The organism is Streptomyces massasporeus, assembly GCF_014648995.1.
Taxonomy (GTDB): Bacteria; Actinomycetota; Actinomycetes; order Streptomycetales; family Streptomycetaceae; genus Streptomyces; species Streptomyces massasporeus.
The window spans coordinates 284,676-342,346 of the sequence record NZ_BMSE01000004.1; the positions used below are offsets into that span (position 1 = coordinate 284,676).

Annotated in this window: 52 protein-coding genes (1 of these 52 only partly in view); 37 read left to right on the top strand and 15 right to left on the bottom strand. The window is 70.5% G+C overall.

Annotation, left to right across the window (positions count from 1 at the left end; all coding sequences use genetic code 11):
• The first annotated feature begins 57 nt into the window (after positions 1-57).
• From IE153_RS12855 to IE153_RS12895, 9 genes are all read left to right on the top strand, one after another.
• Entirely contained in the window at positions 58-3,012 is a 2,955-nt protein-coding gene (locus tag IE153_RS12855) for a M14 family metallopeptidase (RefSeq protein ID WP_189589840.1), read from the top strand.
• Positions 3,013-3,239: 227 nt separating this feature from the next.
• Positions 3,240-4,247 (top strand): type I glyceraldehyde-3-phosphate dehydrogenase, encoded by a 1,008-nt coding sequence (gene gap, locus IE153_RS12860; protein ID WP_189589841.1) that lies wholly within the window; start codon positions 3,240-3,242, stop codon positions 4,245-4,247.
• 142 nt (positions 4,248-4,389) lie between these two features.
• On the top strand, positions 4,390-5,601 hold the full coding sequence (locus IE153_RS12865) for a phosphoglycerate kinase (protein ID WP_189589842.1): 1,212 nt from the start codon (positions 4,390-4,392) through the stop codon (positions 5,599-5,601).
• Positions 5,602-5,607: 6 nt separating this feature from the next.
• A complete protein-coding gene (gene tpiA / locus IE153_RS12870) occupies positions 5,608-6,384 on the top strand; it encodes a triose-phosphate isomerase (protein WP_033310745.1) in 777 nt (258 codons plus the stop codon).
• A 95-nt stretch (positions 6,385-6,479) separates the two neighbouring features.
• Positions 6,480-6,716, top strand: a complete 237-nt coding sequence (secG, locus tag IE153_RS12875; protein ID WP_031108484.1) for a preprotein translocase subunit SecG — start codon at positions 6,480-6,482, stop codon at positions 6,714-6,716.
• A 208-nt stretch (positions 6,717-6,924) separates the two neighbouring features.
• The gene (locus IE153_RS12880) at positions 6,925-7,260 is read left to right on the top strand and encodes an RNA polymerase-binding protein RbpA (protein WP_010352468.1); all 336 of its coding nucleotides are present in this window, start codon (positions 6,925-6,927) and stop codon (positions 7,258-7,260) included.
• A gap of 123 nt (positions 7,261-7,383) precedes the next feature.
• A complete protein-coding gene (locus tag IE153_RS12885) occupies positions 7,384-8,682 on the top strand; it encodes an MFS transporter (RefSeq protein WP_438817916.1) in 1,299 nt (432 codons plus the stop codon).
• Between the two features lie 71 nt (positions 8,683-8,753).
• The gene (gene pgi / locus IE153_RS12890) at positions 8,754-10,403 is read left to right on the top strand and encodes a glucose-6-phosphate isomerase (protein WP_189589843.1); all 1,650 of its coding nucleotides are present in this window, start codon (positions 8,754-8,756) and stop codon (positions 10,401-10,403) included.
• A 94-nt stretch (positions 10,404-10,497) separates the two neighbouring features.
• Positions 10,498-11,400: a hypothetical protein gene (locus IE153_RS12895; protein ID WP_189589844.1), complete on the top strand. Its 903-nt coding sequence runs from the start codon at positions 10,498-10,500 to the stop codon at positions 11,398-11,400.
• Positions 11,401-11,419: 19 nt separating this feature from the next.
• On the opposite strand, the gene IE153_RS12900 is transcribed toward IE153_RS12895, so the two are convergent.
• From IE153_RS12900 to IE153_RS12910, 3 genes are all read right to left on the bottom strand, one after another.
• Positions 11,420-13,705 carry an ABC transporter permease gene (locus IE153_RS12900; protein WP_189589845.1) on the bottom strand — a complete coding sequence of 762 codons (2,286 nt, stop codon included), beginning with the start codon at positions 13,703-13,705 and terminating at the stop codon, positions 11,420-11,422.
• Positions 13,706-13,831: 126 nt separating this feature from the next.
• Positions 13,832-14,590 (bottom strand): ABC transporter ATP-binding protein, encoded by a 759-nt coding sequence (locus tag IE153_RS12905; protein WP_189589846.1) that lies wholly within the window; start codon positions 14,588-14,590, stop codon positions 13,832-13,834.
• Complete coding sequence (locus IE153_RS12910) at positions 14,587-15,102, bottom strand: PadR family transcriptional regulator (protein ID WP_189589847.1); 516 nt, start codon at positions 15,100-15,102, stop codon at positions 14,587-14,589. The genes IE153_RS12905 and IE153_RS12910 overlap by 4 nt, the downstream gene beginning before the upstream one ends.
• A gap of 122 nt (positions 15,103-15,224) precedes the next feature.
• Between IE153_RS12910 and IE153_RS12915 the strand changes: the two genes are divergently transcribed.
• The 5 genes from IE153_RS12915 (at position 15,225) to IE153_RS12935 (ending at position 21,935) form a co-directional block, all read left to right on the top strand.
• The gene (locus tag IE153_RS12915) at positions 15,225-16,496 is read left to right on the top strand and encodes an ABC transporter substrate-binding protein (RefSeq protein ID WP_189589848.1); all 1,272 of its coding nucleotides are present in this window, start codon (positions 15,225-15,227) and stop codon (positions 16,494-16,496) included.
• A gap of 166 nt (positions 16,497-16,662) precedes the next feature.
• Positions 16,663-18,318, top strand: coding sequence for a glycoside hydrolase family 13 protein (locus IE153_RS12920; protein WP_189589849.1), 1,656 nt, complete (start codon positions 16,663-16,665; stop codon positions 18,316-18,318).
• Positions 18,319-18,399: 81 nt separating this feature from the next.
• Entirely contained in the window at positions 18,400-19,731 is a 1,332-nt protein-coding gene (locus IE153_RS12925) for an ABC transporter substrate-binding protein (protein ID WP_189589850.1), read from the top strand.
• A gap of 6 nt (positions 19,732-19,737) precedes the next feature.
• Positions 19,738-21,099 carry a carbohydrate ABC transporter permease gene (locus tag IE153_RS12930; RefSeq protein WP_189589851.1) on the top strand — a complete coding sequence of 454 codons (1,362 nt, stop codon included), beginning with the start codon at positions 19,738-19,740 and terminating at the stop codon, positions 21,097-21,099.
• Complete coding sequence (locus IE153_RS12935; RefSeq protein ID WP_031107403.1) at positions 21,096-21,935, top strand: carbohydrate ABC transporter permease; 840 nt, start codon at positions 21,096-21,098, stop codon at positions 21,933-21,935. Before IE153_RS12930 ends, IE153_RS12935 begins: the two co-directional genes overlap by 4 nt.
• Positions 21,936-21,986: 51 nt before the next feature.
• On the opposite strand, the gene pgl is transcribed toward IE153_RS12935, so the two are convergent.
• The 5 genes from pgl to tkt are packed head-to-tail and all read right to left on the bottom strand — an operon-like array spanning position 21,987 to position 28,634.
• Positions 21,987-22,772 carry a 6-phosphogluconolactonase gene (pgl, locus tag IE153_RS12940; RefSeq protein ID WP_189589852.1) on the bottom strand — a complete coding sequence of 262 codons (786 nt, stop codon included), beginning with the start codon at positions 22,770-22,772 and terminating at the stop codon, positions 21,987-21,989.
• Entirely contained in the window at positions 22,769-23,869 is a 1,101-nt protein-coding gene (gene opcA / locus IE153_RS12945) for a glucose-6-phosphate dehydrogenase assembly protein OpcA (protein ID WP_189589853.1), read from the bottom strand. Before opcA ends, pgl begins: the two co-directional genes overlap by 4 nt.
• A complete protein-coding gene (zwf, locus tag IE153_RS12950) occupies positions 23,866-25,389 on the bottom strand; it encodes a glucose-6-phosphate dehydrogenase (protein ID WP_189589854.1) in 1,524 nt (507 codons plus the stop codon). Before zwf ends, opcA begins: the two co-directional genes overlap by 4 nt.
• Before the next feature lie 4 nt (positions 25,390-25,393).
• A complete protein-coding gene (gene tal, locus IE153_RS12955; RefSeq protein ID WP_189589855.1) occupies positions 25,394-26,512 on the bottom strand; it encodes a transaldolase in 1,119 nt (372 codons plus the stop codon).
• Positions 26,513-26,546: 34 nt separating this feature from the next.
• Positions 26,547-28,634 carry a transketolase gene (gene tkt / locus IE153_RS12960; RefSeq protein WP_189589856.1) on the bottom strand — a complete coding sequence of 696 codons (2,088 nt, stop codon included), beginning with the start codon at positions 28,632-28,634 and terminating at the stop codon, positions 26,547-26,549.
• A 383-nt stretch (positions 28,635-29,017) separates the two neighbouring features.
• Between tkt and IE153_RS12965 the strand changes: the two genes are divergently transcribed.
• The 3 genes from IE153_RS12965 to IE153_RS12975 all read left to right on the top strand — a co-directional run bounded on the left by IE153_RS12965 (position 29,018) and on the right by IE153_RS12975 (position 31,615).
• Complete coding sequence (locus IE153_RS12965) at positions 29,018-29,935, top strand: heme o synthase (RefSeq protein WP_189590002.1); 918 nt, start codon at positions 29,018-29,020, stop codon at positions 29,933-29,935.
• Positions 29,936-30,001: 66 nt separating this feature from the next.
• The gene (locus tag IE153_RS12970; RefSeq protein WP_189589857.1) at positions 30,002-30,334 is read left to right on the top strand and encodes a hypothetical protein; all 333 of its coding nucleotides are present in this window, start codon (positions 30,002-30,004) and stop codon (positions 30,332-30,334) included.
• A 174-nt stretch (positions 30,335-30,508) separates the two neighbouring features.
• Positions 30,509-31,615: an amidohydrolase family protein gene (locus IE153_RS12975; protein ID WP_189589858.1), complete on the top strand. Its 1,107-nt coding sequence runs from the start codon at positions 30,509-30,511 to the stop codon at positions 31,613-31,615.
• Positions 31,616-31,836: 221 nt separating this feature from the next.
• On the opposite strand, the gene IE153_RS12980 is transcribed toward IE153_RS12975, so the two are convergent.
• The 4 genes from IE153_RS12980 to IE153_RS12995 are packed head-to-tail and all read right to left on the bottom strand — an operon-like array spanning position 31,837 to position 35,439.
• Complete coding sequence (locus IE153_RS12980) at positions 31,837-32,844, bottom strand: COX15/CtaA family protein (RefSeq protein ID WP_189589859.1); 1,008 nt, start codon at positions 32,842-32,844, stop codon at positions 31,837-31,839.
• A gap of 54 nt (positions 32,845-32,898) precedes the next feature.
• Positions 32,899-33,675, bottom strand: coding sequence for an ABC transporter permease (locus IE153_RS12985; protein WP_031105890.1), 777 nt, complete (start codon positions 33,673-33,675; stop codon positions 32,899-32,901).
• Positions 33,672-34,595, bottom strand: a complete 924-nt coding sequence (locus tag IE153_RS12990) for an ABC transporter ATP-binding protein (RefSeq protein WP_097215942.1) — start codon at positions 34,593-34,595, stop codon at positions 33,672-33,674. Before IE153_RS12990 ends, IE153_RS12985 begins: the two co-directional genes overlap by 4 nt.
• A gap of 49 nt (positions 34,596-34,644) precedes the next feature.
• Positions 34,645-35,439, bottom strand: coding sequence for an AAC(3) family N-acetyltransferase (locus IE153_RS12995; protein ID WP_189589860.1), 795 nt, complete (start codon positions 35,437-35,439; stop codon positions 34,645-34,647).
• Between the two features lie 161 nt (positions 35,440-35,600).
• Between IE153_RS12995 and IE153_RS13000 the strand changes: the two genes are divergently transcribed.
• From IE153_RS13000 to IE153_RS13035, 8 genes are read left to right on the top strand one after another with little or no spacing between them, the layout of a single operon-like run.
• Positions 35,601-36,323 (top strand): helix-turn-helix transcriptional regulator, encoded by a 723-nt coding sequence (locus tag IE153_RS13000; protein WP_189589861.1) that lies wholly within the window; start codon positions 35,601-35,603, stop codon positions 36,321-36,323.
• Entirely contained in the window at positions 36,320-37,741 is a 1,422-nt protein-coding gene (gene sufB, locus IE153_RS13005; protein ID WP_031143583.1) for a Fe-S cluster assembly protein SufB, read from the top strand. The genes IE153_RS13000 and sufB overlap by 4 nt, the downstream gene beginning before the upstream one ends.
• Positions 37,742-37,795: 54 nt before the next feature.
• A complete protein-coding gene (gene sufD, locus IE153_RS13010) occupies positions 37,796-38,980 on the top strand; it encodes a Fe-S cluster assembly protein SufD (RefSeq protein WP_189589862.1) in 1,185 nt (394 codons plus the stop codon).
• Positions 38,977-39,294, top strand: a complete 318-nt coding sequence (locus tag IE153_RS13015; RefSeq protein ID WP_030852669.1) for a non-heme iron oxygenase ferredoxin subunit — start codon at positions 38,977-38,979, stop codon at positions 39,292-39,294. Before sufD ends, IE153_RS13015 begins: the two co-directional genes overlap by 4 nt.
• Positions 39,295-39,301: 7 nt before the next feature.
• Positions 39,302-40,066, top strand: coding sequence for a Fe-S cluster assembly ATPase SufC (gene sufC, locus IE153_RS13020; protein ID WP_189589863.1), 765 nt, complete (start codon positions 39,302-39,304; stop codon positions 40,064-40,066).
• Positions 40,063-41,319 (top strand): cysteine desulfurase, encoded by a 1,257-nt coding sequence (locus IE153_RS13025; protein WP_189589864.1) that lies wholly within the window; start codon positions 40,063-40,065, stop codon positions 41,317-41,319. The genes sufC and IE153_RS13025 overlap by 4 nt, the downstream gene beginning before the upstream one ends.
• A 15-nt stretch (positions 41,320-41,334) precedes the next feature.
• Positions 41,335-41,805, top strand: coding sequence for a Fe-S cluster assembly sulfur transfer protein SufU (gene sufU, locus IE153_RS13030; RefSeq protein WP_185009923.1), 471 nt, complete (start codon positions 41,335-41,337; stop codon positions 41,803-41,805).
• Positions 41,802-42,134, top strand: a complete 333-nt coding sequence (locus IE153_RS13035; RefSeq protein ID WP_028809645.1) for a metal-sulfur cluster assembly factor — start codon at positions 41,802-41,804, stop codon at positions 42,132-42,134. Before sufU ends, IE153_RS13035 begins: the two co-directional genes overlap by 4 nt.
• A gap of 56 nt (positions 42,135-42,190) precedes the next feature.
• On the opposite strand, the gene IE153_RS13040 is transcribed toward IE153_RS13035, so the two are convergent.
• Positions 42,191-43,024 (bottom strand): AbfB domain-containing protein, encoded by an 834-nt coding sequence (locus IE153_RS13040; RefSeq protein WP_189589865.1) that lies wholly within the window; start codon positions 43,022-43,024, stop codon positions 42,191-42,193.
• Positions 43,025-43,202: 178 nt separating this feature from the next.
• Here IE153_RS13040 and IE153_RS13045 point away from each other — a divergent pair, with 178 nt between their 5' ends.
• The 6 genes from IE153_RS13045 to IE153_RS13070 all read left to right on the top strand — a co-directional run bounded on the left by IE153_RS13045 (position 43,203) and on the right by IE153_RS13070 (position 47,696).
• On the top strand, positions 43,203-43,523 hold the full coding sequence (locus IE153_RS13045; protein WP_031105875.1) for a DMT family transporter: 321 nt from the start codon (positions 43,203-43,205) through the stop codon (positions 43,521-43,523).
• Positions 43,523-44,071 (top strand): TetR/AcrR family transcriptional regulator, encoded by a 549-nt coding sequence (locus tag IE153_RS13050; RefSeq protein WP_189589866.1) that lies wholly within the window; start codon positions 43,523-43,525, stop codon positions 44,069-44,071. The genes IE153_RS13045 and IE153_RS13050 overlap by 1 nt, the downstream gene beginning before the upstream one ends.
• A 353-nt stretch (positions 44,072-44,424) precedes the next feature.
• Complete coding sequence (dapD, locus tag IE153_RS13055) at positions 44,425-45,414, top strand: 2,3,4,5-tetrahydropyridine-2,6-dicarboxylate N-succinyltransferase (RefSeq protein ID WP_031105872.1); 990 nt, start codon at positions 44,425-44,427, stop codon at positions 45,412-45,414.
• Between the two features lie 116 nt (positions 45,415-45,530).
• Positions 45,531-45,761: a hypothetical protein gene (locus IE153_RS13060; RefSeq protein ID WP_189589867.1), complete on the top strand. Its 231-nt coding sequence runs from the start codon at positions 45,531-45,533 to the stop codon at positions 45,759-45,761.
• A 169-nt stretch (positions 45,762-45,930) separates the two neighbouring features.
• Entirely contained in the window at positions 45,931-46,488 is a 558-nt protein-coding gene (locus IE153_RS13065) for a SigE family RNA polymerase sigma factor (protein WP_189589868.1), read from the top strand.
• A complete protein-coding gene (locus IE153_RS13070) occupies positions 46,485-47,696 on the top strand; it encodes a WD40 repeat domain-containing protein (RefSeq protein ID WP_189589869.1) in 1,212 nt (403 codons plus the stop codon). Before IE153_RS13065 ends, IE153_RS13070 begins: the two co-directional genes overlap by 4 nt.
• Here the strand turns inward: IE153_RS13070 and dapA are convergent, their stop codons facing one another.
• A complete protein-coding gene (dapA, locus tag IE153_RS13075) occupies positions 47,697-48,605 on the bottom strand; it encodes a 4-hydroxy-tetrahydrodipicolinate synthase (protein ID WP_189589870.1) in 909 nt (302 codons plus the stop codon). It lies immediately after the preceding gene.
• A 168-nt stretch (positions 48,606-48,773) separates the two neighbouring features.
• Between dapA and IE153_RS13080 the strand changes: the two genes are divergently transcribed.
• From IE153_RS13080 to IE153_RS13090, 3 genes are all read left to right on the top strand, one after another.
• Positions 48,774-49,193, top strand: a complete 420-nt coding sequence (locus tag IE153_RS13080; RefSeq protein WP_189589871.1) for a phage holin family protein — start codon at positions 48,774-48,776, stop codon at positions 49,191-49,193.
• Positions 49,190-49,555, top strand: coding sequence for a DUF3618 domain-containing protein (locus IE153_RS13085; RefSeq protein WP_189589872.1), 366 nt, complete (start codon positions 49,190-49,192; stop codon positions 49,553-49,555). The genes IE153_RS13080 and IE153_RS13085 overlap by 4 nt, the downstream gene beginning before the upstream one ends.
• A 421-nt stretch (positions 49,556-49,976) precedes the next feature.
• Positions 49,977-50,657: an antibiotic biosynthesis monooxygenase gene (locus IE153_RS13090; protein WP_189589873.1), complete on the top strand. Its 681-nt coding sequence runs from the start codon at positions 49,977-49,979 to the stop codon at positions 50,655-50,657.
• A gap of 46 nt (positions 50,658-50,703) precedes the next feature.
• Here IE153_RS13090 and IE153_RS13095 read toward each other — a convergent pair whose 3' ends face one another.
• Entirely contained in the window at positions 50,704-52,533 is a 1,830-nt protein-coding gene (locus IE153_RS13095; RefSeq protein WP_189589874.1) for a DUF8508 domain-containing protein, read from the bottom strand.
• A gap of 312 nt (positions 52,534-52,845) precedes the next feature.
• Between IE153_RS13095 and IE153_RS13100 the strand changes: the two genes are divergently transcribed.
• The 3 genes from IE153_RS13100 to IE153_RS13110 form a co-directional block, all read left to right on the top strand.
• Complete coding sequence (locus tag IE153_RS13100) at positions 52,846-54,264, top strand: hypothetical protein (protein WP_189589875.1); 1,419 nt, start codon at positions 52,846-52,848, stop codon at positions 54,262-54,264.
• Positions 54,265-54,418: 154 nt separating this feature from the next.
• On the top strand, positions 54,419-55,867 hold the full coding sequence (locus tag IE153_RS13105; protein ID WP_189589876.1) for an alkaline phosphatase PhoX: 1,449 nt from the start codon (positions 54,419-54,421) through the stop codon (positions 55,865-55,867).
• Positions 55,868-56,210: 343 nt separating this feature from the next.
• A protein-coding gene (locus IE153_RS13110; protein WP_189589877.1) for a TROVE domain-containing protein crosses the window boundary here: on the top strand, positions 56,211-57,671 show its 5' portion. 123 nt of this gene lie beyond the right edge of the window; only the first 1,461 of its 1,584 coding nucleotides appear in the window; it begins with the start codon at positions 56,211-56,213; its stop codon lies off the right edge, out of view.

Consider the following 57,671-nt stretch of genomic DNA (forward strand, 5'->3'; position numbering starts at 1 on the left):
TCTGTCATGAGCCTGGCATCTGTTCGCTGCTGTGGCGGACCCACGCTAGGGGGGTTCATGAGACGAAGAGCGAGATCGATCCTCGCTGTCGGCGCGCTCCTGATCGGCGGAGCGAGCTTCGCACCCATTGCCCAGGCACAACCGGGGAGTTCGACCCCGTCCGACCCGGACGAAGTCAAGGTCTTCCGCGCCGAGGTCACCCAGAAGCAGGTACCCCTGCTGCTGGCGGCCGGCCAGGACGGCCACGAACTGAGCGAGCGGGTGCCCGGGAAGGGCACCGCGACCGTCGAGGTCTACCTGACGGACCAGCAGGCGAAGAAGCTGGAGAAGCAGGGCGTCGGCCTCACCGAGCACGAACTCTCCACCCGGGCCGAGGCCCGCGTGGAGGACGCCGCAGAGGGCGTGTTCCGCCCGTACAGCGGCAAGGGGGGCCTGCGGGAGGAACTCCTGCGCGCCGCCCAGGAGAACCCGGATCTCACCAAGGTCGTCTCCATCGGCAAGACGATCAAGGGCCAGGACATCCTCGCGCTGAAGCTCACCAAGGGCGCGAAGAAGACGAAGGACGGCTCCAAGCCCTCCGTCCTCTACATGTCCAACCAGCACGCGCGAGAGTGGATCACGCCGGAGATGACCCGGCGCCTGATGCACCACTACCTGGACAACTACAAGAAGGACCGGCGCGTCAAGAAGATCGTCGACTCCACCGAACTGTGGTTCCTGCTGTCGGCCAACCCCGACGGCTACGACTACACCTTCGCCGACCCCGCCAACCGCCAGTGGCGCAAGAACCTGCGGGACGTCAACGGCGACGGCACCATCACCACCGGCGACGGCGTCGACCTCAACCGCAACTTCGCCTACAAGTGGGGCTACGACGACGAGGGCTCGTCCCCCAACCCCACCAGCCAGACCTACCGCGGCGCAGGTCCGAACTCCGAGCCGGAGACCCAGGCCCTGGACGCCTTCCAGAAGCGCATCGGCTTCACGTACGGCATCAACTACCACTCCGCCGCCGAACTGCTCCTCTACGGGGTCGGCTGGCAGGTGGCCACGCACACTCCCGACGACGTCCTGTACGAGGCGCTCGCCGGCACGCCCGAGAACTCCGCGATCCCCGGCTACCACCCGCAGCTCTCCTCCGAGCTGTACACCACCAACGGTGAGGCCGACGGCCACGCGGCGAACGTCAACGGCCTGGCGATGTTCACCCCCGAGATGTCGACCTGCCAGACCGCCTCGGACCTCGACCCGAACGACGCGTGGAAGGCGTCCGACTGCCAGTCGGTCTTCACCTTCCCGGACGACGAGAAGCTGATCCAGCAGGAGTTCGCCAAGAACGTCCCGTTCGCGCTCTCCGTCGCCGCGTCCGCCGCCCACCCCGACCGGCCGTCCTCGTCGGCCGGCCTGAGCGCCGCCGACTTCACCCCGGCCGCGTTCGGCACGTCGTACTCCCGCGGCGCCGACCAGGAGGTCTCCGTCGTCGTCCGGAAGTCGGTGCGCGACAAGGAGCTCAAGTACCGCGTCAACGGCGGCCGCACCCTGGACATGGCGCTCAAGCCCTGGAAGGGCGGCGAGACCTACGGCGGTGAGGACAACCTCTACTTCGACGAGTACCGGGCGAAGGTCAAGGACGGCGAGCCGGGCGACAAGGTCGAGGTGTGGTTCACCGGCGAGGCGAAGAACGGCAAGAAGCTCTCCAGCCAGCGCTTCACCTACACCGTCGCCGAGCGGCCCCGGGCGAACACCCTCGTCGTCGCCGAGGAGGGCGCGGCCGCCGCGCAGGCGCAGACGTACGTGGACGCGCTCAAGGCGAACGGCCGCAAGGCGATCGTCTGGGACGTCGCCCAGCAGGGCGCGCCGGACGCGCTCGGGGTGCTGAGCCACTTCGACACCGTCGTCCACCACACGGGCGCGAGCGTCCCGGGCGTCGCCACCCAGCTCCAGCTGCGGGCCTTCCTCAACGAGGGCGGCCGGCTGATCGAGGCCGGCGAGCAGGCCGGCGGCAACATCGATCTCGGCGGCGGCGCACTGTCGAACGACTTCAGCCAGTACTACCTGGGCGCCTACACCCGCACCGCCACCCCCGGGGCCACCGGCTTCACCGGCTCCGGCGAGCTGGGCGGCGTCACCGGCCCACTGGGCGCGGCCCCCGGCAACCCGCTGGACAAGGCAGGCACCTACAGCGTCACCTCCGACGAACTGGGGACCGACGACTTCCCGCAGTTCGCGAGCAAGGGCGCCGGGCAGTTCGCCGGCACGGTCAACCCGTACGGCCCGTTCGCGGGCTCCGCGATGGCCGCCGCCGTCCACACCGACGACGCCTACAAGCGCCTCACCCGCACCGTGGACCTCACCGGCACCACCGCGGCCGAGCGGCCGACCCTGCGCACCCAGCTGCTCTGGGACACCGAGTCCGGTTACGACCACGCCATCGTCGAGGCCCGCACCACGGGCGCCGACGACTGGACGACCCTCCCCGAGGCGGGCGGCGCCACCAAGAGCGCGGTGCCGACGGAGTGCCAGGGCGGGTTCTACGTCAACGAGCACCCCTGGCTGAAGCACTACCTGACCGTGGCGGACGACGGCTGCACCGCGACCGGCACCACCGGCACGTGGAACAGCCTCACCGGCGCCTCCAACGGCTGGCAGCAGGTGAGCTTCGACCTGAGCGCCTACGCCGGCAAGACGGTCGAGATCTCGATCAGCTACGTCACCGACCCGGGCAGCGGCGGGCACGGCGTCCTCGCCGACGACGCCTCGCTCGTCGTCGGCGGCACGGCCAAGGAGACCGAGGGTTTCGAGACATCGCTCGGCGCCTGGAAGGTCGCCGGACCGCCCGAGGGCAGCCCGGCCGTCCTCAAGGACTGGGCCCGCACCGGTGCCCTGTTCCAGACATACGGTGCGGTCACCACGGACGACACCGTGCTGCTGGGCTTCGGCCTGGAGCACGTCACCGCACCGGCCGCCCGGCCGGCGCTGATGAGGAAGGCGCTCGCTTCCCTCGACGGGTGACGTCCCAGGTCAACGGGACACGCCATGGGTAGCCAGTTCGAGTGATCCTGCTCTCGGCGGTGGGCGGTCCGTACCCCTACTGGCGGGTACGGACCGCCCTGCCGTGTATGGGGCATCTGGATGTCACCACCGGAGCTCCAGGGAGGTAGGGTCGTAGGCGGTCGGGGACATCCCAAACAGAGCTCGCCGGCACTTCATGGCCGGCGTACCAACGAGGAGATCGGTTCGTGACGATCCGCGTAGGCATCAACGGCTTCGGCCGCATCGGTCGTAACTACTTCCGCGCGCTCCTGGAGCAGGGTGCAGACATCGAGATCGTGGCTGTCAACGACCTGGGTGACACCGCGACCACCGCTCACCTGCTGAAGTACGACACGATCCTGGGCCGCCTCAAGCAGGAGGTCACCCACACCGCCGACACGATCACCGTCGACGGCAAGACGATCAAGGTCCTGGCCGAGCGCAACCCCGCCGACATCCCGTGGGGCGAGCTGGGCGTCGACATCGTCATCGAGTCGACCGGCATCTTCACCAAGAAGGCCGACGCCGAGAAGCACATCGCCGGTGGCGCGAAGAAGGTCCTCATCTCGGCTCCGGCCAAGGACGAGGACGTCACCATCGTGATGGGCGTCAACCAGGACAAGTACGACCCGGCGAAGCACCACGTCATCTCCAACGCCTCCTGCACCACCAACTGTGTGGCGCCGATGGCGAAGGTCCTCGACGAGAACTTCGGCATCGTCAAGGGCCTGATGACGACGGTGCACGCGTACACCAACGACCAGCGCATCCTGGACTTCCCGCACAAGGACCTGCGTCGCGCGCGTGCCGCCGCCGAGAACATCATCCCGACCACCACGGGTGCCGCCAAGGCCACCGCGCTGGTCCTGCCGCAGCTCAAGGGCAAGCTGGACGGCATCGCCATGCGCGTCCCGGTCCCGACCGGCTCGGTCACCGACCTGGTTCTCGAGCTGTCCCGCGAGGTCACCAAGGAAGAGGTCAACGCCGCCTTCCAGAAGGCCGCGGAGGGCGAGCTCAAGGGCATCCTCGAGTACACCGAGGACCCGATCGTCTCCTCCGACATCGTGAACGCCCCGGCGTCCTGCACCTTCGACTCCTCCCTGACCATGGTCCAGGAAGGCAAGAGCGTGAAGGTCATCGGCTGGTACGACAACGAGTGGGGCTACTCCAACCGCCTCGTGGACCTTACGGTCTTCGTCGGCAACCAGCTCTGATCAACCCAGTAGGCACGTCCATGTGAGAGCAGGGCTCGGGCGGCGCGAGGACGCGCCGTCCGAGCCCTGACTCACGTACAGATCAGAGCTGTTCGATCACGAGCGCTTACGAGCGATCACGAGCTCTTTCAGGAGTCCCCTCATGAAGACGATCGACGAACTCCTCACCGAAGGGGTCGCGGGCAAGCGGGTCTTCGTCCGCGCCGATCTGAACGTGCCGCTGGACGGCACGCGCATCACCGACGACGGCCGTATCCGCGCCGTGCTGCCCACGGTCAAGGCCCTCGCCGACGCGGGTGCCCGGGTCGTCGTCGCCTCCCACCTCGGCCGTCCGAAGGGCGCCCCGGACCCGGCCTTCTCCCTCGCCCCGGCCGCCGCGCGCCTCGGTGAACTCCTCGGGTCGGACGTGGCCTTCGCGACCGACACGGTCGGCGACTCCGCCCGGACCACCGTCGCCGGCCTCGCCGACGGCCAGGTCGCGGTCGTGGAGAACCTGCGCTTCAACGCCGGTGAGACGAGCAAGGACGACGCCGAGCGCGGCGCCTTCGCCGACCGGCTCGCCGCCCTCGCGGACGTCTACGTCGGCGACGGCTTCGGCGCGGTGCACCGCAAGCACGCCTCGGTCTTCGACCTCCCGGCCCGCCTGCCGCACTACGCCGGCTACCTCATCGCCACCGAGGTCGGCGTCCTGAGGAAGCTCACCGACGACGTCAAGCGGCCCTACGCCGTCGTCCTCGGCGGCGCCAAGGTGTCCGACAAGCTCGCCGTCATCGACCAGCTGCTCGGCAAGGCCGACCGACTGCTCATCGGCGGCGGCATGGTCTTCACCTTCCTCAAGGCCAAGGGCCACGAGATCGGCACCTCCCTGGTCCAGGAGGACCAGCTCCCGGTCGTCCTGGAGTACATCGAGCGCGCCGAGAAGAACGGCGTCGAGCTGGTCCTGCCGGTGGACGTCGTGGTCGCGCCGGAGTTCCCGGACCTCAAGACCAAGGCCCCGGGCCGGCCCAGCACCGTAGCCGCGGACGCCATGCCGGCCGGGCAGATGGGCCTGGACATCGGCCCGGAGTCCCGCAAGCTGTACGCATCGAAGATCGTCGACGCCGCCACCGTCTTCTGGAACGGCCCCATGGGCGTCTTCGAGCACCCCGATTTCGCCGAGGGCACCAAGGCGGTCGCCCAGGCCCTCCTCGACTCCCAGGCCTTCACGGTGGTCGGCGGTGGCGACTCCGCCGCGGCCGTCCGCATCCTGGGCTTCGACGAGAACGCATTCGGCCACATCTCGACCGGTGGCGGCGCCTCCCTCGAATACCTCGAGGGCAAGACGCTCCCCGGCCTCGCCGCACTGGAGGACTGACCCTTTATGAGCACGCGCACGCCGCTGATGGCGGGCAACTGGAAGATGAACCTCAACCACCTCGAGGCCATCGCGCACGTCCAGAAGCTCGCCTTCGCCCTGGCCGACAAGGACTACGAGGCCGTCGAGGTCGCCGTCCTGCCGCCCTTCACCGACCTGCGCTCCGTGCAGACCCTGGTCGACGGCGACAAGCTCAAGATCAAGTACGGCGCCCAGGACATCTCGGCGCACGACAGCGGTGCCTTCACCGGCGAGATCTCCGGCCCCATGCTGGCCAAGCTGAAGTGCACGTACGTCGCCATCGGCCACAGTGAGCGCCGGCAGTACCACGCCGAGACCGACGAGCTGGTGAACGCCAAGGTCAAGGCCGCCTACAAGCACGGCCTGACCCCGATCCTGTGCGTCGGCGAGGAACTGGAGGTCCGCGAAGCGGGCAACCACGTCTCCCACACCCTGGCGCAGGTCGAGGGCGGTCTGAAGGACCTCCCCGCCGAGCAGGCCGAGACCGTCGTGATCGCCTACGAGCCCGTCTGGGCCATCGGCACCGGCAAGGTCTGCGGCGCCGAGGACGCCCAGGAGGTCTGCGCGGCGATCCGCGGCAAGATCGCCGAGCTGTACTCGCAGGACCTGGCCGACAAGGTCCGCATCCAGTACGGCGGCTCGGTCAAGGCCGGCAACGTCGCGGAGATCATGGCCCAGGCCGACATCGACGGCGCCCTGGTCGGCGGCGCCTCGCTGGACGCCGACGAGTTCGTCAAGATCGTGCGCTTCCGCGACCAGTGAGTATGCGCTAGCGGCGATCCGTCGTACCCTTGCGGGGTCCAGCTCTGTGCTGGGCCCCGCGTCGTCCATCCGAATCCGAGGAAGTTGGTCCAGCCGTGGTTTTGGGGTTCTCGATCGCCCTGATCGTCTTCAGCCTGCTGCTGATGCTGCTGGTGCTGATGCACAAGGGGAAGGGCGGCGGCCTCTCCGACATGTTCGGCGGCGGCATGCAGTCCTCCGTCGGCGGCTCCTCGGTCGCCGAGCGCAACCTCGACCGGATCACCGTCGTGATCGGTCTGGGCTGGTTCGCGTGCATTGTCGTGCTCGGCATCCTGATGAAGGTGAACAACTGACCGAGCCGCAATCCGCACGGAACTCGTACGTAAGGCCCCATGTCCGGTACGCGCAGCTGAGCGCGGCCTATCATGGGGCTTGCGTCTAGGTGTGAGGGTTGTAACTCCAATCACTGGACGCGCGTTGGGCCTTACGTAGACTGAGGCGCTCGCAGCGAAGCGGAACGCCGACTCGCTTCGCGGCACCATCACGCAGGGAGTTACGACCGTGGCAAGTGGCAACGCGATCCGGGGAAGCCGGGTCGGGGCGGGGCCGATGGGCGAGGCCGAGCGCGGCGAGTCCGCGCCGCGGCTGCGCATCTCCTTCTGGTGCTCCAACGGACACGAGACCCAGCCGAGCTTCGCGAGCGACGCGCAGGTGCCCGATACCTGGGACTGTCCCCGCTGCGGCTTTCCGGCAGGCCAGGACCGGGACAACCCCCCGGCCCCGCCGCGCACCGAGCCCTACAAGACGCACCTGGCGTATGTGCGGGAGCGGCGCAGCGACGCCGACGGCGAGGCGATCCTCGCCGAGGCGCTCGCCAAACTGCGGGGCGAGATCTAGAAGTCGAGACCGGCCGGGCACCGACAGGTGCCCGGCCGGAGCTGCTCTCGCGGACCGCTCGCGGACCGATTGTCAGTGGTGCCCTCTACGGTTTGTGCATCGGACGAACCATGAGGGGGAGCTGTGGCGACGGGCGAGGTGGGTGGGGGTACCTCCCTGCGCGAAAAGCGCGGGGGAGTCCGCGCCCCCGCGTGGCGCGGGGGGTTCGGGCGGCTGTGGAGCGCCGCCGTCCTGTCCAGTTTCGGTGACGCCCTGCGGACGGCGGCACTGCCCCTGCTGGCCGTCACGCTGACCGACGATCCGCTGCTCATCGCCTCCGTCACGGCCTGCGGCTATCTGCCCTGGATCGTCTTCGGCCTGCTCGGCGGGGCCGTCGCCGACCGGGTGGACCAGCGGCGGGCCATGTGGATGGTGGACGCCCTACGCGGGCTGCTGGTCGCCGCCTTCGCGGTGGCCGTCGCCCTCGGCCACGCCTCGATCGCCCTGCTGATCGTGCTGGCCTTCACGCTGACCACCCTCCAGACGCTCTTCGACAACGCCGCCACCGCGCTGCTGCCCATCCTCGTCGACCGGGACGCGCTGGGCAGTGCCAACGCCCGGCTGCTGACGGGCCAGCGCATCGCGGGCGGCCTGCTGGGCGGACCGGTCGTGCCGCTGCTGCTGGCCGCCGGGGTGGCGGTGCCGTTCGCGGCGGACGCGGTGACCTTCCTGGTGGCCGCCGCGCTCATCGCCACGCTGCCGGCTGCCGGGCCGGACCGTGAGCCGCGGCCGGCGGGCAGCACACTGCGGCGGGAGATCGCCGAAGGGCTGCGTGTCCTGACCCGCGACAAGGCCCTGCGCGGACTGTGCACCGCCACCGCCCTGTGCAACATCGGCATGGGCGCGCTCGTCGCCACGCTCGTGATCCTGGTGACGGGCTGGCTCGACGCGGGCAACGCCGGATACGCGGCGGCGATGACCGCGTACACGGTCGGCAGCCTGGCCGGGGGAGCGGCGGGCGGTCGGCTCGTCACCCGCTTCGGACGGATGCACCTGGTGCTCGCCGCCGGGACGGCGCAGACCGCCGCCCTCCTCGTCATGGGCTCGGTGCGCAGCATGGTCGCGCTGGTGTCCGCCCTGGCCGTCTTCGGGTTCATGGGGATGGTGTGGAACGTCAACACCACGACGCTGATGCAGCAGCGCAGCCCCGCCGAGCTGCTGGGCCGCGTGAGCTCCGCCTTCCGGACACTCGCCCTCGCGGGCACACCCCTGGGCGCGCTGCTGGGCGGAGCCGTCGCCGGCACCTGGGGGGAGAACACCCCCGCGCTGCTCGCGGCCGCCTTCTTCGTCCTGTCCGTCACCGCGCTGATACCCGCGCGCCGGTCGGACGTACCTGTTGTTGCGCCGGACGACGGCGCGACGACAGGCCACGGCAACCGCTGATCAATTAGGTTGGACCGGCAGCGGGGCAGGTACGCAGCACAGGCAGGCAAGGAAGAAGGCTGAAGTCCCAGATGAACGCAGACGGCCGTACCAGGCTCAACCAGACGCCCGAGTGGACGGCACTGGCCAAGCACCGTGAGGAGCTGGGTGAAGTCCGGCTGCGCGAGCTGTTCGCCGCCGACTCCGGCCGCGGCGCCGCGTACACCCTCCGGGTCGGCGACCTGTACGTCGACTACTCCAAGCACCTCGTCACCGACGACACCCTGCGGCTGCTGCGCGAACTGGCCGCCGCCACGGACGTCTTCGGGCTCCGGGACGCCATGTTCGGTGGCGAGAAGATCAACACCACCGAGGACCGGGCCGTGCTGCACACCGCCCTGCGCGCCCCGCGGGACGCGGTGATCGAGGCCGACGGTGAGAACGTGGTGCCGGACGTGCACGCGGTGCTCGACAAGATGGCCGCCTTCGCGGACCGGGTGCGTTCGGGCGAGTGGACCGGCCACACCGGCAAGCGGATCCGGAACATCGTCAACGTCGGCATCGGCGGCTCCGACCTGGGCCCCGCGATGGCCTACGAGGTGCTGCGGGCCTTCACCGACCGCTCGCTGACGGTGCGTTTCGTGTCGAACGTGGACGGCGCCGATCTGCACGAGGCGGTACGGGACCTGGCCCCGGCGGAGACGCTGTTCGTCATCGCCTCCAAGACCTTCACCACCATCGAGACGGTCACCAACGCCACGTCGGCGCGCTCCTGGCTGCTGGACGCCCTCGCCGACGAATCCGCTGTCGCCAAGCACTTCGTCGCGTTGTCGACGAACGCCGAGAAGGTCGCCGAGTTCGGCATCGACACGGCCAACATGTTCGAGTTCTGGGACTGGGTCGGCGGCCGCTACTCGTACGACTCCGCGATCGGTCTCGCCCTGATGATCGCGATCGGCCCGGACCGTTTCCGGGAGATGCTCGACGGCTTCCGCATCGTCGACGAGCACTTCCGGACCGCGCCCGCCGAGTCCAACGTGCCGCTGCTGCTGGGCCTGCTGGGCATCTGGTACGGCAACTTCCACGACGCCCAGTCGCACGCGGTGCTGCCCTACAGCCACTACCTGTCCAAGTTCACCGCCTACCTCCAGCAGCTCGACATGGAGTCCAACGGCAAGTCGGTGGACCGAGACGGGAAGCCGGTGGAGTGGCAGACCGGGCCGGTGGTGTGGGGCACGCCCGGCACCAACGGGCAGCACGCCTACTACCAGTTGATCCACCAGGGCACCAAGCTCATCCCGGCGGACTTCATCGGCTTCGCGCGGCCGGTCGGCGAGCTGAGCGAGCAGCTGAAGGCGCAGCACGACCTGCTGATGGCCAACTTCTTCGCGCAGACGCAGGCACTCGCGTTCGGCAAGACGCCCGAGGAGGTCCGGGCCGAGGGCGCGCCCGAGGAGCTGGTGCCGCACAAGACGTTCCAGGGCAACCACCCGACGACCACGATCCTCGCGCCCGAGCTGACGCCGTCCGTCCTCGGTCAGCTGGTCGCCCTCTACGAGCACAAGGTGTTCGTGCAGGGCGCGGTGTGGAACATCGACTCCTTCGACCAGTGGGGCGTCGAGCTGGGCAAGGTCCTCGCCAAGCGCGTCGAGCCCGCGCTGACCGAGGGCGCCGAGGTCGAGGGCCTGGACGCCTCCACCAAGGCGCTGGTCACCACGTACCGGGAGCTGCGCGGCCGGTAGCCACGGGCGCCGGACGGGAGGCGGGCGGCAGCGCGCCGTCCGCCTCCCGTAGACTCCGGGCGATCATCACGGCGAGTGCTCGGGGGAGCGCGAAGTGGCACGCACACGCGGAAGTTGGACCGGTGGCACGCTGACGGCCCGGTCCCTGCTCAAACCTCAGGACGTGGCGCGGGCGGTGTTCCACCCCGCCTGGATCCCGCAGCCGCTCGACCCGTCAGTGGAGCGCCTGAAGCGGGCCCGTGTCATCGCCGGGGCGGTCACCTCGCTCGGTGTCTACACCTTCGTCGAGGGTGGCTTCGATCTCACGGAGCTGCTGGAGAACGCGATGACGGCCTCGGTCGTCCTGCTCTTCCTCACCCCGCTCACCGTCGGGGCGATGCTCTGGGTGTGGCGGCGTGGCGGCACGGTGCGGCAGTTGCGGACGCCGCTGCTCAAGTCCCTCGCGCTGCTGGTGCTGTTCGTCGGCTGCGTGGCCGCCGTGCTGCTGCTGGTGCGGACGGTGAACGCGTCCGCGAACGTCGCCGTGATCATCGGGTTCGGCATGACGATGCTGTGGCTGCTCGTCTTTACAGCCTCCGGAGCCGTGCGGGTCTCGGGCAACTTCTTCGGCACGGCCGCCGTCCACCGCTGCCTGCCGCCGCTGCTCGCCATGGTGACCAGCTGGCTGGTGGCCGTCCCGGACCTGGTGACCGGTGATCTGCACGGACTCAGCCTCACCCTCGGCATCGTCTTCATCCTGGGCGCGCCGGTGACGGTCACCGCCATCGCGCTGCTGGAGATGCGGCGGCTGAAGCGGCGCTACGGAATCCGGCTGAACGCCCATCCCGCGACTCACCCTCCCGTGCCCGGGCCGGTCCCGCCGATGCCCCCGGCGGGATCGCCGTACCTCCCGCCGCAGGGGAACCCGTACGGTCATCCCTACGCGCCGAGTGGGCAACACCCCTACGCCCCGCACCCGCAGCCGCCGTACAACCCGCAGTACCCGTACGGAGGCTGATCCCCGGGCCGTACCGGCGTCAGGCCACCGCGCTCAGCGTGTCCGCGAGGCGCCGTCGGGCCGCCCGGGCCGCGGGGAGGGCGGCCAGCGCGGCCGCGCAGAGCACCGCTGCCGCCCCGAGCAGCACCATCAAGACCGCGGAGGGGCCCTGGGCGATGCCCGCGCCGATGCCGCTGGACCGGCCCTGGGCGTCGATCAGCCACCGGGCGAGCGGCAGACCCAGGGCGGTGGCGGCGAGGACGGCCGCCAGGGCCGTGAGGCCGGTGGCCGTGACGGTGATCGCCGTGATCTGCCGGGGGGACAGCCCGATGGCCTTCAGGGCCAGCAGGTCCCGTTCGCTCTCGCGGACGGTGCCGCCGATCGCGGTCAGCAGCTCGATGAGCCCGATGAGGGCGAGCACGGCGATCAGCCCGGCGACGACGGCGCGCAGGGGCGAGAGCCCGTCGGCCGGGTTGGTCACCGTGTGCACGTCCAGGTGGCCGCCCCCGGCCTCGGCGAGCCGGTCGGCGACCTCGCGCGGGTCGGCGCCGGGGGCCAGGCGGAGTTCGTAGAGGGTCGGGCGGAGATCCGGGTCGTTCTCGCGGAGGGTGTCGAGGGACGTCGAGATGACCCGGCCGGCGTTCTCCGGCTCGATGCTGCGGCCCACGATGTGCAGGATCTGCGGCTGGTCGCCGACGGTCATCCGGACCCAGTCGCCGACGCGCACGTTCAGCAGGTCGAGGAACCCCTGCCCGGCCACGGCCTCGTCGGCGCCGCGGGCGGGGCGGCCCTCGGCGAGGGTGTACGGGTAGGGGTCCTGGTGGGTGCCGAGGCCGCGCAGCGCGATCGTCGCCGTCTGACTCGCACCCAGGGCCGCCGTCTCGACGCCCGGGTAGGCGGCGGCGACGTCGGGGTCGCGTTCCAGCAGGGAACGGGTCTGCTGTTCGCTCAGGCCGGAGTCGTCGGCGCGGACACTGAGCGTGGTGGGCAGGCCGATCCGCTCGGGCTCGCTGTGGAAGCGGTCGAGCGTGGTCCAGGCGCTCATCGCCACGACGATCAGCAGCAGCGGCAGCGTGAGGCGGGCGACCGTCGCCAGGGACCGGGGGCGGCGGGTGAACGCCTTGTGCCAGCCCAGCACGAGCGCGGGCGGGATCCGCACACCAAGGGCCCGGCGCGCCACTTTGGACAGCCGTCCGCCCGAGGGCGCGGCGGGGCGCGGCACCGGCACCGGCGGCACGCGTCCGGCCCGCCAGGCGGCCAGCCCGGTGGTCGCGCCGATGAACAGCACCGCGGCGGTCGGGATCACGAGCAGCGCCACGGTGTGCCCGGGCAGCCCCTGCCACACCCCGACCGCGTCGCCGAGCCGCCCGGGGATCCGGCTGCCCAGTGCCTCGGCGAGACCGGCGGCGGCCAGGGCGCCGAGCAGGGCGTAGGCGAGGTGCTGGAGCAGGAAGATCCGGACCACCTGGCCGGGGGTGAAGCCGATGGCCTTCAGGACGGAGAGGTCCCGCAGGTGGCCGCGGATGCGGGTGCCGATCGCCCCGTGCACGGCGAACCCGGCCGCGACCAGCGCGCCCAGCCCGAACAGGCCCAGCACCTGCCCGAGCAGCCGGTTGTCGCCCTGCGCCTCGGCGCGTGCCTGCTGCCAGGTGGAGACCTCGCCGATCGCTCCGGAGCCCAGCATGGTCACCGCGCGCTGGACGACGTAGGACGTGTCGCCCGGATCCGTCAGCCGCAGCCCGATCACCTGGCCGCCGGGGTCCGGCACCGCCGAGGGCAGTGCCCACACCAGGCCCGGCTGCTCACCGGGCCGGTAGCGCGGCTCGGCGCTGTCGGCCAGGCCCACGACGGTCAGCTCGCGGGCGGTGCCGGGCACGGTGAGGGTGTCGCCGGGCTCGGTCAGCAGGGCACGGGCGAGGCGGCTCTCCAGGACCACGCCGTTCGGGGTGGAGGGGTCCAGCCAGTGACCGGAGACGATCGGCGGACGGTCGGCGGAGGGCCGTTCCGGGGTGCCGCGCAGCTCGACGGCGGCGCGGCTGCCGCGCGAGGAGACGGTGGTGGCGGCGGTCGGGTAGGGGCCGGTGACGGAGTCCACGCCGGCCAGATCGGCCAGCTTCCCGGTGTCGGCCGCCTTGTCGGTGTGCAGCCACACATGGGCACCGTGCGACTGCGTGAACACACGCTGCCAGGGGTTGGTCGCGTAACCGAACAGGGCCGTGGCCAGCAGCAGGGAGGCGACGATGCCCGCGGTGGCGAGGACGAGGAACAGTGCCTCGCCGCGGTGCGTGCGCAGATCGGAGTGCGCCCAGCGCAGGGTGGCTCGCACGGGCCTCAGCCCCTCGGTCCGCGAGTCAGGCGGTCGTCGTGGACGCGCCTCTCGGCACGGTCGTTGATGCGGCTCCCGGCCCGGTCGTGGACGCACAGGCCGGCACAGCCGTCGTGGACGCGCATGTCAGTCCTTGAGTTCCAGCACGCCGGATATGCCGGAGCGGCGCGGCGGGGTGGTGCCGCCGTCGAGTTCCGCGTCGTCGGCGATCCGGCCGTCGAAGAAGCTGATCACCCGGTCCGCGGCGCTCGCCAGCCGGGCGTCGTGCGTGACCAGCACGAGCGTCTGGCCGCGCTGGTGGAAGCGGGACAGCAGCCGCATCACCTCGCGGGTGCCCTTGCTGTCGAGGCTGCCGGCCGGCTCGTCGGCCAGCAGCAGCGGCGGATGGTTGACCAGGGCCCGGGCCAGCGCGACGCGCTGCTGCTCACCGCCGGACAGCTCGCCCGGCATGCTGCGCTCCTTGCCCGTCAGGCCCAGCTCGGCCAGCAGCGCCTCGCGCTCGGCGCGCGCCTGCTTCGGCGGGGTCCCGGCGAGCAGGGCGGGCAGCTCCACGTTGTCGGCGACGGACAGGTTCGAGACGAGGTTGAAGAACTGGAAGACGATCCCGATCCGCTTCCTGCGCTCCACCGCCCAGCGGGCCTCGCTGTAGGTGTCGGTGGACTCGCCGTCGAGCAGGATGCGCCCCGCGTCCGGACGCTGGAGCCCGCCGAGCAGATGCAGCAGCGTCGACTTGCCGGCGCCGGACGGGCCGGTGATCGCCACGAACTCGCCCTGCCGTACGCACAGGTCGACCCCGCGCACGGCATGCGCCGGGGCACCCTCGCCGTGGTGGGTCTTCACCAGCCCCTCGGCGCGCAGCACAGGAGCGGGACGGTTGTCGCTCACTCCAGCTCCTCCAGCTCTTCCTGGCACCGTTCCAGCCAGTCGAGGTCGGCCTGCAGGTGCAGCATCGCGCCCTCGATCAGCAGATGGGCGATGCGGTTGTCGCGGTTCTCGGCGGCGGCCAGCTTCGACATCTGCCGCATGGTGTTCAGGTACTGGCGCCGCTGCTGGTTGATCAGCGTGATCTGCTCGGCGAGACCGGTCTGGGGAGCGAGCGCCAGCTTCATGAAGAAGTCGTCCCGTACCCGCGGCTCGTCCTCGGGCTCCTCGAACCAGGCGCGCAGCGCCTCCCGCCCGGCGTCGGTGAGGTGGTAGACCTTTTTGTTGGGCCGGCTGGACTGCGCCACGTCCTCGCCCTCGATCAGTCCCGACTTCTCGAGGCGGCCGAGGGTCACATAGATCTGGCCGACATTCGGCTGAGGGTACGCGGAGCCCAGCAGTTGCTCAAGGTCCTGCTTGAGCTCGTAGCCGTGGGCGGGGCCGCGGGCGAGGAGTGCCAGGAGGTGCAGGCGCACGCGTGCAGTCCTCCTGTCTGGTCCAATGTGCTCCAGGCCCTAGTATCGCCCATACCTAACAGGTATACATGGCCTCTGATTCCGGGCAAGGGTGCCCAGCGCCGGTGTACAGGGAGGAACCTATGCGGTGGATCCATGCCGCGGGTAGGGGCCTCCTCGTTCTCGTCGTGGTCCTGACCGGCTACGTCGCCGCCGGAGCCCGGGCGGGCGAGCCCTCCGGGAGCGGCCGCGGCCCCCTCACCCTGGCCACCGCGGGAGACCTCACCGGCTACCTCGGCCCCCTGCTCGAAGGCTGGAATCGTACCCACCCCGGCGAGAAGGTCACCCTCGTCGAGCTGCCGGACTCGGCCGACGAGACCCAGGCGCAGATGGTCACCGACCTGCGAGACGGCGACCGCAGCCGGTTCGACGTGCTCAACATCGACGTCAACTGGACCTCGGAGTTCGCGGCGGCGGGCTGGATCAGACCGCTGCCCCGGGACCGCTTCCCCCTGAAGACCTTCCTCCAGCCGGTCGTGGACACGGCGACCTACGACGGGCAGCTCTACGCCGTCCCGTACGTCACCAACGCCGGACTGCTCCTGTACCGCAAGGACGTCCTGGCCGAGGAGGGCGTCGCGCCGCCGCGCACCTGGGCGGAGCTGGAGCGGTACGCGAAGACCATCGCCCCGAAGCACGGCCTCGACGGCTACGCCGGACAGTTCCTGCCCTACGAGGGCCTCACGGTGAACGCCGCCGAGGCCGTCTACTCGGCGGGCGGCTCGATCCTCGGCGACGAGGGCGAACGCGTCACCGTCGACTCGGCGGCGGCCCGCGAGGGCATCGGGTTCCTGGCACGCGGAGTGCGCGAGGGCTGGATCCCCAGGGAAGCGCTGACCTACAAGGAAGAAGAGTCCAAACAGGCCTTCCAGGACGGCCGGCTGCTCTTCCTGCGGAACTGGCCGTACGCCTACGTCGGCGCCTCCGCTCCCGGTTCGAAGATCGCCGGGAAGGTCGGCGCCGTCCCCCTGCCCGGGCCCGACGGTCCGGGGACCAGCGTCCTCGGCGGATCCAACCTGGCCGTCAGCGCGCACGCGCGGCACCCCGACTCGGCGGCCCGTCTGATCGCGTACCTCACCAGTGAGCGCGTCCAGCGCCAGGTCCTCACCCGGGGCGCGCTGCCGCCCGTGCGCGCCGATCTCTACCAGGACCCCGCGCTCATCCGCAGGTTCCCGTACCTGCCGACGCTGCGGACGAGCGTCCTCGCGGCCGAGCCGCGCCCCAAGAGCCCGCGTTACGACCAGGTCAGCCTCGTCGTGCAGGCGGTCGTGCACGACGCGATGGCCGGGCACCAGACGCCCGCCGCCGCCATGCGCCGTCTGGCGCGCGAGCTCGCCGCCATCTCGCGCGGCTAGCCGCCCCGCGCGCCGCTCGCTCATCGACCTCCTAGTTACTTGTTAGGTAACGCGGACGTCTCGAAACACTGAACTTCGTCCCGTTCTGACCGGATTCAGTCACCTCAACCGCTCGGTAGCTTCTGCCTTTTCATTGACACCCTCTCGACACGCCTACTTAACATGCATGCATAACCGCTGCCCTCCTCAGAGACAGGTCGATGGGTTGAACAGGCACCACTGGTGGCGTGACGCAGTGATCTATCAGGTGTACGTCCGCAGCTTCCTCGACAGCACAGGCGACGGCATCGGCGACCTCGCCGGCGTCCGGGCCGGACTGCCGTACCTCAAGAAGCTCGGCGTCGACGGGATCTGGCTGAGCCCCTTCTATCCCTCGCCGCAGCACGACCACGGCTACGACGTGGCCGACTACTGCGGCGTCGACCCGCTCTTCGGCGACCTCGACGAGTTCGACCGGCTCGTGGGGGCCGCCCGGCGGCTCGGCGTCAAGGTGCTGCTCGACATCGTCCCGAACCACTGCTCCAGCGAGCACCCCTGGTTCCGCGAGGCGCTCGCGGCGGCTCCCGGCAGCCCGGCCCGGGCCCGCTTCCACTTCGCCGACGGCCGCGGCTCCGGCGGCGACGAGCCGCCCAACAACTGGCACGCGATGTTCGGCGGCCCGGCGTGGAGCCGGGTGACCGAGCCGGACGGGCGGCCCGGCCAGTGGTACCTGCACATGTTCACCCCCGAGCAGCCCGACTGGAACTGGCGCAACCCGGAGGTCACGGCCGAGTTCGACCGGGTGCTGCGCTTCTGGCTGGACCGGGGTGTCGACGGCTTCCGCATCGACGTCGCCGCCGGCCTCTACAAGCACCCCGAGCTGCCCGACTCGGACGACCCGGAGGCCGACGCCCGCACCCGCGACTCGGTCAACCCGCTCGCCTGGAACCAGCCCGAGGTCCACGACGTGTGGCGCCGCTGGCGCTCCATATGCGAGGAGTACACCGAGCGCGACGGCGGCGAACGCCTCCTCGTCGGCGAGGTGTCCGTGCCCACCGCCCGCGAACACGCGCAGTACGTCCGCCCTGACGAACTGCACCAGGCCTTCTTCTTCGACCTGCTGAGCGCCTCCTGGGACGCCGACGCCTTCCGGAAGGTCATCTCGGAGGCCATGCAGGACATCGCCGGGACCGGCTCGACCGTCACCTGGGTCCTCAACAACCACGACCAGGTCCGCACCGTCACCCGCTACGGCGAACCCGCCACCGAGGGCAGCGGCCTCGGCGCCGCCCGGGCCCGCGCCGCCGCACTGCTCCTGCTGGCCCTGCCCGGTGCCGCCTACATCTACCAGGGCGAGGAGCTGGGCCTGCCGGAGGTCGTGGACCTGCCCGACGACGTGCTCACCGACCCGATCTTCCGCCGCACCGGCAGCCGGGCCCGGATCCGCGACGGCTGCCGGGTCCCGCTGCCCTGGTCGGGCCAGGCCTCGCCGTTCGGCTTCACCCCGGGCGTGGAGAGCGCCAAGCCGTGGCTGCCGCAGCCGGAGTACTTCGCCGAGTACGCCACCGACCGCGCCCTCGCCGACACCCGCTCCTTCTGGCACCTGTACCGCGACGGCCTCCAACTGCGCGGCACCCTGCCCCAGCTGGGCGAGGGAACCCTGCGCTGGCTGGACGCCTCGCCCGGCGTCCTGGCCTTCGAACGCGGCGACCTGGTGTGCGCCGTCAACTTCGGCACGGCCCCCACCCCCGCGCCGGTCCCCGGCACCCCCCTGCTCGCCAGCGGCCCCTGCCCGTCCGGAGTGCTCTCCGGCTCGACGGCCGCCTGGTGGATCCGTTCCTGAACACCCCGAAAGCGACCTCCGCGTAAGCAACATCCGCGCAAGCGAACCTCCGCAAGCGAACCCTCCGAAGGGACATCAACGATGATGCGACGACGTACCACCCTGCTCACCGGCTGCACCGGCATCCTTGGCGGACTGGCGCTCGGCGCGACCGCCTGCGGCGGCGGACCCGTCTCGGCCGGCGGCGGCGACAAGGCGCTCAGCGGCCAGTCGGTCACCGTGGCCGGTGTCTGGTCCGGCACCGAGCAGAAGAACTTCCAGAAGGTGCTCGACGCCTTCACCGAGAAGACCGGCGCCAAGACGCAGTTCACGTCCACCGGCGACAACGTCTCCACCGTCGTCGGCAGCAAGATCGAGGGCGGCAACGCCCCCGACGTCGTGATGGTCCCGCAGGTCGGCGTGCTCAAGCAGTTCGCGCAGAAGGGCTGGCTCAAGCCGCTGTCGAAGAAGACCGAGGAGGCCGTGGACGCCGGGTACGCCCCCGTGTGGAAGAAGTACGGCAGCGTCGACGGCACCCTCTACGGCCTGTACTTCAAGGCCGCCCACAAGTCGACCGTCTGGTACAGCCCCGACGCCCTCGAACAGGCCGGCGTGAAGCCCCCGAAGTCCTACGACGACATGCTGAAGGCCGGGCAGACCGTGTCCGACTCCGGCCTCGCCGCGTTCTCCGTCGCCGGACAGGACGGCTGGACCCTCACCGACTGGTTCGAGAACGTCTACCTCTCCCAGGCCGGCCCGGAGAAGTACGACGCCCTCGCCGCGCACAAGCTGAAGTGGACCGACGCGTCCGTCGTCGACGCCCTCACCACCCTCGGCAAGCTCTTCAAGGACAAGCAGCTCATCGCCGGCGGCCAGAAGGGCGCCCTGAACACCGACTTCCCCGGCTCGGTGGAGAAGGTGTTCGGCCCCGAGCCCGAGGCCGGCATGGTCTACGAGGGCGACTTCGTCGCCGGTGTCGCCAAGGACCAGTTCGGCAAGAAGGTCGGCCAGGACGCGAACTTCTTCCCGTTCCCGGCGGTCGGCGGCGGCGAGGCACCGGTCGTCAGCGGCGGTGACGCCGCCGTCGTCCTCAAGGACGGCAAGAACCAGAAGGCCGCCCAAGCGCTCCTGGAGTACCTGTCGACGCCCGAGGCCTCCGCGGTGTGGGCCGAGGCCGGCGGCTTCCTCTCCCCGAACAAGAAGGTCGACCTCGCCTCCTACGGCGACGACGTCACCCGCGCCACCGCCAAGTCCCTCGTCGGGGCCGGGGACTCGGTCCGCTTCGACATGTCCGACCAGGCCCCGGCGGCCTTCGGCGGCACGAAGGGCACCGGCGAGTGGAAGCTCCTCCAGGACTTCCTGCGCGACCCGTCCGACCCGAAGGGCACCGCGGCGAAGCTGGAGGCCGCGGCGGCCAAGGCGTACCAGGACTGATAGGCCATGACAGCGACCCTCGTGAAAGACACGAGCTCCCCACCGCCCGGCCCGGTCGCCGACCGCACCCGGCGACTGCGCCGGCGCGGGAAGATCATCGCCCTGTTGTTCGTGCTCCCCGCGCTGCTGCTGCTCGGCGCGCTCGTCGTCTACCCCGTGCTGTTCAGCATCGGCCGCAGCTTCTTCGACGCCTCCGGGACGAGCTTCGTCGGCGGCGACAACTACGCCGAGATGTTCCGCGACCCGGCGACCCTCAAGGCCGTCCGCAACACGGCCATCTGGGTCGTCATCGCCCCGGCCCTGCTCACCGGCCTCGGGCTCATCCTCGCCGTACTGGTGGAGAAGGTCCGCTGGGCCACGGCCTTCAAACTGCTCCTCTTCATGCCGATGGCGGTCTCCTTCCTCGCCGCGGGCATCATCTTCCGGCTCGCCTACGACGAGGACCCCGACAAGGGCGTGCTCAACGCCGCCGTGGTGTCCGTGCACGACGCCTTCAAGGGGGAGTCCTCCTATCCGACGGCCCGGGCGCGTGACGCCCAGGGCCTGACGAAGGACAAGGACGGCTCGTACCGCACGAGTACGAGCGTGGCGCCCGGGGACGCGGTGGCGCTGGGCCTGGTCGGTGTGCAGCCCGGCGACCTGCCGGGCGGGGCCGAGCCGGCGTACGCGGCGGCGGGGCGCAAGGCCGCCGCCGACGAACTGCGCGGCGTCGTCTACCTGGACTTCACACCCGGCGGGGGAGGGGAGCAGGGCAAGGTCGACCGGCGGGAGAGCGGACTGCCGGAGATGAAGGTCGAGGCGGTCCGCGACGGCGAGACGATCGCCACGACCACCACGGCCGCCGACGGTTCCTTCCGCTTCGAGGGCCTCGCATCGGGCTCCTACGAGGTGAGACTTCCGTCGTCGAACTTCGCCCAGCCCTACGAGGGCGTCTCCTGGCTCGGGCCGGCGCTGGTCACCCCGGCGATCATCGGCGCGTACCTGTGGATCTGGACCGGCTTCGCCATGGTGCTGATCGGGGCGGGTCTGTCGACGCTGCCGCGGGACGCCCTGGAGGCGGCGCGGATGGACGGCGCGAACGAGTGGCAGATCTTCCGGCGGATCACCGTGCCGCTGCTGGCACCGGTGCTGTCGGTCGTCTTCATCACCCTCGTCATCAACGTGATGAAGGTCTTCGACCTCGTCTACATCATCGCGCCCGGTCCCGTGCAGGAGGACGCGACCGTCCTCGCGACGCAGATGTGGCTGGTGTCGTTCGGCGGCGGCAACAACCAGGGGCTCGGCAGCGCGCTCGGCGTACTCCTGCTGCTGCTGGTCGTCCCGGCCATGGTGTTCAACGTCCGCCGTTTCCGAAGGAGTCAGCGATGAACGCGGTGCGGCGCGGACTGGGCAACGGAGTCGTCCAGGCCTTCCTCGTCCTGGTCGGCCTGGTGTGGATGACGCCCCTGGCCGGACTGTTCCTGTCCTCGCTGCGGTCCGCCGAGGACACGGCGAAGGGCGGCTGGTGGACGGTGTTCTCCAGCCCCGGGCAGCTGTCCTTCGACAACTACTCGTCGCTGCTGGGGAACGCCGGGATCACGCAGGCGTTCTGGAACACGGTGCTGATATCGGTGCCGACGACCGTGCTGGTCGTGGTCGTCGCGGCGCTCGCGGGGTACGCCTTCGCGTGGCTGGACTTCCCCGGGCGGGAGGCGATCTTCCTGGTCGTCGTCGCGCTGCTGGTGGTGCCCGTGCAGATCGGTCTGCTGCCGGTCGCCAAACTCTTCGGGCAGCTCGGCCTGTTCGGCACGATCCCCGGTGTGGTCCTCTTCCACGTGGCCTACGGCCTGCCGTTCGCGGTGTTCCTGCTCCGCAACTACTTCGCCGAGATGCCGAAGGAGATGCTGGAGGCCGCGCGCATGGACGGCGGCAGCGAGTGGCGCATCTTCACGCGGCTCGTCCTTCCCGTGGGGCGGCCCGCGATCGCCTCGCTGGCCATCTTCCAGTTCCTGTGGGTGTGGAACGACATGCTGGTGGCGCTGCTGTTCGCGGACAGCGCGTCCCAGCCGCTGACCGTGGAACTCCAGTCCCAGATACGCCAGTTCGGAAGCAACATCGACGTCCTGGCACCGGGGGCGTTCGTGTCCCTGGTCGTTCCGGTGGTCGTGTTCTTCGCCTTCCAACGGCACTTCGTGCAGGGCGTGATGGCCGGTTCGGTCAAATAGCACATGCGTTTCGGGCCCCCACTTCGCTACGAAGTGGGGGCCCGAGGACGTTCACGGTGATGCCGGTGGATACAGCGAACGCGGCAGTTGGGAAGCCGCTGCCCCGTCCAGGAGCCACAGGGTCCGGCTCCTGCCGTACGCCCCCGCCGCCGGAGCCTGGATCTCTCCCGCTCCCGACAGGGCGATCGCCGCCGCCTGGGCCTTGTCCTCGCCCGCGGCCAGCAGCCATACCTCCCGGGCCGCGCGGATCGCCGGCAGCGTCAGCGTCACCCGGGTCGGCGGCGGCTTGGGTGCGCCGTGGACGCCGACCACCGTGCGGTCGGTCTCCCTGACCGCCGGCAGCTCCGGGAACAGCGACGCGACATGCGTGTCCGGTCCGACGCCCAGCATCAGCACGTCGAACGTGGGCACGGGCCCGTGGTTCTCCGGGCCCGCCGCCGCTGCCAGCTCCTCCGCGTACGCGGCGGCCGCCGCGTCCACGTCGGTGCCGTCCGGCCCGTCCGACGCGGGCATCGCGTGCACCCGCTTCGGATCGAGCGGCACCGAGTCGAGGAGAGCCTCCCTCGCCTGGGTGATGTTGCGCTCGGGGTCACCCTCGGGCAGGAACCGCTCGTCGCCCCACCAGAGGTCGAGCCGGCTCCAGTCGATCGCGTCCCGGGCGGGCGCCGCGGCCAGCGCGGCCAGCAGGCCGTTGCCGTTGCGGCCGCCCGTCAGGACCACGGACGCCGAGCCCCGGGAGGCCTGTGCGTCCACGATCCTGGTGATCAGCCGGGCCGCCGCGGCCTGCGCCATCAGCTCCTTGTCGCGGTGCACGACCAGCTGCGGTGCCGTACTCACTTCTTCGTCGCCTTCCGTACCGGTTCCAGCTCGGGCGGTTCCCGCCTCACCGGTGCCTGCGCCGTCGCTGCCGCAGCGGGTGCTTTCGCAGCCCTTTCAACGGGAGCGGGGAGGGCGAGTCCTGCTCGCCCCTCACTTTTGGGCACCGCCGCCACCGCCGGCACCGACGACGAGGACTTCAGCCGGTCCACCCCGTACCGCAGCGCCGACGCGTACGTGTCGTCCGGGTCCAGCCGCCGCAGCTCCTCCGCCATCAGCTCGGCGGTCTCCCGGCGCTTGAGCGCCACCGCCCGGTCCGGCTGGCCCTCGATGGAGAGCGTCGCCAGGGAGCCGTCGGCCCGGTCCAGCTTGATCGGGCCGCAGTTGGTGTCCATCCGGACCGCCGTCAGACCGGGCCCGCTGGACAACGACCGCTTCACGGGGACGTCCAGCCGGTCCGCGAGCCACATCGCCAGCAGCTCACAGCTCGGGTTGAACTCCTCGCCCTCCACCTCGACGGCCCGTACCTCGCAGGTGACCTGGTCGAGGGCCGCCGCCAGCATGGAGCGCCAGGGCGTGATGCGGGTCCAGGACAGGTCCGTGTCGCCGGGGGTGTAGGCCCGGGACCGGGTGGCCAGGTCCCGTACCGGCTGCTCGGAGGCGTACGTGTCGGTGACGCGGCGCTGCGCGAGGGCACCCAGGGGGTCCTTCGCCGGGTCGAGCGGCGCGTTCACCGGCCACCACACCACCACCGGGGCGTCCGGCAGCAGCAGCGGCAGCACCACCGACTGGGCGTGGTCGACGACCTCGCCGTACAGCCGGAGCACCACCGTCTCCCCGGAGCCGGCGTCCGCGCCGACCCGGACCTCCGCGTCGAGACGGGACTGCGTACGGTCGCGGGGCGAACGGGAGACGCGCTTGATGACCACGAGCGTGCGGGCGGGGTGCTCGTGCGAGGCGTCGTTCGCGGCCTTCAGCGCGTCGTAGGCGTTCTCCTCGTCCGTCACGATGACCAGCGTGAGCACCATGCCGACCGCCGGGGTGCCGATCGCCCGGCGGCCCTGGACCAGCGCCTTGTTGACCTTGCTGGCCGTGGTGTCCGTGAGGTCTATCTTCATGGCCGGCGCCAGCTCCGTCCGTGTCGCTCGAGCATTTCGTCCGCCTCGACGGGCCCCCAGGTACCGGCCTGGTACTGGGCGGGCTTGCCGTTCTTGTCCCAGTACTGCTCGATCGGGTCGAGGATCTCCCAGGACAGCTCGACCTCCTCGGTACGGGGGAAGAGGTTGGAGTCACCGAGCAGAACGTCCAGGATCAGACGCTCGTACGCCTCCGGGCTGGACTCCGTGAAGGACTCGCCGTACGCGAAGTCCATCGACACGTCCCGGATCTCCATCGAGGTGCCCGGCACCTTCGAGCCGAAGCGGACCGTGACGCCCTCGTCCGGCTGGACGCGGATGACGATCGCGTTGGAGCCGAGCTCCTCGGTGGCCGTGGAGTCGAAGGGGGAGTGCGGGGCCCGCTGGAAGACGACGGCGATCTCCGTCACCCGGCGGCCCAGCCGCTTGCCGGTGCGCAGGTAGAAGGGGACGCCCGCCCAGCGGCGGTTGTCGATCTCCAGCTTGATCGCGGCGTACGTGTCGGTCTTCGACGAGGCGTTGATGCCGTCCTCGTCGAGATAGCCGATCACCTTCGCGCCACCCTGCCAGCCGGCGGAGTACTGGCCGCGCACGGTGTCCCGGCCCATGTCCTTCGGCAGCCGCACGGCGCCGAGGACCTTCGTCTTCTCGGCGGCCAGCGCGTCCGCGTCGAAGGAGGCCGGCTCCTCCATGGCCGTCAGGGCCATGAGCTGGAGCAGGTGGTTCTGGATGACGTCACGGGCGGCGCCGATGCCGTCGTAGTAGCCGGCCCGGCCGCCGATGCCGATGTCCTCGGCCATGGTGATCTGCACATGGTCCACGAAGGACCGGTTCCAGATCGGCTCGAACATCGTGTTGGCGAAGCGCAGCGCCAGGATGTTCTGGACCGTCTCCTTGCCCAGGTAGTGGTCGATGCGGAAGACCTGGTCCGGGGCGAAGACCTCGTGGACGACCTTGTTGAGCTCCTCCGCCGAGGCGAGGTCGTGGCCGAACGGCTTCTCGATGACCGCGCGCCGCCAGGAGCCGCCCGTCTGGTCGGCCAGCTGGTGCTTCTTCAGCTGCTGGATGACCACCGGGAAGGCCGACGGCGGCACGGACAGGTAGAAGGCGAAGTTGCCGCCCGTGCCCTGTGCCTTGTCGAGCTCGTCGATCGTGGAGCGCAGCCGCTCGAACGCGTCGTCGTCGTCGAACGTGCCCTGCACGAAGCGCATGCCCTGGATGAGCTGCTGCCAGACCTCCTCGCGGAAGGGCGTGCGGGCGTGCTCCTTGACCGCGTCGTGCACTTCCTGCGCGAAGTCCTCGTGCGCCCACTCGCGGCGGGCGAAGCCCACCAGCGAGAAGCCCGGCGGCAACAGACCCCGGTTGGCGAGGTCGTACACGGCGGGCATGAGCTTCTTCCGGGACAGGTCGCCCGTGACGCCGAAGATGACCAGGCCCGACGGCCCCGCGATACGCGGGAGCCGTCGGTCAGCGGGGTCACGCAGCGGGTTGCTGCTCGACACCTGTTCAGCCCTCCGAGGGGGCGAGGCGCTTGAGCTCGGCCTCGGTCGACTTCAGCAGGTCGGTCCAGGAGGCCTCGAACTTCTCGACGCCCTCCTCCTCCAGCAGCTGGACCACGTCGTCGTACTTGATCCCGAGCTTCTCGACCGCGTCGAGGTCGGCGCGGGCCTGCTCGTACGTGCCGGAGACGGCGTTGCCGCGGATCTCGCCCTGCTCCTCCGTGGCGAACAGGGTCGCCTCCGGCATGGTGTTCACCGTGTTGGGAGCGACCAGCTCGTCGACGTACAGGGTGGGCTTGTACGCCTTGTCCTTGACGCCGGTGGACGCCCACAGCGGACGCTGCTTGTTGGCGCCCGCCTTCTCCAGGGCGCTCCAGCGGTCCGAGGAGAAGACCTCCTCGTACGCCTGGTAGGCCAGCCGGGCGTTGGCGACGCCGGCCTTGCCGCGCGCGGCCTTGGCCTCCTCGGTGCCCAGCGCGTCGATCCGCTTGTCGATCTCGGTGTCCACGCGGGACACGAAGAACGACGCCACGGAGTGGATCTGCGACAGGTCCAGGCCGCGCTCCTTGGCCTTCTCCAGGCCCTCCAGGAACGCGTCCATGACCAGGCGGTAGCGCTCCAGCGAGAAGATCAGCGTGACGTTGACGCTGATGCCCAGGCCGATGGTCTCGGCGATGGCCGGGATGCCCGCCTCGGTCGCCGGGATCTTGATGAGCGTGTTGGGCCGGTCCACCAGCCAGGCGAGCTGCTTGGCCTCGGCGACCGTCGCCCGCGTGTTGTGCGCCAGGCGCGGGTCGACCTCGATCGAGACCCGGCCGTCCTTGCCGCCGGTGGCGTCGAAGACCGGGCGCAGGATGTCGGCGGCGTCACGGACGTCCGCCGTCGTGATCATGCGGATGGCCTCTTCGACGGTGACCTTGCGGGCGGCGAGGTCGGTCAGCTGCGTGTCGTAGCCGTCGCCCTGCGAGATCGCCTTCTGGAAGATCGACGGATTGGTGGTGACGCCCACGACGTGCTGCTGGTCGATCAGCTCGGCGAGGTTGCCGGACGTGATCCGCTTGCGCGACAGGTCGTCCAGCCAGATCGCCACGCCTTCCTCGGAGAGGCGCTTGAGTGCGTCTGTCATGGAAATTCCATCTCCTACGTGTCGTGTATAAGCGTCAGCGCTGAGCTGCGGCGATCGATTCCCGCGCGGCGGCGGCCACGTTCTCGGGAGTGAAGCCGAACTCGCGGAAAAGGACCTTGCCGTCGGCCGAAGCACCGAAGTGCTCCAGGGAAACAATGCGGCCGGCGTCCCCCACGTACTTGTGCCACGTGAGACCGATACCGGCCTCCACCGCGACACGGGCCCGGACGGACGGCGGCAGGACGCTGTCCCGGTACCCCTGGTCCTGCTGCTCGAACCACTCCACCGACGGCATGGACACCACGCGCGTGGGCACGCCGGCGCCCTGGAGCTGCTCGCGCGCCTCGACGGCGACGTGCACCTCCGAGCCGGTGGCGATCAGGATGACCTCGGCGTCGCCGCCGTCGGCCTCGAACAGCACGTAACCGCCGCGCGCGGCATCCTCGTTGGGCTCGTACGTCGGAACACCCTGGCGCGTCAGCGCGAGGCCGTGCGGCTGCCCCTTGCCGAACTCCTTCGTCCAGCGCTTGAGGATCTCGCGCCAGGCGATGGCGGTCTCGTTGGCGTCGGCCGGGCGCACGAGGTTCAGGCCGGGGATCGCGCGCAGCGACGCGAGGTGCTCGACGGGCTGGTGCGTCGGGCCGTCCTCACCGAGGCCGATGGAGTCGTGCGTCCACACGTACGTCACCGGCAGGTGCATCAGCGCCGACAGCCGCACCGCGTTGCGCATGTAGTCGGAGAACACCAGGAAGGTGCCACCGTAGATGCGGGTGTTGCCGTGCAGCGCGATGCCGTTCATCTCGGCGGCCATCGCGTGCTCGCGGATACCGAAGTGGATCGTGCGGCCGTACGGGTCCGCCTCCGGCAGCGGGTTGTCCGCCGGGAGGAAGGAGCTGGTCTTGTCGATCGTGGTGTTGTTGGAGCCGGCGAGGTCGGCCGAGCCGCCCCACAGCTCCGGGACGACCCCGCCGAGGGCCTGCAGCACCTTGCCGGAGGCGGCACGCGTGGCCACACCCTTGCCGACCTCGAAGACCGGGATCTTCTCCTCCCAGCCGGTGGGCAGCTCACCCTTGGCGACGCGGTCGTACTCCGCGGCGCGGTCGGGGTTGTTGTCCCGCCACTGCTGGTACGCCTTCTCCCACACCGCGCGGGCCGCCTGGCCCCGCTCCAGCGCCTTGCGGGTGTGCGTGATGACCTCGTCGGAGACCTCGAAGGACTGCTCCGGGTCGAAGCCCATGACCCGCTTGGTCGCCGCGACCTCGTCGTCGCCGAGCGCCGAGCCGTGCGCGGCCTCGGTGTTCTGCGCGTTCGGGGCCGGCCAGGCGATGATCGAGCGCATCGCGATGAACGACGGCCGGTCCGTGACGGCCTTGGCCTTCTGGATCGCCTCGAAGATCGCGGCCGGGTCCAGGTCGCCGTCGGCCTTCGGCTCCACGCGCTGCACGTGCCAGCCGTAGGCCTCGTACCGCTTCACCGTGTCCTCGGAGACGGCCGTCTCGGTGTCGCCCTCGATCGAGATGTGGTTGTCGTCCCACAGCAGGATCAGGTTGCCGAGCTTCTGGTGGCCCGCGAGGGACGACGCCTCGGAGGAGATGCCCTCCTGGAGGCAGCCGTCACCGGCGATGCAGTAGATGAAGTGGTCGAACGGCGACTCGCCCTCGGCGGCCTCCGGGTCGAACAGGCCGCGCTCGTAGCGGGCGGCCATCGCCATGCCCACCGCGTTGGCGACACCCTGGCCGAGCGGCCCGGTCGTCGTCTCCACACCGGTCGTGTGCCCGTACTCGGGGTGTCCGGGGGTCTTCGAGCCCCAGGTGCGGAAGGACTTCAGGTCGTCCAGCTCCAGGCCGAAGCCGGCCAGGTACAGCTGGGTGTAGAGGGTCAGGGACGAGTGGCCGGCGGACAGCACGAAGCGGTCCCGCCCGACCCAGTCGGCGTCCGCCGGGTCGTGCCGCATCACCTTCTGGAAGAGGGTGTAGGCGGCAGGCGCCAGGCTCATCGCCGTACCCGGATGGCCGTTACCGACCTTCTGTACGGCATCGGCGGCCAGGACACGCGCGGTGTCGACGGACCGCTGGTCCAACTCGGTCCACTCGAGGTCTGTGGTGGTCGGCTTGGTGCTCACCCTGGGTCAGGGCTCCTCTCCACATGTCGGATGCCGGTGTATCGGGGCGCCCACCGGCCGCAGTCGAGCCTACCCCCGTGGGACGTGCGTTTTTTCGAGTCACTCCAGAGTGCCGGGGCTGATCCCGATCCGCTTCCCGACTGGGCCGTACCGCGTTCGACAGGTGAATACGGAGCCGCTCATCCGGGTGCTCAATCGAGCTTCGAAGCGCCCTTCCGAAGGCGTCCGCCAACACGAGCCGACCCCCGCGAATGTCCGAGTCTGGGCAACGTCTAAAGTGGCGTGGTACGCGCGAGCCTTTACCGGGACTTCACAGCGGTGAGGCTTGCTGGGATGTCTCTGTAGGGGTGTGCGTGACGGCCGTTGAATCCCGTCCAGCGGGGATGACCGGGGCGGACCAGAGCCCGGCCCACCGGCCGCTCGGGGCCCGTGTCATGGCATTCGTGGCTCTCACCAAGCCGCGGATCATCGAACTGCTGCTGATCACCACGGTGCCGGTGATGTTCCTGGCGCAGCAGGGCGTGCCCGACCTGACGCTGGTGCTGCTGACGTGCCTCGGCGGCTACCTGTCCGCGGGCGGCGCCAACGCGCTCAACATGTACATCGACCGCGACATCGACGCGCTGATGGACCGCACCTCGCAGCGCCCGCTGGTCACCGGCATGGTCAGCCCGCGTGAGTGCCTGGCCTTCGGCATCACCCTGGCCATCACGTCCACCCTGCTCTTCGGCCTCACGGTGAACTGGCTGAGCGCCTGGCTCGCCCTCGGCGCGCTCCTCTTCTACGTGGTCGTCTACACGATGATCCTCAAGCGCCGTACCTCGCAGAACATCGTGTGGGGCGGCATCGCCGGCTGCCTGCCGGTGCTGATCGGCTGGTCCTCGGTCACGAACTCGATGTCGTGGGCGCCGGTCATCCTCTTCATGGTCATGTTCTTCTGGACGCCGCCGCACTACTGGCCGCTGTCCATGAAGGTCAAGGAGGACTACGCGCGCGTCGGTGTGCCCATGCTGCCGGTGGTCGCCTCCAACAAGGTGGTCGCCAAGCAGATCGTGATCTACAGCTGGGTCATGGTCGCCGTCTCGCTCCTGCTGACCCCGCTCGGCTACACCGGCTGGTTCTACACCTCGGTCGCGCTGCTGGCGGGCGGCTTCTGGCTCTGGGAGGCGCACGGCCTGCAGAACCGCGCGAAGGCGGGGGTGACGGGCGCGAAGCTGAAGGAGATGCGCCTGTTCCACTGGTCGATCACCTACGTCTCGCTGCTGTTCGTGGCGGTCGCGGTCGACCCGTTCCTGCGCTGACGTACCGACGTACGTCACAGGCCCCTGCCCTCGCCAGTCGATCTACTCGTGAGTAGCATCCTGGCCATGGCAGACACGCAGCAGGTTGACCCGAAGGCCGAGCGCAAGGTGGCCCGGCTGGCCAAGCAGATCTCCTCCTTCTCCAAGGCCCACGGCGGTGCCGAGGGCCAGGTCGCCTACATCGGTGAGCGCGGCGCCCGCATCGTCCTGGTCGGCGAGGACGGCAACTGGGGCGACCTGGTCGCCCCCTCCCACGAGATCGCCGTGCAGGCCGTGGAGAAGTCGGGCATCACGACCCACGAGTCCTTCGACGGCGAATTCGCGGCGAAGGTGAGGACGGGCCGCTACGAGTGGTCGCGGATGGCGGGGATCCAGGTGGGCGGCCCCAAGAACGACTGACCTCAAGGGGCGCGGGGCTGTAGCGATGTGCGGCTCCGCCGCGTGGGCGCGACCAGCCAAACCCGGTCCGCACCCGCCGCACGACATCGGCCGCCCACTCCGGGACCGCGACCTCGAACCCGGTTCACCCGTTAGGACCCGTAAGAACAACAGGGTCCACACCGGGAGGCCCGGATGATCGAAACGCCGTCACTGGTGGACCAGTACTGCCACGGAGTGCTCCGCACCGAGCTGGGCCTCGGCACCTTCGAGGCCCACCTCAGCCGCACCGAGGGCCCACCCGCCCCCGGCACCACCCTCTTCGACACCCAGACCGGCTTCGCCGTGCGGCGCTGGTGCCCACCCCTGCTCGGCCTGGAACCGCACTGCACGCCCGCCCGCTACCTGGGCCGACGCCGGGAACTGGGCGTCCTGGAGTCCGGCCGCCGGCTCCTGCGCGGCAGCGGCATCACCACGTACCTGGTCGACACCGGCCTCCCCGGCGATCTGACGGAACCCGGCGAGCTGGCCTCCGCCGGAGCCGCCGAGGCCCGCGAGATCGTGCGTCTGGAACTCCTCGCCGAGCAGGTCGCCGACACCTCCGGGACCGTCGAGTCCTTCCTCGCCAACCTCGCCGAGTCGGTGCACGCGGCCGCCGCCAACGCCGTCGCCTTCACCTCGGTCGCGGGCGTACGGCACGGCCTCGCGCTCGCGCCGGAGCCGCCCGGGCCGGGGGAGGTGCGCGGGGCGGCCGGCCGCTGGCTCGCCGGGCGCGGGGTCGGCGGGGAGCTGAGCGACCCGGTGCTGCTGCGGCATCTGCTGTGGAGCGCCGTCGCCTCCGGCCTGCCGCTCCAGCTGCACGCGGGGCTGGGCGCGCCGGGGCTGCGGATCGACCGTACGGACCCGGTACTGCTGACGGACTTCGTGCGGGCCACGGCCGGCCTGGGCACGGACCTCGTGCTGCTGCACGGCTACCCGTACCACCGGCACGCCGCCCATCTCGCCGGTGTCTTCCCGCACGTCCACGTCGACTGCGGCGCCGCCCTGGTCCGCACGGGCGCCCGGGCCGCGACCGTCCTCGCGGAGATCCTGGAGCTGGCCCCGTTCGGCAAGATCCTCTTCTCCACCGGGGCTCAGGGCCTGCCCGAACTGCACGTGGTGGGCGCCCGCCTGTTCCGTGAGGCCCTCGGCCGCGTGCTCGGCACCTGGGTGGCCGAGGGCGCCTGGTCACTCGCCGACGCGCAGCGGGTGGCGGGCATGCTGGCGTCGGGGAACGCGCGACGGGTGTACGGGCTCGACTAGGGCCTGTCGTTTGGATCAGGTCGCAGACGCGGGGCTTGGCACGCGCATCTGCCGCGTTGTCGTCAGTCGCCGACTCCCCCGAGCTCTCGACTCCGCTCGAGCAAGGGGGACCCCCACCGCGTCGACTCCTTCCTCCGCCTTGCAGCTACACGCACCAAGCCCCGCTCACCGGCGTCGAGAAGCACCGCCGATTCCCTGCGACCTGATCCAAACGACAGACCCTAGGCCTTGGTCAGGGTGGCCTCGGCGGTGGGCCCGGGCAGGTCCACAGCGGCCTCCGGCCGCTCGCGCAGCGACAGCACCACCCGCAGCACCCAGATCCACATCACGGCCGAGCCGAGCATGTGCAGGCCGACCAGCACCTCGGGCAGGTCCGTGAAGTACTGGACGTAGCCGATGACGCCCTGCGCGAGCAGGATCAGGAACAGCTCGCGGGTGCGGTTCAGCGGGTTCCTGGGCGCGTCGACCGCCTTGAGGACGAACCACAGGGCGAACGTCAGCGTCACCACGATCCACGCCAGCACGGCGTGCAGCTTGCTCACCGTCTCCCAGTCGACCGGCATTCGCTCGACCTCGCTGGAGTCGCCCGCGTGCGGGCCCGCGCCGGTGACGACCGTGCCGACCAGGATGAGCAGGACGGCCGCCGCGACCAGGAACCACACCAGTTGCTGCACGGCCTTTCCGACCAGCGGGCGCGGCGCCGCGTCACCCTCCCGGCTGCGCTGCCACATCACCGTGGCCACCGCGATGAGCGCGGACGTCGCCACGAAGTGCGCCGCGACCGTGTACGGGTTGAGGCCGACCAGCACCACGATGCCGCCGAGGATCGCGTTGCTCATCACGATCCAGAACTGCGCCCAGCCCAGCCGGACCAGACCGCGCCGGTACGGCTTCTGCGAGCGCGCGGCGATGATCGCCCAGCCCACCGCGGCGCACAGCACGTACGTCAGCATGCGGTTGCCGAACTCGATGGCGCCGTGGAAGCCCATCTCGCTGGTCGCGGTGAGCGAGTCGTCGGTGCACTTGGGCCAGGTCGGGCAGCCCAGGCCCGAGCCGGTCAGCCGCACCGCGCCACCGGTGACGACGATGATCACCGACATCAGCAGCGCGGTGAGGGCCGCGCGCCGGACCGTCCGGGGTTCCGGGGTCCAGCGTTCGGCGATGAAGGCGAGCGGGTTGCGCAGGGCGGCCTTGGCGTCGGCGCGGGTCACGTTTGGCACGCGAACCATCGTAGGCCGCCGCTTGTGCACGCTTTCACGAGGGTCCGTCACAGGACACCTTCCCTACTCCCAGCGGAAGAACTTCCCGGCCGCCGCCAGCCCCACGACCGCCCACACGGCGAGGATCCCGAGGTCGCCCCAGGGCATCCCGGCGCCGTGCTGGAGCACGTCCCGCAGCCCGTCGGACAGGGCCGCGATCGGCAGCAGGCCCAGCACGTCCTGCGCGCCGGCGGGGAACTTGTCCAGCGGCACGATGACCCCGCCGCCGACGAGCAGCAGCAGGAACACCAGGTTGGCCGCGGCCAGCGTCGCCTCGGCCTTCAGCGTCCCGGCCATCAGCAGGCCCAGCCCCGAGAAGGCCGCCGTGCCGAGGACCAGGAGCAGCAGGACGGCGACCGGGTTGCCCTGTGGCGACCAGCCGAGGGCGAAGGCGATCACCGTCAGCAGGATCACCTGGAGGATCTCGGTGACCAGGACGGACAGCGTCTTCGCCGTCATCAGGCCCCAGCGGGGCAGGGGCGAGGACGCGAGCCGCTTCAGCACGCCGTAGCGGCGCTCGAAGCCGGTGGCGATGGCCTGGCCGGTGAACGCCGTCGACATCACCGCGAGCGCGAGGATGCCGGGCGCGAGGAAGTCGACCGCCTCGCCGGCGCCGGTGTCGACGATGTCCACGGTGCTGAAGAGCACCAGGAGCAGGGTCGGGATGACGACGGTCAGCAGCAGCTGCTCGCCGTTGCGCAGCAGCATCTTCGTCTCGAGCGCGGCCTGAGCCGCGATCATGCGGGGGAGCGGGGCCGCGCCGGGCCTCGGCGTGTACATCCCGGTGCCGGTGGCGGTCATGAGCGCAGCTCCTTGCCGGTGAGCTCCAAGAAGACGTCCTCGAGGGTGTGGCGCTCCACCGAGATCCGCTCCGGCATCACGCCGTGCTGGGCGCACCAGGAGGTGACCGTGGCGAGCAGTTGCGGGTCGACCTTGCCGACGACCCGGTAGGAACCCGGCGTCAGCTCGGCTGCCGAGCAGTCGGCGGGCAGGGCCTTCAGCAGCGAGCCCACGTCGAGGCCGGGCCGGCCCGTGAAGCGGAGCGTGTTCTCGGCGCCGCCCCGGCACAGCTCCTCCGGGGAGCCGTGGGCGATGACCCGGCCGGCGTCGATGATCGCCACGTCGTCGGCGAGCTGCTCGGCCTCATCCATGTAGTGGGTGGTGAGGATCACCGAGACGCCGTCCGCGCGCAGGTCCCGGACGAGGTCCCAGGTGGCGTGGCGGGCCTGGGGGTCGAGCCCGGCGGTGGGCTCGTCGAGGAAGACCAGTTCCGGTCGCCCGACCACGGCCATGGCCAGGGCGAGCCGCTGCTGCTGCCCGCCGGACAGCCGCCGGTACGTCGTACGGCCGCAGGAGCCGAGCCCCAGCCGCTCGATCAGCGCGTCCACGTCCAGCGGGTGCGCGTGCAGCCTGGCGACGTGGCGGAGCATCTCGTCGGCCCGGGAGCCCGAGTAGACGCCGCCGGACTGGAGCATCACGCCGATGCGGGGCCGCAGGGCGGCGGACTGTCTCACCGGGTCGAGGCCCAGGACGCGCACCGTGCCGGAATCCGGCTTCCGGTACCCCTCGCAGGTCTCGACCGTGGTTGTCTTGCCCGCCCCGTTGGGACCGAGCACGGCGGTCACACCCGCCCGGGCCACCAGGTCGAGCCCGTCCACCGCGGTCTTCGTGCCGTACCGCTTCACCAGGGCCTGGACCTGGACCACGGGCTCACTTCGCATGGGTCCAGAGTCTAGGTAGGCGCGCGGTGGCCCGGACCGGGGGGTGCGGCTACTCCTCCTCGCGCGGCCGGTGCACCGCGAGCCACCGTTCGGCGTAGTCCACCGCGTCCTTCACCGGGAACAGCCGCGCCTCGGCGGCCCCGACCTTGCCGCGCACGACGGGACGGTCCCGTTCGAAGTCGTAGCCCAGCTCGTCGAAACGGTCCGAGCTGATCGACACCTCGGTCACGGTCTCCCAGCCTTCCGGGCCCGGGCGGCCCACGGCGACGATCGGGGACGGGATCCGGTACTCGGCCAGGTGGAAGCTCGTGCAGGAGGCGTAGCCGGCGCCGAGCAGCAGCACCCGGGCGTCCATCGCCTCCAGTTTCGCCAGCGGGCTGCGCTCGCCGAGCCGGCAGTCGGGCGCGTGCCCGTCGAGCACCTGCGCCGCGTGCGGGCCGAGCGCCGCGAACGAGGTCTGCGGGTGCGCGCTGCGCAGGGCGCCGGGCCAGGTCCGCACCGTCTCCGGGACGACGCCGACCCCGCGGGAGGGCGTGATCCGCGGGTCGTAGGCGGGCATGGTGGCGCGGATGGCCGCCCACCATTCCGGGGGCACGGGCGGGTTGCTCCACAGGGCCGGGTCGGACAGGTCGCCGGTCTGGGTGGGGACCACGAGCGTGCCCTCGGGGCCGAGGGCGTCGAGAAGTCCCTGCACCACCGCCACGGCCCCGCCGTTGACCCAGCCGAGGGCGCTGAGCGAGGAGTGCACGAGGAGGGTCTCGCCGGGGCTCACCCCGAGTTCGCCGAGCTGCGTCCGGAGCGTCTCGCGGGTGACAAGAGGGCCGGTCGGAGGGGGTGTGGGCATGGTTCCGGAGTGTCCCCGATGCGGCTGCCGCATGCCACCGGTTTGATCGATCAGAGATCGTTTCCGCAGGTCAGATTAGGTTCACCTAAGTGACGCAGGGCACCGTGGTGTGCGGCACACGCGGCTTGCCCGGTCCGGAAGAATTACGCAACAATGGCGTTGTGAAAAACGTCGGCGAGGCACCTCACGAGGAGCTGGCGACCGGGGAGCGGTCCACCCGCAACCGGGTCGCGCGGTCCATCCTGGACCACGGCCCCTCGACCGTCGCCGAGCTCGCCGAGCGGCTGGGGCTCACCCAGGCGGCCGTGCGCCGGCACCTCGACGCCCTCACGGGCGACGGTGTCGTGGAGGCGCGCGAGCAGCGGGTGTACGGCGCGCGGACCCGAGGCCGGCCGGCCAAGGTGTTCGCCCTGACGGACTGCGGCCGGGACGCCTTCGACCAGTCGTACGACACGCTCGCGGCGGACGCCCTGCGCTGGATCGCCGACCGCGAGGGAGGCGACGAGGCGATCGCCGCCTTCGCCCGCGCCAGGATCGCCGCCCAGGCGGGCACCTACCGCCGGGCGGTCGAGGGCGTCCCGCCCGAGAAGCGGGCCGAAGCGCTGGCCAAGGCCCTGAGCGCCGACGGGTACGCTGCTACGGCGCGCAGTGCGCCTCACCCGCAGAAGGGTGAGCAGCTCTGCCAGCACCACTGCCCGGTCGCCCACGTCGCCGAGCAGTTCCCGCAACTGTGCGAGGCGGAGACGGAATTTTTCGCCGAGCTGCTCGGTACGCACGTACAGCGGCTCGCCACCATCGCGCACGGCGACGGCGTCTGCACGACGTTCATCCCCAAGATTTCCCACAACGCATCTGCAAGCACGGCCGGGAGGAACCCCGCATGACTCTCCCCACGGAGACTGCCCACCCCGAGCTGGAGGGCCTGGGCAAGTACGAGTACGGCTGGGCCGACTCCGACACGGCCGGCGCCTCTGCCAAGCGCGGCATCAACGAGGACGTCGTCCGGGACATCTCCTCCAAGAAGAGCGAGCCGGAGTGGATGACCAAGCTCCGTCTCAAGGGCCTGCGCCTGTTCGAGAAGAAGCCCATGCCGAACTGGGGCTCGGACCTCTCCGGCATCGACTTCGACAACATCAAGTACTTCGTGCGCTCCACGGAGAAGCAGGCGGAGTCCTGGGAGGACCTGCCCGAGGACATCAAGAACACGTACGACAAGCTCGGCATCCCCGAGGCGGAGAAGCAGCGCCTCGTCGCCGGTGTCGCCGCGCAGTACGAGTCGGAGGTCGTCTACCACCAGATCCGCGAGGACCTGGAGGAGCAGGGCGTCATCTTCCTCGACACCGACACCGCGCTGAAGGAGCACCCGGAGCTCTTCAAGGAGTACTTCGGGACCGTCATCCCCGTCGGTGACAACAAGTTCGCGTCGCTGAACTCAGCCGTGTGGTCGGGCGGCTCCTTCATCTACGTGCCGCCGGGCGTGCACGTGGAGATCCCGCTCCAGGCCTACTTCCGCATCAACACGGAGAACATGGGCCAGTTCGAGCGGACCCTGATCATCGTCGACGAGGGTGCCTACGTGCACTACGTCGAGGGCTGCACCGCCCCGATCTACAAGTCGGACTCGCTGCACTCCGCGGTCGTCGAGATCATCGTCAAGAAGAACGCCCGCTGCCGCTACACGACCATCCAGAACTGGTCGAACAACGTCTACAACCTGGTCACCAAGCGCGCCGTCGCCTACGAGGGCGCGACCATGGAGTGGATCGACGGCAACATCGGCTCCAAGGTGACGATGAAGTACCCGGCCGTCTACCTGATGGGCGAGCACGCCAAGGGCGAGACCCTCTCCATCGCCTTCGCGGGCGAGGGGCAGCACCAGGACGCCGGCTCCAAGATGGTCCACATGGCGCCGAACACGTCGTCGAACATCGTGTCGAAGTCCGTGGCGCGCGGCGGCGGCCGCACCTCCTACCGCGGTCTCGTGGAGATCGGCGAGGGTGCCCACGGCTCGAAGTCCAACGTGCTGTGCGACGCGCTGCTCGTCGACACCATCTCCCGCTCCGACACCTACCCCTACGTGGACGTCCGTGAGGACGACGTGTCCATGGGGCACGAGGCGACCGTCTCCAAGGTCTCCGAGGACCAGCTCTTCTACCTGATGAGCCGCGGTCTGAGCGAGTTCGAGGCGATGGCGATGATCGTGCGCGGCTTCGTCGAGCCCATCGCCAAGGAGCTCCCCATGGAGTACGCGCTGGAGCTGAACCGGCTGATCGAGCTGCAGATGGAGGGCGCGGTCGGCTGACCGCCTCCCTCGACAGCAGACGTCCCCCTCAGGAAAGAGAGCACTACGACAGCCATGGCTGAGGCCCAGAACATCCCCGTGGGATCCACCACCGCGGGCTCGATCGCGGTCGCCGCGGAGTCGACCGTCGCCACGCGCATGAGCGCGCCCCCCTCCTTCGACGTGGCGGACTTCCCCGTCCCGCACGGCCGTGAGGAGGAGTGGCGGTTCACCCCGCTGGAGCGCCTGCGCGGTCTGCACGACGGCACCGCCGTCGCCACCGGCAATGGCGTGAAGGTCGAGGTCCAGGCCCCCGAGGGCGTCACCGTCGAGGCCGTCGGCCGTGACGACGCGCGGCTCGGCAAGGCCGGCACCCCGGTGGACCGCGTCGCCGCCCAGGCCTACTCGGCGTTCGAGAAGGCCGGAGTCGTGACCGTCCCCAAGGAGACCGTCCTCACCGAGCCCATCCGTATCGCGGTGCACGGCGAGGGCGGCACCGCCTTCGGCCACCAGGTGATCGAGCTGGGCGCCTTCGCCGAGGCAGTCGTGGTCATCGACCACACCGGTGACGCGGTGCTCGCCGCCAACGTCGACTACCTCCTGGGCGACGGCGCCAAGCTCACCGTCGTCTCCGTCCAGGACTGGGACGACAAGGCCGTCCACGTCGCCCAGCACAACGCGCTCGTCGGCCGCGACGCCTCCTTCAAGTCGGTCGTCGTCACCTTCGGCGGCGACCTCGTCCGGCTGCACCCCCGCGTGCAGTACGCCGGTCCCGGCGGCGAGGCCGAGCTGTTCGGCCTGTACTTCACCGACCAGGGCCAGCACCAGGAGCATCGCCTCCTGGTCGACCACAACGTCCCGCACTGCAAGTCGCACGTCGTCTACAAGGGCGCGCTCCAGGGCGACGACGCGCACGCGGTGTGGATCGGCGACGTGCTCATCGAGGCCAAGGCCGAGGGCACCGACACGTACGAGATGAACCGCAACCTGGTCCTCACGGACGGGGCGCGGGTGGACTCCGTACCGAACCTCGAGATCGAGACCGGCGAGATCGTCGGCGCCGGCCACGCCTCGACGACCGGCCGCTTCGACGACGAGCAGCTCTTCTACCTCATGGCCCGCGGCATCCCGGAGTACGAGGCCCGCCGTCTGGTGGTCCGCGGCTTCTTCGCCGAACTCGTCCAGCAGATCGGCCTCCCCGACATCGAGGAGCGCCTGATCGCCCGGATCGAGGAGGAGCTGGAGGCGGCGGTCGCATGACCTTCGTACGCGCCTGTGGGCTGGGCGAGCTGGAGGAGGACACCCCGAAGCGGGTGGAACTCGACGGCACGCCCCTGTCCATCGTGCAGACCGAGGGCGAGGTGTTCGCGATCCACGACATCTGCTCGCACGCGAACGTCTCCCTGTCGGAGGGCGAGGTCGACGACTGCCACATCGAGTGCTGGCTGCACGGCTCGCGCTTCGACCTCCGTTCCGGCAAGCCCGACGCCCTTCCGGCGACGCGCCCCGTCCCCGTTTACCCCGTACAGATCGATGGGGACGACGTGCTCGTCTCCCTCACCCAGGAGTCCTGAGGCATCCATGGCAACGCTTGAAATCCGAGACCTGCACGTCACCGTCGAGGCCGACAACGCCACGAAGGAGATCCTCAAGGGCGTCGACCTCACCGTGAAGCAGGGCGAGACGCACGCCATCATGGGCCCCAACGGCTCCGGCAAGTCGACCCTCGCCTACTCCCTCGCGGGTCACCCGAAGTACACGATCACCGGCGGCACCGTCACCCTCGACGGCGAGGACGTCCTGGAGATGTCCGTCGACGAGCGCGCCCGCGCCGGCCTGTTCCTCGCGATGCAGTACCCGGTCGAGGTTCCGGGTGTCTCCGTGTCGAACTTCCTGCGCACCTCCGCCACCGCCGTCCGCGGCGAGGCCCCCAAGCTGCGCACCTGGGTGAAGGAGGTCAAGGAGGCCATGCAGCGCCTCAACATCGACCCGTCCTTCGCCGAGCGCAACGTCAACGAGGGCTTCTCCGGCGGTGAGAAGAAGCGCCACGAGATCCTCCAGCTGGAGCTGCTCAAGCCGAAGGTCGCCGTCCTCGACGAGACCGACTCCGGCCTGGACGTCGACGCCCTGCGCGTGGTGTCGGAGGGCGTGAACCGCGTCCGCGAGACGGGCGAGGTCGGCACCCTGCTGATCACGCACTACACGCGCATCCTGCGCTACATCAAGCCCGACTTCGTCCACGTGTTCTCCGCCGGCCGCATCGTCGAGTCCGGCGGCGCCGAACTCGCCGACAAGCTGGAGAACGAGGGCTACGAGGTTTACACGAAGGGTGGCGCATCCGCGTGACATTGCTGCCGGGCCTCCTCGACACCGAGGCGATCCGCAAGGACTTCCCCATCCTGGACCGTCAGGTCCACGAAGGCCGGAAGCTCGTGTACCTGGACAACGCGGCGACCAGCCAGAAGCCGCGCCAGGTGCTGGACGCCCTGAGCGAGTACTACGAGCGCTACAACGCCAACGTCCACCGCGGTGTGCATGTGCTCGCCGAGGAGGCCACGGCGCTGTACGAGGGCGCGCGCGACAAGGTCGCGGAGTTCATCAACGCGCCGAGCCGCGACGAGGTGATCTTCACGAAGAACGCCTCGGAGTCGCTCAACCTCGTGGCGAACATGCTGGGCTGGGCCGACGAGCCCTACCGCGTGGACTCCGAGACCGAGATCGTCATCACGGAGATGGAGCACCACTCCAACATCGTGCCGTGGCAGCTGCTCGCGCAGCGCACGGGCGCGAAGCTGAAGTGGTTCGGCCTGACCGACGACGGCCGTCTCGACCTGTCGAACATCGACGAGGTCATCACGGAGAAGACGAAGATCGTCTCCTTCGTGCTGGTCTCCAACATCCTCGGCACGCAGAACCCGGTCGAGGCGATCGTGCGCCGCGCCCAGGAGGTCGGTGCGCTGGTGTGCATCGACGCCTCCCAGGCCGCGCCGCACATGCCGCTGGACGTACAGGCCCTGCAGGCCGACTTCGTCGCCTTCACCGGCCACAAGATGTGCGGCCCGACCGGCATCGGTGTCCTCTGGGGCCGCCAGGAGCTGCTGGAGGACCTGCCTCCGTTCCTCGGCGGCGGCGAGATGATCGAGACGGTGTCGATGCACTCCTCGACCTACGCCCCGGCGCCCCACAAGTTCGAGGCGGGCACGCCCCCGATCGCCCAGGCGGTCGGCCTCGGCGCGGCGATCGACTACCTCAACTCGATCGGCATGGACAAGATCCTCGCCCACGAGCACGCCCTCACCGAGTACGCGGTGAAGCGGTTCGCGGAGGTCCCCGACCTGCGGATCATCGGCCCGACCACGGCGGAGGACCGCGGCGCGGCGATCAGCTTCACCCTCGGGGACATCCACCCGCACGACGTGGGCCAGGTGCTCGACGAGCAGGGCATCGCCGTCCGGGTCGGCCACCACTGCGCACGGCCGGTCTGCCTGCGGTACGGAATTCCTGCGACCACGCGAGCGTCGTTCTATCTGTACTCCACGCCGGCCGAGATCGACGCACTGGTCGACGGCTTGGAGCACGTACGGAACTTCTTCGGCTGAGGGGCGTGCTGAACGGTGAAACTGGACTCCATGTACCAGGAAGTCATCCTGGACCACTACAAGAACCCGCACGGGCGGGGCTTGCGGGATGGCGACGCCGAGGTGCACCACGTCAACCCGACGTGCGGTGACGAGATCACACTGCGCGTGAAGTACGACGGCACCACGATCGAGGACGTCTCGTACGAGGGCCAGGGCTGTTCGATCAGCCAGGCGAGCGCGTCCGTACTGAACGACCTCCTCGTCGGCAAGGACCTCTCCGACGCGCGGCAGATCCAGGAGACCTTCCTGGAGCTGATGCAGTCCAAGGGGAAGCTCGAACCCGACGACGCGATGGAGGAGATCCTGGAGGACGCGGTCGCGTTCGCCGGGGTGTCCAAGTACCCGGCCCGGGTGAAGTGCGCCCTGCTGAGCTGGATGGCCTGGAAGGACGCGACGGCCCAGGTACTGGGCGGAGCCGACGCCGAGAAGGAGACGACGGCATGAGCGAGACCGTTGAGATGAAGCCGGCCTCGGAGGAAGAGGTCCGTGAGGCGCTGTACGACGTGGTCGACCCCGAGCTGGGCATCGACGTCGTCAACCTCGGCCTGATCTACGGCATCCACATCGACGACGCGAACATCGCGACGCTCGACATGACCCTGACGTCGGCGGCCTGCCCGCTGACGGACGTCATCGAGGACCAGGCGAAGTCCGCCACGGACGGCCTCGTGAGCGAGCTGCGGATCAACTGGGTCTGGATGCCCCCGTGGGGCCCCGACAAGATCACGGACGATGGACGCGAGCAGCTGCGGGCTCTCGGCTTCAACGTCTGAGATCCACCGACGCACGTGAGGGCGGCACCCATTCCGGGTGCCGCCCTCACGCATGTTCAGTCCAGCCCGGACACGATCTGGAACGAGGCGTCCGCGGAGAACTGGTGACTGTTCTCGAAGGGGTCCAGGCGGAGCTGGAAGTTGCGGTGGCGCAGGAAGCGGCCCGGGTAGTTGACCGACTCCAGCGTGAGCGTTCCCGACCGGGACCAGACGCGGGGACAGAAGGTGGCGTCCTGGCGGAAGAGGGACGAGCCGTCGTTCGTGTTGGCGACCAGGACGAAGCTGCGGTGGCGGAGGTAGCGGCCGTCCGCGGTGGTGAAGGAGTAGCAGGAGGAGTCGGCGAGGCCGGCGACGCGCTGGAAGGTGGCGTCCTCGCGCTGCTCGGGGCCCGTTCCGATCTGGTCGAGGCGCACATAGCCGTCGCGCACCCGCCAGTAGCGGTCGGAGAAGTTGACCGAGCGTATGGATATGCCGTGCGTGGACGGGGGCTTCGGCTTCTTCGAGGGAGCGGGGGACGTCTTCGGCGGCTTCGGGGCCTTCTTCCCGGGCTTCGGACTCGGGGAGGCGCTCGAAGCGCTGGTGCTGGGGGTGGGGGACGGCTCGGCGCGGTCCGCGCCGGGCTTCTCGGCGCCGTCCTCGGAGGGGGTCGCGAAGGAGATCAGGCCTCCCGGTGCCGAACTGCTCAGGGTGGTCGGCTCCGCCGCCCGGGATTCCGGCTCATTGGACTCGCTGTCCATCACGGTGATGGCCGTGACGCACGCGGTGATCGTGGCGAGGGCCAGCGTGCCCGCCAGCCAGAGCCGTCGCGTCCCCGGTGCCCGGGTGGTGTCCGGGGCCCAGCCGCTCTCCCAGGGCCGGTCCTGTGGCGGCCGGGACTTGCTTTCTGACATGCGCTGTTCCTCCGGCGGGGCACCCTTGACGGCGGCGCAGTTGTGGTGGCCCGGTGTGTGATCGGTGACACCGTAGTGGACGCGTGGGGCGCCTGGGACCGGTTTTGTGAGAGCGGTTTCTCTCCGATATCAAATCTCGTTGTGTACGGGTGTACATGTATTGTGTACGCTCGTACATATGGGATATCTGCTGCTGGCCGGGGCCATAGCCGCCGAAGTCGGTGCGACCACCGCCATGAAGTACAGCGACGGCTTCAGCAGGCTCGGACCGTCACTGCTCACGGTCCTCGGCTACGTCGTCTCCTTCGCGCTGCTCGCGCAGACCCTGAAGACCGTCTCGGTCGGCACGGCCTACGCCATCTGGGCCGGAGTCGGCACCGCCGCCATCGCCACGATCGGGATCGCGTTCATGGGCGAGGGTATGACCGTCGCCAAGGCCGCCGGCATCGCGCTGATCATCGTCGGGGTCGTGGTGCTGAACCTGGGCGGAGCCCACTGATGGCCCGGCGTCACGACCCCGAGCGGCGCCAGCGGATCATCGACGCGGCGATCCGGGTCGTCGGAGCGAAGGGGATCGCCGGGCTGAGCCACCGCAGTGCGGCGGCCGAGGCCGATGTGCCGCTCGGCTCGACGACGTACCACTTCAAGACCCTCGACGAGCTGCTGGTCGCCGCGCTGCGGCAGGCCAACGAGGGCTTCGCCAAGGTGGTCTCCTCGCGCGGCGGCCTGGAGGACCCGGGCACCGATCTGGCCGCCGAACTCGCCGCGTGGATGGGGGAGTGGCTCGCGGGCGACCGGACGGGGGTGGAGCTGGAGTACGAGCTGTACCTCGCCGCGCTGCGCCGGCCCGCCCTGCGGCCCGTCGCCGCCGAGTGGGCCGAGGGCGTCGCCGAGCTGCTGTCCCGGCACACGGATCCGGTGACCGCGCGGGCGCTGGTGGCGGTCGTCGACGGCATCTGTCTGCAGGTGCTGCTGACGGGAGTTCCGTATGACGAGGGGTACGCGCGGGGGGTGCTGGGGCGGGTGCTTGCGGGGGCGGGCGGCTGAGGGCGGGGTGCGTCCGGGTGCTTCGGGGTGAGCGTCAGTCCGTTGGGGTGTCCGTGAGCGGGGCGGGCACGGGTCGGGCTTGGGGCGGGGCGCCCGGGGGGCGAGGCGTACCTGGGCGGGGCCCGTGCGGTCGGGCGTTCGTGAGTGAGTCGTGCCCTGGGGGCATGGCGGGGGGCATCCGCTGGGGGCATTTCGAGGCGGGACCAGTCCGGCTGGGGCGTCCGTGAGCGAGGCGCCCCCGGGTGGGTGTCCGTGCTGTTGAGGGGCTGTTCGCAGGAGTGGATACCGCCCGTCCCGTGAGACGCCCCCGCACCGGTTCGCATCCATCGGCGTCCGCCGGTTAGGTTGCCCTCATGACCGACACGACTGCTCCTCGCACCACCGGCGCGGTGGCCGCCGGCCTCGCCACGATCGCCGCCGACGGCACCGTTCTCGACACCTGGTTCCCCGCGCCCGAGCTGGCCGACCAGCCCGGCCCGTCCGGCACCGAGCGGCTGTCCGCCGAGCGTGCCGCGGAGCTGCTCGGCGGTGGCGCGACCGCGGCGATCGGCCCGGACGCCCGCCGGGGCGTCGAGGTGGTCGCGGTCCGCACGGTCATCGCCTCGCTCGACGAGAAGCCGATCGACGCGCATGACGCCTACCTGCGCCTGCACCTGCTCTCCCACCGCCTGGTCAAGCCGCACGGGCAGAGCCTGGACGGCATCTTCGGCTTCCTCGCCAACGTCGCCTGGACCTCGCTCGGCCCGGTCGCCGTCGACGACCTCGAGAAGGTGCGGCTCAACGCCCGCGCCGAGGGCCTGCACCTTCAGGTGACCTCCGTCGACAAGTTCCCGCGTATGACGGACTACGTGGCCCCCAAGGGCGTCCGGATCGCCGACGCCGACCGGGTCCGCCTCGGCGCCCACCTCGCCGAGGGCACCACCGTCATGCACGAGGGCTTCGTCAACTTCAACGCCGGCACGCTCGGTACCTCGATGGTCGAGGGCCGCATCTCCGCCGGTGTCGTGATCGGCGACGGCTCGGACATCGGCGGCGGCGCCTCCACGATGGGCACCCTCTCCGGCGGCGGCAACGTCATCATCTCCATCGGCGAGCGCTGCCTGATCGGCGCCGAGGCGGGCGTGGGCATCGCCCTCGGCGACGAGTGCGTCGTCGAGGCCGGCCTCTACGTCACCGCCGGCACCCGCGTCACCATGCCCGACGGCCAGATCGTCAAGGCCCGCGAGCTGTCGGGAGCCTCCAACATCCTCTTCCGCCGCAACTCGGTCACTGGCACGGTCGAGGCCCGGCCGAACAACGCGGTGTGGGGCGGCCTGAACGAGATCCTCCACAGCCACAACTGACGGTTCCAGGCCTCCCCGTACGGATGACCCGGCGTGACCTCGCGGTGGTTTTGGCAGATGAACGGGTGGACGCAGTGTCCGATCAGACGCCGAACCGACGAAACGAGGACCGTGGCATGAGGAACGAGCGGGGGCGGGCCGGGGCGCGCCGGCTGGCCGGGGTGGTCGCGGCGCTGGCGGTGTGCTGGCTCCCTGCGGGGGCCGCGTACGCCGACGAGACCAACACCGGCTCGCACAACGGCCACCGGGTGGGTCTGATCAACGTCAACGTCGGTCAGATCGACGACCCGGCGGAGGACGTGCTGGAGCACACGCTGCTGTTCGGCGACGGGTACGCCTGGAACTGAGCGGGCAGATCAGGCAGGCAGACGGGACGGCCCGTGCCGCAGGGGACTGCGGCACGGGCCGTCCCCGTTCTTGTTTCCGGCAGGTGGCATAGCGGGGCGCCCCCGCACGCGTCACAGGAAGTACGGGGGGTGAGCGAAGGGTTCGCCCCGGGGGAGAGCGAAGGTGACGATGGATGCCGAAGCGCAGGAGAGTTTCCGGGAGTTCGTGGCCAACCGGTCGTCCGCGCTGCTGAAGACCGCCGTCCTGCTGAGCGGCGGCGACCGGCACGCGGGCGAGGACCTGCTCCAGAACGCGCTGATCAAGGCGGCAGGCCGCTGGGACCGCATCGACGAACCCGAGGCCTACGTCCGGCAGGTCCTCTACCGCCAGCAGGTCAGCCGCTGGCGGCTGAAGTGGCCGAGGCGTGAACTGAGCGTCGCCGAGCCGCCGGAGACCGGCACCGCCCCGGACACCTCCGGCGCCGCCGAGCTGCGTCTGGTGATGCGCGGCGCGCTGGCCCGGCTGACCGCGCGGCAGCGCACCGTGCTCGTGCTGCGCTACTTCGAGGACCTGCCGGAGGGTGAGGTGGCCCGCATCCTGGGCTGCTCCGTCGGCACCGTACGGTCCGCCACCCACCGTTCTCTCGCCCGGCTGCGCGCCCTCGCACCCGAGCTGGCCGTCCTCGGCCCGGCCGCCGACGAACAGCGGCCCTCCCGTGACTACTCGCCCGTGGAGGTGCGTCAGTGAACGTCGACGAACTCGTGCGTGACGCACTGCGCGACCAGGCCGACGGTCAGTCGCCCGCGGCTCCCGGCTTCGCCGACCGGGTGCTGGCCGTCCGCCGACGCCGCCGCACCAGGCGGATCGCTTCCGTCGCGGCCACGGCCGTCGCCGTGATCGCCGTCGCCGTGGCCGTGCCGGTGCTGGACTCCGGCAAGCAGGACGTACGCCCCTCGGGCGGTGTGCGGCAGACCAGCGTGACCCCGCACCCGGACCAGTCGCCGCCGCGGGACCTCATCGCTGCCGGGCGGGTGGCACTCGCCGCGTACTACACCAGCAGGACCGTCGAGCAGTCCGCCGACCGTGCCGTCTCGGAGCGTACGTACCGGCTGCTCAACCCCGTCACGAAGAAGTACGCCGAGGACGACCGGTGGTCGTACGTCGCGGTCGCCCCCGGGATGAAAACCGCCGCCGTACTGGAGCGGAACCTGCCCGTGCCGCGCATCGGGCTGCTTGATCTGGCGAGCGGACAGGTCAAGCGGTGGATCCCGGTCGACCGCCCGGTGGCGGGGGTGGAGTTCTCCACCGACGGCAGGAAGCTCATCGCGACGACGTACAGCAAGAACCCCGACCGCCGGGTGAAGATCGAGGGGTCGGAGGGCTGGGACGCCCCGTTCACGAAGTCGGACCGGACCGGGTTCCACGTCATCGACGTGGCCTCGGGGAGCAGTTCCTGGGCCGGGGTGGAGGTCGGCGGGGGCGCGCACAACCCCGACCCCTTCCTCAACTCCCGCCAGGACTTCGCGTTCACCCGCGACGGCCGTCTCGCCTGGTCCGGAATGCCCACCGAACCCGGCGAGAAGTTCTACGACTTCACCGGCAGGGAAGTGTCCGCGCCCGCGCTGGAACGATACCGGGACTGGTCCGTGGACGCGGGGGTGTCGCCCGACGGGCAACTGGTCGCCGGTCAGTTCGCGGGGCGGAAGTGGAAGACGTCGTCCTTCGTCCTCGACGCCCGCACCGGGAAGCAGCGGGAGGTGCGCGGGCAGCAGCTGCTCGCCTGGGCGGACGGGCACTCGCTCGTCGCCTGGGACATCGGCCGGGACGGGAACGAGTTCCACCAGCGGCTGGTCCTGGTGACCATCGGCAGTGAGAAGACGATCCCGCTCAGCGACTTCCGGTCGCCCAAGGACAACACCAAGGGGCGGTGGGAGCCGGTGTTCGCGGAGCGGTGATCATCTGCTGACCAGGTCTTCGCGGAGCGCCCGTAGCTCGTCGGTCGTTCTGCGGTCGGCGGGCCGAAGGGGGCTGCGGACGGGGCCCGCGGGGAGGGTCAGTTCGTCGAGGAGGGCCTTGACCGTGACGGTGCCCGGCAGGCCCGCCGACATGATCGCCTCGATGAGGGGGGTCGCCTGCTGCTGGAGGCGGGCCGCCCGGGCCGTGTCGCCCGCGTCGAAGGCGTCCAGGACCGCTCGCAGATGGGTGGGGATCACGTTGGCGACCGTGCTGACGTAGCCCGTGCCGCCCACGGCGTACAGCGCGAGGTTGTGTTCGTCGCAGCCCGCGTAGTACGCCAGGGCGGTGCGGGCCAGTACCTTCTGGGCGCCCAGGAAGTCCTGGGAGCAGTCCTTGACCGCGACGATCCTGGGGTGGTCGGCGAGGCGGAGGATCGTCTCCGGTTCGATGCGGGTGCCGGTGCGGGCCGGGATGTCGTAGAGCATGAGCGGGAGTTCGCACGCGTCCGCGATCTCTCGGAAGTGGGCCTCGATCGCGTCCTGCGGGGGTCTGCTGTAGTACGGCGACACCACCAACAGGCCGTCCGCGCCCGCCTTCTCGGCCTCCCGGGCCAGTTCTGTGGTGTGCCGGGTGTCGGGGGTGCCGATGCCGGCGACGACCTTCGCCCGGTCGCCCACCGCCTCCTTGACGGCAGCCACGAGGGCCGACTTCTCGGCGTCCGTGGTGGTGGGGGACTCGCCCGTCGTGCCGGAGAGGACCAGGCCGTCGCAGCCGTTCACCACGAGGTGGGTGGCGAGGTGCTGGGCGCCGTCGAGGTCCAGGGCTCCGGACGGGGTGAAGGGGGTGATCATGGCGCAGAGGGTGCGGCCGAGGAGTGGTGTGGGCGGCGGTGGTGGCGGTGTGGTCATGGGGGTAGTCTCGGCTCGATGTTCGTGTAGCTCCACTTAATTCTGCTACCGGGTATCGGTAAGGGATGCTTCATGGTCGGCCCACGGTGCGTGTAGTCGTCTCCGCTGGGGTAGCTGCGGGGCCGTTCGGGTACTCGGGTGGTCCTGACTTCGGGAGGAGGCGGAACCGTGACCGGGACCATCGATCATCGGGCCGTGCACGACGAGCGCCGCTCCGTGGGTGAGCTCGTCGGGCAGGCCACGGAGCAGCTCTCCACGCTCATGCGGCAGGAAGTGGCACTCGCCAAGGAGGAGCTGGCCGAGAAGGGGCGGCGTGCGGGGCGCGGCGGTGGGCTGCTCGGGGCGGCGGGTGCCGTCGCGTACGCCGGGCTGCTCGTTCTGTCCGGCGCGGGTGTCGCTGCGCTCTCGCTGGTGCTGCCGGTGTGGGCCGCGGCGCTGATCGTGACGGGGGTGCTGTTCGTGATCGCGGCCGTGCTGGCGGCGACCGGGCGGGCGCAGTTGCGGCGGGCCACGCCGCCTACGCCCGAGCAGGCTCTCGGGAGTGTCAGGGCGGACGTGGAGGAGATCAAGGAGAGGGCGCATCGATGACGGACGCGACGGGTGGGGCGAAGGGGCCCGATGAGCTGCGGCGGCAGATCGAGCGGACCCGTAGTGAACTGGGCAACACGGTGGAGGAGTTGGCGGGGAAGGCCGACGTGAAGGGGCGTGCGCGTGCGCGGGCGGCTGATCTGCGGGACAAGGCCGGGGCGATGACGGTGCAGTTGCGGAGCAGCGCCGCGCAGGCGGGGCACACCGTGCACGACAGGGCGGCGCATGCGGGGCCCGGGCCGGTGCGGACCGTTGTCCAGGCCGGCATGCGGCATCCGAAGCCGGTGCTGGTGGCTGGGGCGGCCGGGGCCGTGGTGGCTGTCGGGGTGGTGCGGTGGAGGCATGCGCACGGGCATCGCTGACGTCGAGTGGTCGAGTGGGGGTGCGCATGCGTTTCGCCTGACGGTGGGTGGGGGTGTGCGTGCGTTTCGCCTTCTCGCCGGTGGTGGGTCGGGGCCGCGCCGGGGGGTGTCCGTCCTCGGAACGGCGCGATGGACCTTCATACCGACTGACTGTCCGTTGACGCGCCAACCGCTGCGGGCGGACACCCCCCGACACGACCCCTTGCGTACGACGGCGGGTGCAGGAGCGTCGTGGCGCGCCCCAGCTGCGGGCATGCGTGCAGGGGCGGCACGGGGGCGCAGCGGCACCCCGTTCCGCCGGGTTGCGGACCAACCCGGCCCCGGCTGTGACGCCGAGTCGCACCGCCCCCTCTTGACCTCAAGCTTGGTCGAGGTTGAAAGGTGGGGTGTGTTCGCGACCGGCGCTACGACTGGAGTGTTCATGAGCCGTCGAACCGAGCAGCACCCCGACCTCACCGACCCCCGCGTCGGTGCTCCCTTCTTCAGTACATGGCGGGTGGGCACCGCTGAGCGGCAGCGGCGGACTGTGGAGGCCATCGGGCGTACCTGGGGGCGGCGGCCCTGGCCCGCCAGGGATCTGCTGGGGTATCACGTGTACGCGGGGCACGACGGGTCCACCCTGATGCACTACTCGCAGTGGACCGGCGAGCACGCCTACGAGTCGTTCGTGAAGGCACACCGGCAGGAGCGTGTCGACGAGATCGACACCGCCGTACCGGGCATCGAGCGGGTCGGGCTCGGGCGGTACCGGCGATACCGGAGCCGGGAGCGCGCCGTGGGAGATGCGAGGGTGCCGGGGCTGATCGTCACCGTGCGGGTCGACTTCGAGGCTGAGGAGCGCCGGGAGGAGTGGGTCGATCTCGTGGTGAAGGCCCTGGACGACGACCCGGAGGGGCACGCGGGGCTGGTGTCCGCGCACTTCCATCTGAGTACGGATGGCGGACACGTACTGAACTACGCGGAATGGGCCAGTGCCGATGCCTATGACCGGGCGCTGGCCGCGCCGTCGAGTGAGATGTGGGAGCGGGTGCGGGCGTATCCGGGCTTGCAGGGGAGCGTCGGCAGCCGGTACGAGCACGCTCTGGGGCTGGTGCCGGGGTGAGCATGGGTGGGCCGGCCGGGTTCTTCCCGGCCGGCCCTGAAGGGTGTTACGGGCGGAAGCGCAGGACCTGCGGGTCGTGGTCGCTGATCTGGTCGTTGAACTCCGCGTTGACGTGCACGCTGTCGTACTCGAAGTCGCAGTCGCGGCGGATCGACGGGCTGATCAGGATCTGGTCGAGGACCTGGCTGTTGCCCTGGTAGACGTACGAGTAACGCTCGCTGTGGGGGAGCGACTTGATCGCCGACCAGAGTTCGCCGCGGCCCTCGAGGAGCTGCGCGGTCTTCGAGAACTCGAAGTCGTTGATGTCGCCCAGCGCGATGACGTCCGCGTTCTTCTGGGTGTCGAGGATGTCCTTGACGAAGGCGTTCACCAGGGTGGCCTGCTGGTGGCGCTGCGTCTCGGAGCTGCGGGACGGCGGCTGGTACTGGGAGGTCAGGCCCTGGTCGCCGCCCTTGGAGTTGAAGTGGTTGGCGATCACGAAGACCGTGCGGCCGCGGAAGACGAACTCGCCGGCCAGCGGCTTGCGGCTGCTCTTCCAGGCCTCGTCGGCGGGGGCGATGCGGCCGGGGCTGAGGGTGAGGTGCGCCTTGCCGCGGATCTTCGTCACGGCGGTGGCCGTGGTGGCGTCGCCTCCGGGGCGATCCGCGAAGGAAACCCGCTCCGGGTTGAACAGGAAGGCCTGGCGGATGTTGCCGCCCGGCTCGCCGCCGTCGGTGTTGTCCGCCGGGTCGATCGAGCGCCAGTCGTACTTCGGGCCGCCGGCCGCGACGATCGCGTCGATCAGCTTGGTCAGCGTCTGGTCGGCGGCGACCGTGCCGTCGTTCTTCGCGCCGTTGTTGTCCTGGATCTCCTCCAGGGACACGATGTCGGGCGACTTCAGGTTGTGCACGATCGCCGAGGCGTGGGCGGCGAACGTGTCGTCGGTCGGGTCGAGGTTCTCGACGTTGTAGGTGGCGACCGCGAGTTCGGAGGAGCGCTGTTTGCGGGTCGTCTCGCGCTCCAGGCCCGCGCTCTTCAGGGTGCCGAGCTCGCTCGCGACCAGGGTGTAGCCGCCGAACTGGTTGTAGTCCAGGGGGCCCGCGGTGGTGCCGGCGAGGGTGTCGCCCACGTTCGCCTTGGGGAACTCCGCCGTCGCGCCGAGGGACTGGATCTGGAGGCGGCCCGAGTTCTGGTCGTCGTAGGAGCCGTAGACCGTGCCGCCGTGGCGGTTGCGGTTCTCGTGCGGCTTCACCGTCACCCAGAGCTCGGTGTACGGGTCGGTGGCGCCGACGACGCGGGTGTCGGCGACCCGTACGGACATGCCCTCACGTGCCTCGTAATAGTCCAGGGCGTACTTCGAGGGCTTCAGCGGGAGCGCGTTGACCGAGCCGTTCGCGGCGGTGTCGCCGGCCGGTGCGTAGGCGGCCGGGACCGAGCGCGAGGTGATCGCCGTGGCGGCGGGGAGCGCGTTGCCGCTGGAGACGACCGTGGTCGTCGGCTTGGTGATCTCCGTCAGCGACTGGTTGCCGGAGGTCGCGCCGCCGGGGACGTACTCCGAGACCGTGCCGGCGACCGTGACGGAGTCACCGACGGCGACCCCCTTCGGGGCCGAGCCGGTGAAGACGAAGACGCCCTCGCTGGTCGCCGGGTCGGCGTCCGGGTTCGGGTCCTGGATCCAGAAGCCGCGGGAGGAGCCGTAGGTCCGGATGCCGGTGACGATTCCGGCCACGTCCGTCACCTGCTGGCCGGCGTACGGGGACAACCGGGTGCTGCCCTGGATGTCGTGGATGCGGACCGACTCCGCGTGCGCGGGGGTGGTGAGGACGATCGTGGATGCCGCGGAACACGCGGCGGCGACGGTGAGCGCGGCGAGACGCGCGGACGACTTGCTCGGCAACGGGATTCCCTCCGGGGACGTGACAGGGCGCCGGGACGAGGGCGGACACGTGTGGAATGGCTGGCTGTCGCTACCTGTGGGGCGGATGCGATGACGCGCGTAGAAGGAGGGGACGGGTGGACCGGATGGGGCCGGCCCGGTGAACAAGTGTCCGCCGACTTCTACGCGCGTCAATCTCCAGCCTGTTCATGTCACTTGTCAAGGTTTCGGCCATGTACGGCGGCTGACGGAGAGATGAAGTGGGCGGCATGGGTGGAAATCCGTCTAGGCTGAGCGGCTGAGTCGTATGAGGCGCCCTAGGAGAAACAGCCGATGTCAGACAGCTCCCCCCTGCCGCCGGTGCGGCTGCACCCCGAAGCGGAGCTGGCGCGCGACGCCCTGTCCACGCCGTTGCTGTCCCGGGCCGCCCGGCTCGCCCGCTGGGCCGGGCCGGACACCCGTGTCGACGCCGGGGGCGGGCTCGTCGACGAGCAGCTGCCCGCGGCCGTCGAGGCGCTCGGACTGAGCGGGGACGACGCCGCCGCCGATGCGAGCGAGGCCTGGCGGGTCGCCGTGGACGCCGGACTCGTCGAGGTCGTCGACGAGGAGGAAGGCACCGTGACGGCCGGTGAGGACCTGGCCCTGCTCACCGGTGGCTCCCCGCAGGACGTGCTCGCCGTGTGGCTCGCCGCCCTGGAGACCGTGCTCGCCGACGCGAGCGTGCCCGACCTGGACGGGCTGGTGGACGAGGACGGCGAGGTCGACCTCTCCTCTCTCGACTGGGACCCCGAGGCCGAGGCCGAGTTCCTCGACGGCGTCCTCGGCAACCTCTATCTGCTGACCGCCGGCGACGACACGCCCGACGGTGCCCCGGTGCCGCTGCCGGCGCTGGCCGCCTCGGTGATCGTGCCCAGCGACATGGGAGAGCCCACCAACGACGTCCTGGAGCAGGTGTCCGACGCCATGATGCGGCTGGACGACCAGTTCCGGATGCTGGAGCCGGTGGGGTTCGTCGCGTACCAGCCGGTCGACGAGGCGCTCATGGCCGACGCCGACGAGGAGCCCGCGGCGCCCGTCGACGACACCGACGTCTCCCGGTACGGCATGGTCCGGCTCACCCCGCTCGGGCTGTACGGCATGCGCGCACGGCTGAGGGAGGCCGGGTTCGAGGCGCCGGCCGTCGGGGACCTCGCCGACAAGGGCGCCGACGTGCTGCTCGACGGCACGGCGGAGTTCCCGCCCGGTGCCGCGCAGGCCGAGACCGAGCAGTGGCTCCGGCGGCGGGAGCCGCTCGGCGCGGCGCGGGAGTTGCTCGCCGCGGCCCGGGGCTCCGACGCCGGGGCACCGCTGCGGCGGCTGAGGTGCCAGCAGGCCCTGTCGCTGGTGGGGGCCTCGGCCGAGCCCGCACTGCGGGAGGTGCTCGACGACGCCGAACTGGGCGGGCTCGCGCGGGTGTGGCTGACCGAGAACGGCGCGGTGGACGTGCCCGCGCCGTCCGAGGCGATGGTGTACTGGCTGACCATCGACACGGTGGCCGCGCAGCTCGCCGCGGAAGGGAATTCCGAGGAGCTGCGGGCCTTGGTGCAGGGGCTCGCGCAGCAGCACAGTGGGTTCTTCGCGGCGGTGTGGCGGGTCGATCATCCTGCGACCGCCGATGTGCTGGAGGCCATGGGGCGGTTGCATCCGGACAAGAAGGTGGCGAAGGAAGCGCGGAAGGCCGCGTTCAAGGCTCGGTCGCAGCAGGGGGGCTGAGCCTGGGGTGCGGGGTGCGGCGCCGTCGTGGCTTTTCGCGCAGTTCCCCGCGCCCCTGGGGTGTTGTTCAACTGGTGTTCACGGATGAGCGGGACGGTTTCGCCGAACGAGGTCCGCCACCCTCCACGGCATATCCACCGTCACAGGAGACACCATGTCGCTCACCCGTAGGGACTTCGCCAGAAACTCCGCGATCACCGGTGCCGGTGTCGCGCTGGCGGGCAGTGTCGGCGCCCTCGCCACCGCGCCGAACGCCCTCGCCTCCGACGACACCGGCAGCGCGGGGGACCGGGCGTCGGACGCCCGGCACGGAGTCGGCTACGGGCCGCTCGTCCCGGACCCCAAGGGCATCCTCGCCCTGCCCGCCGGCTTCGCGTACCGGGTCATCACGTACAGCGGCAAGACCAAGCTGGAGTCCGGCGAGTCCACGCCGTCCAACCACGACGGCACCGCCGCCTTCGACGGCCCCCGCGGCACCACCCTGCTCGTCAACAACCACGAGCTGAAGGGCCCGCGCGCCAACTGGGAGCACCCGGTGCCGCTCGCCGAGGGCCTCGTCTACGACCCCGCGGCCGCCGGCGGCTGCACCGTCGTCGAGGTACGGCCCGGCGGACGGGTCGCGGAATGGGTCGGCATCGCCGGCACCTCCACCAACTGCGCGGGCGGCGCCACCCCCTGGGGCACCTGGCTCACCTGCGAGGAGAACTCCGACAAGGCCGGCGTCAACGGCATGACCAAGGACCACGGTTACGTGTTCGAGGTCGATCCGTGCGACCGGCGCGCCAATCGCGGTCCCAAGCCGCTGAAGTTCTTCGGCCGCTACGACCACGAGGCCGTCGTCATCGACCCCAAGCGCGGCCACGCCTACCTCACCGAGGACGCCTCCGGCCCCAACGGCCTCTTCTTCCGCTGGACCCCGCCCCGCGGCTTCGAGTACGGCCCCGGGAAGTTCCGGAGGCTCGCCGACGACGCCGGCGTGCTCCAGGCGCCCAAGTGCTTCGACTCCGGCGGCACGTTCGTCGACGACCTGTCCCGCGCCACGAAGATCGGCACCGTGTACGGCGTCGACTGGGTGGACGTCCCCGACCGCGACGCCCGCACCACGCCCGTGCGCAAGCAGTTCAAGGACGGCGAGGTCACCCGCGCCCGCAAGCTGGAGGGCATGTGGTGGGGCGACGGCGGTGCCTACATCGTCTCCTCCTACGCTCGTGAGGAAAGCCCGGTCCAGCACGACGGCCAGGTCTGGTTCTACGACCCCAAGCGCCGCACGCTGACGCTCAAGGTCCTGCTCGGAGTGAACCCCGACCCGTCGAAGGACGGGGCGTTCGACGGTCCGGACAACATCACCGTCTCCCCGTACGGCGGCCTGGTCATCGCCGAGGACGGGGAAGGCGTACAGCACCTGTTCGGCGCCACCGACAGCGGACGCACCTACCCGATCGCCCGCAACGAGCTGAACATCGGCACCGAAGAGGAGCCGGAATACAGCGAGTTCACCGGCGTCACCTTCTCGCCCGACGGGCGGACCCTCTACGCCAACATCCAGACGCCGGGCATCATGCTCGCCATCACCGGTCCCTGGAAGCGGCAGAAGCGGTCATAAATTCGGTCGCGATTCCCGAGTTGCGCCTCCTACAGTGAGATCACAACGTCACGCACCTCCCGGTGCGATGGCAGCGGCTACTTCTCTTCCAAAGAATCCGACGCCGCCGCCGACTTGATCTCGGGAGGCGCAGCATGTGGTGGGTGCCCGGTGCGAAGGCAACGGTTACTTCCTGGGATCGGAGGGTTGCGGGTTCGAGTCCCGTCAGCGACTTCGGGTCGCTGTAGCTCAATTGGGTAGAGCATCTGAATTAGTCCGTCGCCGACTTCTGTCCTCGGGCACCCGCCTCTTTTCCGCATGCAGCGTCTCCCCCGAAATGCGAATGAATTCGGGGGAATTCACCATGGCGCGATTCAACTCCAAGGCAGCCCGCGCGCGTCCCGTCTCGCGCGTGACGTCCACCGGGCGTGTGCTGCGCACCTACGAGGGCGGCCGGGGCCGCGAGCGGGACGCCCGCTCCGAGCTCTTCCTGCTCGCCGTCTCCCACTTCGTCTCCCAGCAGACCTTCTACGAGACCGGCGCCGACCGCGACGACCGCTTCCAGCGGCTCGTGCGTGAACTCGCCGTCACCGACCCGGAGTGGACGGCCGGCCTGCTCGGCTGGCTGCGCGGCGCGGGCAACCTGCGCACGGCCTCGGTCGTCGGCGCCGCCGAGTACGTGAAGGCCCGCCTGGACGCGGGCGCGACCGACGGTCCGTCCAACCGGCAGGTCGTCGCCTCGGTCCTCCAGCGGCCCGACGAGCCCGGCGAACTGCTCGCGTACTGGACCGCGATGTACGGCCGCAACGTGCCGAAGCCGGTCAAGCGCGGTGTGGCGGACGCCGTGCGCCGCCTGTACCACGGCAAGGCGCTGCTGAAGTACGACACCGCCTCCAAGGGCTACCGCTTCGGCGACATCCTCAACCTCGTGCACGCGGCCCCGGACCCGGACAAGCCGTGGCAGGGCGAGCTGTTCCGGTACGCCCTCGACCGCCGGCACCACCCGGACACCGCCGTGCCGCCCGCGTCCGCCCACGTGCTGAACGCGCACCGTGAGCTGATGGCGCTGCCCGTGGAGGACCGGCGTGCGGTCGTGACCGCCGAGGGCGGTGCCGAACGGCTGGCCGGCGCCGGGATGACGTGGGAGGCGCTGGCGGGCTGGCTCCAGGGGCCGATGGACAAGGCGGCCTGGGAGGCCGTGATCCCCTCCATGGGGACCATGGCGCTCGTGCGCAACCTGCGGAACTTCGACGAGGCCGGGGTCTCGGACGAGGTGGCCGAGCGGGTCGCCGCGCGGCTCAGCGACCCGGCGGAGGTCGCGCGCTCGCGGCAGTTCCCCTTCCGGTACCTCGCCGCGTACCAGCACGCGCCGTCGCTGCGCTGGTCGTACGCGCTGGAGCGGGCGCTCGGTCACTCGCTGGCCAACGTGCCGGCGCTGCCCGGCCGGACGCTGGTGCTCGTGGACCGCTCGGGCTCGATGTTCTGGTCGCGGCTGTCCGACCGCTCGGAGCTCAACCGCGCCGACGCGGCGGCGATCTTCGGCACGGCGCTCGCGCTGCGGGCGGAGCGCGCGGACCTGGTCGAGTTCGGCTCGACGAGCGACCGCGTGACGTTCCGCCGGGGCGAGTCGGTGCTGAAGATCCTCGACCGCTTCGGCGACCTGGGCGGCACCGACACCACGGAGGCGGTCCGCCGGCACTACAAGAAGCACGACCGGGTGCTGATCGTCACCGACGAGCAGTACACGCACCACCACCGGGGCGACCCGACCGAGCAGGTCCCGGCCGACGTGCCGGTCTACACCTGGAACCTCGCGGGGTACCGG

Bases quoted from the DNA above. Each gene is read 5' to 3' on its own strand.
- IE153_RS12855 (WP_189589840.1), top strand. From the start codon at position 58: ATGAGACGAAGAGCGAGATCGATCCTCGCTGTCGGCGCGCTCCTGATC.
- dapD (WP_031105872.1), top strand. From the start codon at position 44,425: ATGACCGACACGACTGCTCCTCGCACCACCGGCGCGGTGGCCGCCGGC.
- IE153_RS13065 (WP_189589868.1), top strand. From the start codon at position 45,931: ATGGATGCCGAAGCGCAGGAGAGTTTCCGGGAGTTCGTGGCCAACCGG.
- IE153_RS12990 (WP_097215942.1), bottom strand. From the start codon at position 34,595: ATGCGAAGTGAGCCCGTGGTCCAGGTCCAGGCCCTGGTGAAGCGGTAC.
- sufB (WP_031143583.1), top strand. From the start codon at position 36,320: ATGACTCTCCCCACGGAGACTGCCCACCCCGAGCTGGAGGGCCTGGGC.
- tal (WP_189589855.1), bottom strand. From the start codon at position 26,512: ATGACAGACGCACTCAAGCGCCTCTCCGAGGAAGGCGTGGCGATCTGG.
- IE153_RS13085 (WP_189589872.1), top strand. From the start codon at position 49,190: ATGACGGACGCGACGGGTGGGGCGAAGGGGCCCGATGAGCTGCGGCGG.
- sufD (WP_189589862.1), top strand. From the start codon at position 37,796: ATGGCTGAGGCCCAGAACATCCCCGTGGGATCCACCACCGCGGGCTCG.
- IE153_RS12970 (WP_189589857.1), top strand. From the start codon at position 30,002: ATGGCAGACACGCAGCAGGTTGACCCGAAGGCCGAGCGCAAGGTGGCC.
- IE153_RS13040 (WP_189589865.1), bottom strand. From the start codon at position 43,024: ATGTCAGAAAGCAAGTCCCGGCCGCCACAGGACCGGCCCTGGGAGAGC.
- IE153_RS13050 (WP_189589866.1), top strand. From the start codon at position 43,523: ATGGCCCGGCGTCACGACCCCGAGCGGCGCCAGCGGATCATCGACGCG.
- tpiA (WP_033310745.1), top strand. From the start codon at position 5,608: ATGAGCACGCGCACGCCGCTGATGGCGGGCAACTGGAAGATGAACCTC.
- IE153_RS13045 (WP_031105875.1), top strand. From the start codon at position 43,203: ATGGGATATCTGCTGCTGGCCGGGGCCATAGCCGCCGAAGTCGGTGCG.
- sufC (WP_189589863.1), top strand. From the start codon at position 39,302: ATGGCAACGCTTGAAATCCGAGACCTGCACGTCACCGTCGAGGCCGAC.
- IE153_RS12935 (WP_031107403.1), top strand. From the start codon at position 21,096: ATGAACGCGGTGCGGCGCGGACTGGGCAACGGAGTCGTCCAGGCCTTC.
- IE153_RS13015 (WP_030852669.1), top strand. From the start codon at position 38,977: ATGACCTTCGTACGCGCCTGTGGGCTGGGCGAGCTGGAGGAGGACACC.
- IE153_RS13060 (WP_189589867.1), top strand. From the start codon at position 45,531: ATGAGGAACGAGCGGGGGCGGGCCGGGGCGCGCCGGCTGGCCGGGGTG.
- IE153_RS12985 (WP_031105890.1), bottom strand. From the start codon at position 33,675: ATGACCGCCACCGGCACCGGGATGTACACGCCGAGGCCCGGCGCGGCC.
- IE153_RS13105 (WP_189589876.1), top strand. From the start codon at position 54,419: ATGTCGCTCACCCGTAGGGACTTCGCCAGAAACTCCGCGATCACCGGT.
- IE153_RS12965 (WP_189590002.1), top strand. From the start codon at position 29,018: ATGACCGGGGCGGACCAGAGCCCGGCCCACCGGCCGCTCGGGGCCCGT.
- IE153_RS12920 (WP_189589849.1), top strand. From the start codon at position 16,663: ATGCATAACCGCTGCCCTCCTCAGAGACAGGTCGATGGGTTGAACAGG.
- pgi (WP_189589843.1), top strand. From the start codon at position 8,754: ATGAACGCAGACGGCCGTACCAGGCTCAACCAGACGCCCGAGTGGACG.
- dapA (WP_189589870.1), bottom strand. From the start codon at position 48,605: ATGACCACACCGCCACCACCGCCGCCCACACCACTCCTCGGCCGCACC.
- IE153_RS12915 (WP_189589848.1), top strand. From the start codon at position 15,225: ATGCGGTGGATCCATGCCGCGGGTAGGGGCCTCCTCGTTCTCGTCGTG.
- IE153_RS13100 (WP_189589875.1), top strand. From the start codon at position 52,846: ATGTCAGACAGCTCCCCCCTGCCGCCGGTGCGGCTGCACCCCGAAGCG.
- IE153_RS12930 (WP_189589851.1), top strand. From the start codon at position 19,738: ATGACAGCGACCCTCGTGAAAGACACGAGCTCCCCACCGCCCGGCCCG.
- IE153_RS12925 (WP_189589850.1), top strand. From the start codon at position 18,400: ATGATGCGACGACGTACCACCCTGCTCACCGGCTGCACCGGCATCCTT.
- IE153_RS13035 (WP_028809645.1), top strand. From the start codon at position 41,802: ATGAGCGAGACCGTTGAGATGAAGCCGGCCTCGGAGGAAGAGGTCCGT.
- opcA (WP_189589853.1), bottom strand. From the start codon at position 23,869: ATGAAGATAGACCTCACGGACACCACGGCCAGCAAGGTCAACAAGGCG.
- IE153_RS12865 (WP_189589842.1), top strand. From the start codon at position 4,390: ATGAAGACGATCGACGAACTCCTCACCGAAGGGGTCGCGGGCAAGCGG.
- IE153_RS12975 (WP_189589858.1), top strand. From the start codon at position 30,509: ATGATCGAAACGCCGTCACTGGTGGACCAGTACTGCCACGGAGTGCTC.
- IE153_RS12980 (WP_189589859.1), bottom strand. From the start codon at position 32,844: ATGGTTCGCGTGCCAAACGTGACCCGCGCCGACGCCAAGGCCGCCCTG.
- IE153_RS12995 (WP_189589860.1), bottom strand. From the start codon at position 35,439: ATGCCCACACCCCCTCCGACCGGCCCTCTTGTCACCCGCGAGACGCTC.
- IE153_RS13090 (WP_189589873.1), top strand. From the start codon at position 49,977: ATGAGCCGTCGAACCGAGCAGCACCCCGACCTCACCGACCCCCGCGTC.